The sequence below is a fragment of the Erwinia pyrifoliae DSM 12163 genome, from assembly GCF_000026985.1.
Classification (GTDB): Bacteria; Pseudomonadota; Gammaproteobacteria; order Enterobacterales; family Enterobacteriaceae; genus Erwinia; species Erwinia pyrifoliae.
Genome location: NC_017390.1, coordinates 1210002 through 1267672, shown reverse-complemented (window position 1 = coordinate 1267672; position 57671 = coordinate 1210002). Strand labels below are relative to the sequence as shown.

The 57671-nt window shown below is 53.3% G+C and carries 50 protein-coding genes and 6 pseudogenes (2 of these 56 cut by a window edge); 22 read left to right on the top strand and 34 right to left on the bottom strand.

Annotation, left to right across the window (positions count from 1 at the left end; genetic code table 11):
- The 4 genes from xerC to EPYR_RS18975 all read left to right on the top strand — a co-directional run.
- Nucleotides 1-48, top strand: the 3' end of a protein-coding gene (gene xerC, locus EPYR_RS05665; protein ID WP_012667450.1) for a site-specific tyrosine recombinase XerC. 1023 nt of this gene lie to the left of the window's left edge; only the last 48 of its 1071 coding nucleotides appear in the window; its start codon lies beyond the left edge, outside the window; its stop codon occupies nt 46-48.
- 246 nt (nt 49-294) lie between these two features.
- Nucleotides 295-696, top strand: a complete 402-nt coding sequence (locus EPYR_RS20875; protein ID WP_197525171.1) for a hypothetical protein — start codon at nt 295-297, stop codon at nt 694-696.
- The gene (locus EPYR_RS18980; protein WP_462486256.1) at nt 693-1331 is read left to right on the top strand and encodes an HNH/endonuclease VII fold putative polymorphic toxin; all 639 of its coding nucleotides are present in this window, start codon (nt 693-695) and stop codon (nt 1329-1331) included. Before EPYR_RS20875 ends, EPYR_RS18980 begins: the two co-directional genes overlap by 4 nt.
- The gene (locus EPYR_RS18975) at nt 1297-1725 is read left to right on the top strand and encodes an immunity 50 family protein (RefSeq protein ID WP_226060711.1); all 429 of its coding nucleotides are present in this window, start codon (nt 1297-1299) and stop codon (nt 1723-1725) included. Before EPYR_RS18980 ends, EPYR_RS18975 begins: the two co-directional genes overlap by 35 nt.
- A gap of 123 nt (nt 1726-1848) precedes the next feature.
- Here the strand turns inward: EPYR_RS18975 and EPYR_RS05655 are convergent.
- A protein-coding gene (locus EPYR_RS05655) for an IS3 family transposase (protein WP_148217828.1) occupies nt 1849-2960 on the bottom strand; the annotation gives its coding sequence in 2 pieces (ribosomal slippage) (nt 1849-2699 and nt 2699-2960; 1113 coding nt in all).
- Nucleotides 2961-3021: 61 nt separating this feature from the next.
- On the bottom strand, nt 3022-3240 hold the full coding sequence (locus tag EPYR_RS05645) for a SymE family type I addiction module toxin (protein WP_041474167.1): 219 nt from the start codon (nt 3238-3240) through the stop codon (nt 3022-3024).
- A gap of 53 nt (nt 3241-3293) precedes the next feature.
- Here EPYR_RS05645 and EPYR_RS05640 point away from each other — a divergent pair, with 53 nt between their 5' ends.
- A complete protein-coding gene (locus EPYR_RS05640; protein ID WP_014538693.1) occupies nt 3294-3710 on the top strand; it encodes a hypothetical protein in 417 nt (138 codons plus the stop codon).
- 52 nt (nt 3711-3762) lie between these two features.
- Here EPYR_RS05640 and EPYR_RS05635 read toward each other — a convergent pair whose 3' ends face one another.
- The 5 genes from EPYR_RS05635 to dapA all read right to left on the bottom strand — a co-directional run bounded on the left by EPYR_RS05635 (nt 3763) and on the right by dapA (nt 9620).
- The gene (locus EPYR_RS05635) at nt 3763-5769 is read right to left on the bottom strand and encodes a tRNA(Met) cytidine acetyltransferase TmcA (RefSeq protein WP_012667444.1); all 2007 of its coding nucleotides are present in this window, start codon (nt 5767-5769) and stop codon (nt 3763-3765) included.
- Between the two features lie 6 nt (nt 5770-5775).
- Complete coding sequence (gene ypfJ, locus EPYR_RS05630) at nt 5776-6639, bottom strand: KPN_02809 family neutral zinc metallopeptidase (protein WP_012667443.1); 864 nt, start codon at nt 6637-6639, stop codon at nt 5776-5778.
- Nucleotides 6640-6787: 148 nt separating this feature from the next.
- Nucleotides 6788-7501: a phosphoribosylaminoimidazolesuccinocarboxamide synthase gene (gene purC / locus EPYR_RS05625; protein WP_012667442.1), complete on the bottom strand. Its 714-nt coding sequence runs from the start codon at nt 7499-7501 to the stop codon at nt 6788-6790.
- A gap of 193 nt (nt 7502-7694) precedes the next feature.
- Nucleotides 7695-8726: an outer membrane protein assembly factor BamC gene (gene bamC, locus EPYR_RS05620; RefSeq protein ID WP_012667441.1), complete on the bottom strand. Its 1032-nt coding sequence runs from the start codon at nt 8724-8726 to the stop codon at nt 7695-7697.
- A gap of 15 nt (nt 8727-8741) precedes the next feature.
- Nucleotides 8742-9620 (bottom strand): 4-hydroxy-tetrahydrodipicolinate synthase, encoded by an 879-nt coding sequence (gene dapA, locus EPYR_RS05615; RefSeq protein WP_012667440.1) that lies wholly within the window; start codon nt 9618-9620, stop codon nt 8742-8744.
- Between the two features lie 143 nt (nt 9621-9763).
- On the opposite strand from dapA, the gene EPYR_RS05610 reads away from it, so the two are divergent.
- Together EPYR_RS05610 and bcp are read left to right on the top strand one after the other, a co-directional pair.
- Nucleotides 9764-10315, top strand: a complete 552-nt coding sequence (locus EPYR_RS05610; RefSeq protein ID WP_012667439.1) for a glycine cleavage system transcriptional repressor — start codon at nt 9764-9766, stop codon at nt 10313-10315.
- Between the two features lie 73 nt (nt 10316-10388).
- A complete protein-coding gene (gene bcp, locus EPYR_RS05605; RefSeq protein ID WP_012667438.1) occupies nt 10389-10856 on the top strand; it encodes a thioredoxin-dependent thiol peroxidase in 468 nt (155 codons plus the stop codon).
- A 107-nt stretch (nt 10857-10963) separates the two neighbouring features.
- Here the strand turns inward: bcp and EPYR_RS05600 are convergent.
- A pseudogene (locus tag EPYR_RS05600) lies at nt 10964-12532 on the bottom strand (sensor domain-containing diguanylate cyclase).
- Between the two features lie 299 nt (nt 12533-12831).
- Here EPYR_RS05600 and bepA point away from each other — a divergent pair.
- Both bepA and arsC read left to right on the top strand, forming a co-directional pair.
- On the top strand, nt 12832-14298 hold the full coding sequence (bepA, locus tag EPYR_RS05595; RefSeq protein ID WP_012667436.1) for a beta-barrel assembly-enhancing protease: 1467 nt from the start codon (nt 12832-12834) through the stop codon (nt 14296-14298).
- A gap of 11 nt (nt 14299-14309) precedes the next feature.
- Nucleotides 14310-14663: an arsenate reductase (glutaredoxin) gene (gene arsC, locus EPYR_RS05590; RefSeq protein ID WP_012667435.1), complete on the top strand. Its 354-nt coding sequence runs from the start codon at nt 14310-14312 to the stop codon at nt 14661-14663.
- Here the strand turns inward: arsC and hda are convergent.
- The 3 genes from hda to upp all read right to left on the bottom strand — a co-directional run bounded on the left by hda (nt 14660) and on the right by upp (nt 17569).
- Nucleotides 14660-15367, bottom strand: a complete 708-nt coding sequence (gene hda / locus EPYR_RS05585; RefSeq protein ID WP_012667434.1) for a DnaA inactivator Hda — start codon at nt 15365-15367, stop codon at nt 14660-14662. The two genes, arsC and hda, sit on opposite strands and share 4 nt — an antisense overlap.
- A 146-nt stretch (nt 15368-15513) precedes the next feature.
- On the bottom strand, nt 15514-16803 hold the full coding sequence (gene uraA / locus EPYR_RS05580; RefSeq protein ID WP_012667433.1) for a uracil permease: 1290 nt from the start codon (nt 16801-16803) through the stop codon (nt 15514-15516).
- 139 nt (nt 16804-16942) lie between these two features.
- Complete coding sequence (upp, locus tag EPYR_RS05575; protein ID WP_012667432.1) at nt 16943-17569, bottom strand: uracil phosphoribosyltransferase; 627 nt, start codon at nt 17567-17569, stop codon at nt 16943-16945.
- 243 nt (nt 17570-17812) lie between these two features.
- On the opposite strand from upp, the gene purM reads away from it, so the two are divergent.
- A complete protein-coding gene (gene purM / locus EPYR_RS05570; protein ID WP_012667431.1) occupies nt 17813-18853 on the top strand; it encodes a phosphoribosylformylglycinamidine cyclo-ligase in 1041 nt (346 codons plus the stop codon).
- The gene (purN, locus tag EPYR_RS05565; protein ID WP_012667430.1) at nt 18850-19488 is read left to right on the top strand and encodes a phosphoribosylglycinamide formyltransferase; all 639 of its coding nucleotides are present in this window, start codon (nt 18850-18852) and stop codon (nt 19486-19488) included. The genes purM and purN overlap by 4 nt, the downstream gene beginning before the upstream one ends.
- 61 nt (nt 19489-19549) lie before the next feature.
- On the opposite strand, the gene pstB is transcribed toward purN, so the two are convergent.
- From pstB to EPYR_RS05550, 3 genes are read right to left on the bottom strand one after another with little or no spacing between them, the layout of a single operon-like run.
- On the bottom strand, nt 19550-20326 hold the full coding sequence (gene pstB, locus EPYR_RS05560; RefSeq protein WP_012667429.1) for a phosphate ABC transporter ATP-binding protein PstB: 777 nt from the start codon (nt 20324-20326) through the stop codon (nt 19550-19552).
- A 13-nt stretch (nt 20327-20339) separates the two neighbouring features.
- Nucleotides 20340-21989: a phosphate ABC transporter permease PstA gene (gene pstA / locus EPYR_RS05555; RefSeq protein ID WP_012667428.1), complete on the bottom strand. Its 1650-nt coding sequence runs from the start codon at nt 21987-21989 to the stop codon at nt 20340-20342.
- Nucleotides 21986-24142, bottom strand: coding sequence for an ABC transporter permease subunit (locus EPYR_RS05550; protein ID WP_012667427.1), 2157 nt, complete (start codon nt 24140-24142; stop codon nt 21986-21988). Before EPYR_RS05550 ends, pstA begins: the two co-directional genes overlap by 4 nt.
- 144 nt (nt 24143-24286) lie before the next feature.
- Here EPYR_RS05550 and ppk1 point away from each other — a divergent pair, with 144 nt between their 5' ends.
- The 3 genes from ppk1 to tehB all read left to right on the top strand — a co-directional run bounded on the left by ppk1 (nt 24287) and on the right by tehB (nt 28603).
- Nucleotides 24287-26347, top strand: a complete 2061-nt coding sequence (gene ppk1, locus EPYR_RS05545; protein WP_012667426.1) for a polyphosphate kinase 1 — start codon at nt 24287-24289, stop codon at nt 26345-26347.
- Between the two features lie 5 nt (nt 26348-26352).
- Nucleotides 26353-27879, top strand: coding sequence for an exopolyphosphatase (ppx, locus tag EPYR_RS05540; RefSeq protein ID WP_012667425.1), 1527 nt, complete (start codon nt 26353-26355; stop codon nt 27877-27879).
- Between the two features lie 91 nt (nt 27880-27970).
- On the top strand, nt 27971-28603 hold the full coding sequence (gene tehB / locus EPYR_RS05535; protein WP_014538687.1) for a tellurite resistance methyltransferase TehB: 633 nt from the start codon (nt 27971-27973) through the stop codon (nt 28601-28603).
- Here the strand turns inward: tehB and EPYR_RS05530 are convergent.
- Complete coding sequence (locus EPYR_RS05530; RefSeq protein WP_012667423.1) at nt 28593-30842, bottom strand: sensor domain-containing phosphodiesterase; 2250 nt, start codon at nt 30840-30842, stop codon at nt 28593-28595. The two genes, tehB and EPYR_RS05530, sit on opposite strands and share 11 nt — an antisense overlap.
- Nucleotides 30843-31388: 546 nt before the next feature.
- Between EPYR_RS05530 and mgtE the strand changes: the two genes are divergently transcribed.
- From mgtE to denD, 3 genes are all read left to right on the top strand, one after another.
- Complete coding sequence (gene mgtE, locus EPYR_RS05525) at nt 31389-32825, top strand: magnesium transporter (protein ID WP_012667422.1); 1437 nt, start codon at nt 31389-31391, stop codon at nt 32823-32825.
- A 234-nt stretch (nt 32826-33059) separates the two neighbouring features.
- On the top strand, nt 33060-34379 hold the full coding sequence (locus tag EPYR_RS05520) for an MFS transporter (RefSeq protein WP_012667421.1): 1320 nt from the start codon (nt 33060-33062) through the stop codon (nt 34377-34379).
- Nucleotides 34380-34396: 17 nt separating this feature from the next.
- The gene (gene denD / locus EPYR_RS05515; protein WP_012667420.1) at nt 34397-35365 is read left to right on the top strand and encodes a D-erythronate dehydrogenase; all 969 of its coding nucleotides are present in this window, start codon (nt 34397-34399) and stop codon (nt 35363-35365) included.
- A 73-nt stretch (nt 35366-35438) separates the two neighbouring features.
- Here denD and EPYR_RS19950 read toward each other — a convergent pair.
- Nucleotides 35439-35873 (bottom strand): annotated as a pseudogene (locus tag EPYR_RS19950) (DUF3750 domain-containing protein); the annotation flags it as partial.
- Nucleotides 35874-35902: 29 nt separating this feature from the next.
- Entirely contained in the window at nt 35903-36385 is a 483-nt protein-coding gene (locus tag EPYR_RS05510; RefSeq protein WP_012667419.1) for a cold-shock protein, read from the bottom strand.
- Nucleotides 36386-36561: 176 nt separating this feature from the next.
- Between EPYR_RS05510 and EPYR_RS05505 the strand changes: the two genes are divergently transcribed.
- Nucleotides 36562-37260 (top strand): RluA family pseudouridine synthase, encoded by a 699-nt coding sequence (locus tag EPYR_RS05505; RefSeq protein ID WP_012667418.1) that lies wholly within the window; start codon nt 36562-36564, stop codon nt 37258-37260.
- Nucleotides 37261-37360: 100 nt separating this feature from the next.
- Here the strand turns inward: EPYR_RS05505 and EPYR_RS05500 are convergent, their stop codons facing one another.
- From EPYR_RS05500 to EPYR_RS05465, 7 genes and pseudogenes are all read right to left on the bottom strand, one after another.
- Nucleotides 37361-37900 carry a DUF2058 domain-containing protein gene (locus EPYR_RS05500; RefSeq protein ID WP_012667417.1) on the bottom strand — a complete coding sequence of 180 codons (540 nt, stop codon included), beginning with the start codon at nt 37898-37900 and terminating at the stop codon, nt 37361-37363.
- 185 nt (nt 37901-38085) lie between these two features.
- Nucleotides 38086-38433, bottom strand: a complete 348-nt coding sequence (locus EPYR_RS05495) for an AAA family ATPase (protein WP_014538681.1) — start codon at nt 38431-38433, stop codon at nt 38086-38088.
- A 4-nt stretch (nt 38434-38437) separates the two neighbouring features.
- Nucleotides 38438-39647 (bottom strand): annotated as a pseudogene (locus EPYR_RS05490) (IS256 family transposase).
- A gap of 56 nt (nt 39648-39703) precedes the next feature.
- Nucleotides 39704-41206 (bottom strand): AAA family ATPase, encoded by a 1503-nt coding sequence (locus tag EPYR_RS05485; RefSeq protein WP_071846815.1) that lies wholly within the window; start codon nt 41204-41206, stop codon nt 39704-39706.
- Between the two features lie 30 nt (nt 41207-41236).
- Nucleotides 41237-42348, bottom strand: a protein-coding gene (locus tag EPYR_RS05480; RefSeq protein WP_148217826.1) for an IS3 family transposase whose coding sequence is annotated in 2 segments (ribosomal slippage) — nt 41237-42087 and nt 42087-42348 — 1113 coding nt in all. Because the reading frame shifts where the segments join, the coding sequence is not laid out codon by codon here.
- A 79-nt stretch (nt 42349-42427) separates the two neighbouring features.
- A pseudogene (locus tag EPYR_RS05470) lies at nt 42428-42813 on the bottom strand (transposase); the annotation flags it as partial.
- A gap of 145 nt (nt 42814-42958) precedes the next feature.
- The gene (locus tag EPYR_RS05465; protein WP_012667413.1) at nt 42959-43942 is read right to left on the bottom strand and encodes a hypothetical protein; all 984 of its coding nucleotides are present in this window, start codon (nt 43940-43942) and stop codon (nt 42959-42961) included.
- Nucleotides 43943-44233: 291 nt separating this feature from the next.
- Between EPYR_RS05465 and EPYR_RS05455 the strand changes: the two genes are divergently transcribed.
- A protein-coding gene (locus tag EPYR_RS05455) for an IS3 family transposase (RefSeq protein ID WP_104945030.1) occupies nt 44234-45402 on the top strand; the annotation gives its coding sequence in 2 pieces (ribosomal slippage) (nt 44234-44483 and nt 44483-45402; 1170 coding nt in all).
- Between the two features lie 5 nt (nt 45403-45407).
- Here EPYR_RS05455 and EPYR_RS05450 read toward each other — a convergent pair.
- From EPYR_RS05450 to guaB, 9 genes and pseudogenes are all read right to left on the bottom strand, one after another.
- Complete coding sequence (locus EPYR_RS05450; protein WP_231839705.1) at nt 45408-47018, bottom strand: DUF2326 domain-containing protein; 1611 nt, start codon at nt 47016-47018, stop codon at nt 45408-45410.
- A 64-nt stretch (nt 47019-47082) separates the two neighbouring features.
- Nucleotides 47083-47331 (bottom strand): ABC-three component system middle component 8, encoded by a 249-nt coding sequence (locus EPYR_RS18955; RefSeq protein ID WP_014538677.1) that lies wholly within the window; start codon nt 47329-47331, stop codon nt 47083-47085.
- Nucleotides 47300-48280 (bottom strand): ABC-three component system protein, encoded by a 981-nt coding sequence (locus EPYR_RS05445; protein WP_012667411.1) that lies wholly within the window; start codon nt 48278-48280, stop codon nt 47300-47302. Before EPYR_RS05445 ends, EPYR_RS18955 begins: the two co-directional genes overlap by 32 nt.
- 301 nt (nt 48281-48581) lie before the next feature.
- On the bottom strand, nt 48582-48767 hold the full coding sequence (locus EPYR_RS19945) for a helix-turn-helix domain-containing protein (RefSeq protein ID WP_012667410.1): 186 nt from the start codon (nt 48765-48767) through the stop codon (nt 48582-48584).
- 11 nt (nt 48768-48778) lie between these two features.
- Complete coding sequence (locus EPYR_RS19940; RefSeq protein ID WP_012667409.1) at nt 48779-49015, bottom strand: antitoxin VbhA family protein; 237 nt, start codon at nt 49013-49015, stop codon at nt 48779-48781.
- Nucleotides 49016-49097: 82 nt separating this feature from the next.
- Nucleotides 49098-49709: pseudogene (locus tag EPYR_RS18945) on the bottom strand (TrbL/VirB6 family protein); the annotation flags it as partial.
- Nucleotides 49710-49732: 23 nt separating this feature from the next.
- Nucleotides 49733-50050: pseudogene (locus EPYR_RS05430) on the bottom strand (Arm DNA-binding domain-containing protein); the annotation flags it as partial.
- A 304-nt stretch (nt 50051-50354) separates the two neighbouring features.
- Nucleotides 50355-51935 carry a glutamine-hydrolyzing GMP synthase gene (gene guaA, locus EPYR_RS05425; RefSeq protein WP_012667406.1) on the bottom strand — a complete coding sequence of 527 codons (1581 nt, stop codon included), beginning with the start codon at nt 51933-51935 and terminating at the stop codon, nt 50355-50357.
- 82 nt (nt 51936-52017) lie between these two features.
- Nucleotides 52018-53484, bottom strand: coding sequence for an IMP dehydrogenase (guaB, locus tag EPYR_RS05420; protein ID WP_012667405.1), 1467 nt, complete (start codon nt 53482-53484; stop codon nt 52018-52020).
- Between the two features lie 170 nt (nt 53485-53654).
- Between guaB and xseA the strand changes: the two genes are divergently transcribed.
- The 3 genes from xseA (at nt 53655) to EPYR_RS05405 (ending at nt 56454) form a co-directional block, all read left to right on the top strand.
- Nucleotides 53655-55025 (top strand): exodeoxyribonuclease VII large subunit, encoded by a 1371-nt coding sequence (xseA, locus tag EPYR_RS05415; protein WP_012667404.1) that lies wholly within the window; start codon nt 53655-53657, stop codon nt 55023-55025.
- 89 nt (nt 55026-55114) lie between these two features.
- Nucleotides 55115-56131: a M4 family metallopeptidase gene (locus tag EPYR_RS05410; protein ID WP_012667403.1), complete on the top strand. Its 1017-nt coding sequence runs from the start codon at nt 55115-55117 to the stop codon at nt 56129-56131.
- The gene (locus EPYR_RS05405) at nt 56128-56454 is read left to right on the top strand and encodes a protealysin inhibitor emfourin (protein WP_012667402.1); all 327 of its coding nucleotides are present in this window, start codon (nt 56128-56130) and stop codon (nt 56452-56454) included. The genes EPYR_RS05410 and EPYR_RS05405 overlap by 4 nt, the downstream gene beginning before the upstream one ends.
- A gap of 59 nt (nt 56455-56513) precedes the next feature.
- On the opposite strand, the gene EPYR_RS05400 is transcribed toward EPYR_RS05405, so the two are convergent.
- Nucleotides 56514-57671, bottom strand: the end of a protein-coding gene (locus EPYR_RS05400) for a glucose/quinate/shikimate family membrane-bound PQQ-dependent dehydrogenase (protein ID WP_012667401.1). Its footprint extends 1272 nt past the window's final position; only the last 1158 of its 2430 coding nucleotides appear in the window; the start codon falls outside the window, past its right edge; the stop codon is at nt 56514-56516.

The window sequence follows — 57671 nt, the reverse complement described above, 5'->3', positions numbered from 1 at the left end:
ACCGCGCCGGAGGTTACAGCGGAGTCGCCGGACGGTCAGCAGAGGTAGCTCAAATCCTGTCAGGCCGCAGGTTGTGGAGTCCGGCAGAGCGCACCCTCCCTGGTGCGATCTGCCTTCATCACGTTCAGCGTGCGCGGGGGTAAACGGCCGTGCGCCGGGCTTCAGCGGCGCATCTCTCCGTGAGCCGGTTCCCGGCTTCCGTCCGTTCAACATAACGTGGGGGATTATGCGCACCCTCGCGGCGGGCGGCGGGGCAGCACGGGCGCGGCGGCTCGGGTTCGCACAATCCACGTTATGTCTTGCGCCCCCGCGTTGTACATCAGGTGGGGCCGCCATCCCTGGCGGCGCTGGCTGTGGCGTTGCCATCAGTCAACCCCCTGGCAGTTGTCGGCCTGTCGGCCTCCGCTTGCAGGGCTTTATGCCCGCCCGGCTGCGTCTGTCCGTAACGGCTCGCAGTCGTTCCTCCTTGCTCGTTCCCGTTCCGGCCAGCTTCCGCTACCCGCCCCTGTCCGTGTTGCCATGCAAAACCACCGCCCCCTCAACCTTCCGCGCCCCGGAGCGCCGCAGCGCCTGCGGGCTTCGCCAGCCCGCGCCCGGCAGACGGCCGTCCACGGCGCAGCGAGCTGCACCGCGTCCACCCGCCCTGATAATGACCGTCCTTACCTGGCGTTGCAGCAGCGTAAAGCGCTGGTATGATGCAGCGGTGCAGGCGCAGACGCCACGGCCTGGCGGTAGCGTGCGCGGGCAAAAAGGCGCGTCGGGGTCTCGGGGTTACGCGGCGGCTGAAAAAGTGCATTGCCCGTCTGCCGGAGCCAGTCATCACGCGGGTTGAGGACGCCTTAAAAGTACGATGCCGTCGGGATAGCGCCCAAGACCCGGTGGGGCTGGCGGGAGGGATGAACCTGTATGCNTATGCGCCAAATCCGTATGGGTGGGTGGATCCGCTGGGGCTGGCGAAGTGTAATTCTCAATTCAATTCCAGGAAAGAAGCCCTTAGAGCTGCGAAAAGAGATGCAGGAATACCCGCATCGAATCAACCTGGTAATATTTTCAATATCAGAAACCAAAGAGTACAACAATATAATAGCGTGAAAATGACGGATAGAAATGGTAATCCAGTATTACATCCATCAACGAAACAACCGTTATGGACAAGGGAATATCAATATACCCGTTCTGATGGAACTAAAATAGTTATTCAGGATCATTCGGCAGGACATGAATTTGGTCAAGGGGGTATAGGAGATCAAGGCCCTCACTTTAATGTAAGGCCATTTGATAACACCAGGACAGGAAGTGTTGCTGGTACAATTGATCACTATAGTTATTAGAGAGATGAAAATGAATTGGACAGATCTTCCCTGTAATGAACTACTGAAACGCGTTTTTGTGAATCCACCAAAAATAGGAAGTATTGATATATTTGATATCGAGATAAAAAGAGATGGCCCAACAGTGATTGTTAGTTTTGATCTTATTGATGTCTTGCCAGATAATCCACCCGTAAAATGGGGGCGAGATTTTAATCGTTGTAGGATGGGGATTTACTGCATAGGTGTTTCGGAATTATCTATGACTGGTTTAGCGACAAATATACTGGCTAAAATAGATTTTAGAATAATAGGTGATGCCACAACTATAATTATAAGTAGCGATAGCCTTAATATGGAGTTAACTTGCTCAAATGTAACTGTTACTGGACCTTCGGTATACAAAAGTAATTAAGTTAAAGCCGGAAGCGATCCCCCCAACGATCCTTCCGGCTTTTACCTTCAGCCGCCCTTTANGCCAGCATGGCGATCATNCGCTGCTTAGTCTGTTCCAGCTCCTGCTGTAAAGACACCCATTTTAGTTCCACACACTTTTTGAGATTTCCGGTTTCTCAGCCATCAGCCGATACTCTTCCGGCGTCAGGTTATTCAGGGATTCATGAGGCCGCTCACTGTTGTATTCATTCAGCCAGCGTTCCGTTATTTCCCGTGCTTCATTCAGTGTTCTGAACAGATAAAAATCCAGTATTTCGGTCCGGTACGTTCGGTTAAACCTTTCTATAAACGCGTTCTGTGTTGGCTTACCCGGCTTGATAAATTCCAGCATCACGCCATGCTCTTCGGCCCATTGCGCCAGAGCCAGAGATATCAGTTCCGGTCCGTTATCCATCCGCATCTTCAGCGGATATCCACGGTTTGCCACTATCCTGTCCAGCACCCGGACGACACGCTGCGCCGGGATATTCAGGTCAATTTCGATAGCCAGTGCTTCACGGTTAAAATCATCCACGACGTTGAAAGTCCGGAAACGTCGGCCACATGTCAGCGCGTCGTGCATAAAATCAATCGACCAGCTTTGGTTCAGTGCTTCCGGCGTTGCCAGCGGAGCCGGATTACGCACCGGCAGGCGTTGCTTACCCTTACGACGAAAATTCAGTTTTAGCAGACAGTAAATCCGGTGTACACGCTTGTGGTTCCAGACGTGGNCCTGCCTGCGAAGCACCTGGAAAAGCTTCTTAAATCCGTAGCGGGGGTAGCGTTCAGCCGCCTCAGTCAGCCTCTGGATCACCGCTTCATCACGTCGCGTATCCGGTTGATAACGAAACACCGTCCTGCTCAGCGATAACGTCCTACATGCCTGGCGTATGCTCATCGCAAACTGCGTGGTCAGATAGCTGACGAGCTCACGCTTTATCGCTGGNTTTAAAGCTTTTTTTCGATGACGTCTTTCAGCGCCCGGCATTCCAGACTCAGATCGGCAAACATCTGCTTCAGACGACGATTCTCGTCCTCAAGAGCTTTGATCTTTTTGATATCAGCGGCTTCCATCCCGCCATATTTCGCCTTCCAGTTGTAGTAGCTGGCTTCGGAAATAGCGGCCTCGCGACATACCTCTTTGACGGTCCTGCCAGCTTCGACTGATTTCAGTACGGCGATGATCTGGTGCTCGGTGAATCGGATTTTACGCATAGCGATCTCCTCAGGAGGCATCATCAGTATGCCGGAAGATCTCTAAAAGTGAATNGCACCATTATGCGGGATGCTTACACTGCTGCTGCGCTTTTAGCTGCTGTTCCATTGCTCGCAGCCGCCTCTCCTCGCGGCTGTCGGGGATCNGCAGCAGACAGCCGTCCAGCACCGTCAGGCTGACGCCGGTTCCCACCGCAAATCCCGCCTCCGCCAGCCACTTGCCCGCAATACTGACCTGTGGCGTATCGCGTTCTCCCCCCTTCGGGCGGTAGCCGACGATAACGCGCCGCTGCGCTTTGGAAAGGCTCCCGGCTNCCGTCCGTTCAACATAACGTGGGGGATTATGCGCACCTTCGCGCCCGGCGGCGGGGCAGCGCTTTCAGTGATGGCTACGACGCCGAAGGCCAGCTGTTGTATGACGCCGCCGATAACCTGCTGGGCGAGCAAAGCCTGCACGACGACCCGGAACAGCTGCTGCTGCCGCCACTGAGCAGCGACCGCCTTACCTCTCATCCTCTCATCCGCCCGTCCGGTTATGCCATCACAGAGTTAAAGAAGCATTTCACCACGCAGCAGGTTAGCTGTCCGCGCAACAGCGGGGTTTTGTGCTTTCTGGCATTCATCCACGGTGGCGCCTTCTTACCGACTACCGGATTCTGTAGAACGCCGCTGCCCGGAAACGAAAAAAGGCAGGGTGGAAATTCCCCGCCTTTGTTCTCGTTCCTTCTGCTCTTACGGGCGGCGGGTTAGTTGCCTGCCTCAAATATGCTCTTTCAGACATATTTAACAGATTAAAGCTCTTTCAGTTTGCGTTTAGCCCGTTAACCCACTGCTGCCAGCGCAACGCACGCGGCTGATCCAGCATAATTAACGCCTGCCGTGCCTCTTGCCGCCAGGCGCTTAATAGCGCTTTGCGACCAGGCAGAGCGAAACGGCTGCACAGCACGGCCGCAGACTGTCCTTCCAGCAGTGCGGCGTGCAACAGCGGAAGTTGGCAAGCCTCCTGGCTGACCAGCCGCCCCAATGCCGCGAAGCTGGCCCCGAACGGTCGCTGCGCCCAGGCAAATCCTGCCAGCTCCTGCCAGTCATCTTCAGTCAGCTGACCATCGCACTGCGCGACCAACGGCAAATCGTCCTGGTCCAACAGCTGGCGCAGCCAGTAACCGTCACGCGCCAGCCGCCGTGTCGCCCGTTCCGCCAGCTGCTGCCCGGCAGTTGAAAGCGGGTAAATGGCCATTGCCGTGTAACAGCCGCTGCTGGCTTCACGCTGGCTGCCAAAGCGCACCAGCTGAAAACCGCAGCGCTGCCAGAATCGCCACAGCTGGGGGGTGAAACCAAAGCTGACAGAAAGAAAATCCAGCCCGTGCGCCGCCTGACAGCTGCGGGAAATCAGCTGCTGGCCGATCCCCCGACCGCGCAGCGCGGGTGCCAGCGCAATGCGGCTGATACGCCGCGAACGCAGCTGCGCGGCTTCAGTCAGGCCGCCATGAGCCGCCAGCGACTGCGCAACCAGGTTGCCACGCGGACGGCGGTCACCTGCCCAGACGGCGGCGGCAAGTTCGGCGCTTAGTCCACCCTCGTCCACCAGCCACAACGCGCCCTGTACGTTGTCCCCCTGCAGGGCGGCGCTGAAGTGCATGCCGGGGACGTCCATCATCCGGCGCAGATCGAGGGGTGAAGTGCGGTAGTGGGCGCTGGTTAACAGCTGGTAGATGGCGGTCATAAAGGCAGGATGTCGCGCCCAGTCACGTTGCTTAAATGACCGTATCACGACTGCATCTGAATGGGGTACGGCGACCGCATCCTCTAACAACAGTGCCTGGCTGATAAACTGCTCCAGCGGATCGTTCGCAGCGTAGCGTAAAGGCAAATCCAGCTGATAGCGCGTGACATCCGGCAACGTGGCACAAAACTTCAGCATAAATCCACGCCCGGTTCCTTCGTAGCCCTGCACCGTAGTGGTCAGCAATACATAAGGAAACAAGGCGACCAGCTGCTGTAATTGCGGGGCCGGTATCGCGGCTGCCTCATCAATCAACAACCAGTCAATACCTGCCTGGTGCTGGCGTGCTTCGGCCAGCAGGCGATCGGGGGCAATAAAGCGGAAACGCTCTCCGGCATAATTCGCCAGCACGTCCGTGGCTACTTTTGCTGGCGCGGTCACCAGGCAGCGCCCCGGCCAGCGGGCGGCCAGCATCCCGGCCAGCGCCGACTTGCCACGGCCACGCGCGGCGGTAACAACACAGATGCCCGGCCTGGCGCGCAGCAACTGAGTCAGTATCTGCTGCTGCTGACCACTGTTGTCGCCCTGCCAGGATGGGAGACTGGCAATTTCAGAAACGGTGCAGGCGTGGTGCTGACGCCACACCACCACGCGCTCGTCGGCCAGCAACAGCTGCTGCAAACGTTGAATAAACAGGGTGGCCGGGAGGGGGCTGGCGCATTCGCTCCAGCGTAATGAGTCGGCATCAGGCCGCAGCGGCCACTCTGCCCATTCAGGAGCAAGGAGTATCAGCCAGCTTCCGGCGCGCAGCGTGCCGGCCATCGCCGCCAGCGCTTCAGCATGAAAACCGCCCCGTGCATCAAACAGCGCATGCTTAAACTCGCGTCCCAGCAGCGTGCGTATTGCCTGTGGAGCACAGTGCAGCACGCTGAGCGGCCGGTCGCCCACCGTCAGCCAGTCGCCGGGCAGCTGCGCCATACAGGCTGCGGCCTGCTGTTCGCACCAGCACGCATCACCACTTATTATCAACAGACGACGCCAGCCCTGTCTTTCGATTTGGGCTGTCGCCCTAAGCAAATCGCTCACCGCTGTTTAATCAGCAAAGGTATTACATTGAGCAGGATTACCGCTGTCGAAACCTTTTTTGAACCAGCTGTAGCGCTGCTGTGAGGTGCCGTGAGTAAAGCTGTCCGGCACCACGCGCCCCTGGCTGCGCTGCTGCAGGCGGTCGTCACCAATCGCCTCGGCCGCGTTAAGTGCTGATTCAAGATCGCCGGTTTCCAGCACCTTTTCCTGCTGCATATAGTAGCCCCAGACGCCGGCAAAGCAGTCCGCCTGTAGCTCCATCTTTACCGACAGCTGATTCACATTGGCCTGGCTTGCCCCCTGCTGCATCTGTCGCACTTTCTGATCTATTCCCAGCAGGTGCTGCACATGGTGGGCCACCTCGTGCGCGATAACGTAGCCCTGAGCGAATTCCCCCCCGGCGCCAAGTTTGGTTTTCATTTCATCGTAAAACGACAGATCGATATAAACCTTGCTGTCTGCCGGGCAGTAGAATGGCCCCATTGCCGACTGGCCGCTGCCGCAGGCGGTTGACGTCTGGTTGCGGTACATCACCAGAACAGGTGCCTGCCAGATTTTACCCATTTTCTGGAACAGCTTCTGCCAGGTATCTTCGGTCATGGCGAAAATGGTGCGGGTAAACTGCGCGGCTTCGCCCTCTTTCGCTGACGTTTGCTGCCATTGCTGCTGAGTGGGCGGTGAGACCGATGAACTGCCGCCGCTGAGAAGCGGGCTGAGATCGTAGCCGTAGTAACCAGCCACTATCACGATAATCAGAAGAGCGATGCCGCCTTTACCACGGGGAATGCGCATGCGCCCACCACCAACGGTGCCTGATTGATCACGACGGTCTTCCACATTGTCGCTTTCGCGACGTCCTTGCCAACGCATAAATGTCCCCTTTGAGAAAATAATTTTTTGATAGCTTAGTCGATTTTAGTCAGTGGAAGTGGGGAAAACCAGAAAACGCTGCGCGGCGCGCTATAACGCAAAAGGCCAGGTTTCCCTGGCCTCATGACGACGGTCAATAAAAATGACGTTAGTCCAGCTTCACGCCCAGGCGATTTGCCACCTCTTCATAGGCTTCAATCAGCCCACCCAGGCTCTGGCGATAACGATCTTTGTCCATCTTATTCAGGGTGTCTTTATCCCACAGGCGCGCACCATCCGGTGAGAACTCATCGCCCAACACCACTTCGCCTTTAAACAGGCCGAACTCGAGTTTGAAGTCCACCAGGAGCAGGCCCGCATCGGCAAACAGCTTGCTCAGTACGTCATTCGCCTGGTAAGTCAGCTCCTGCATACGCGCCAGATGCGGTTTGCTTACCCAACCGAAGGTCTCGCAATAGGATTCGTTGACCATCGGATCGTGTTTAGCATCATCTTTCAGGAACAGATCAAACAGTGGAGGGTTGAGGATCATGCCCTCTTCCACGCCCAGGCGTTTCACCAGAGAGCCCGCAGCGCGATTACGTACCACACATTCTACCGGCACCATATCCAGGTTTTTCACCAGAGCTTCGTTATCAGAGAGCAGGGCTTCCATCTGCGTTGGGATCCCGGCTTCCTGCAGTTTGGTCATAATGAAATGATTGAACTTGTTGTTAATCATTCCCTTACGATCAAACTGCTCGATACGCTCACCGTCCAGCGCTGACGTATCATTACGGAATTCGAGTACCAACAGATCCGGGTTTTCGGTGCTGTAAACGGTTTTCGCTTTGCCGCGATACAACTCAGCTTTCTTTTGCATCTTGTTAACTCCACTCCAACGATAATGAACTGTACCCGGCATCATTCAGGCCGCAGGTAAATAACCATCGGGCAGGCAGAGCCAGCCCGTTAAAATTTGTCTGGTGGAATTATATGTTCCGCAGATGAAAAACCGAAGCAATCGTTTACGCAGCGCCAAATAAAAAAGGCCGGAGCTATTCCGGCCTTGTGGCTTACTGGCTAAATGCGGCCTGGAACACCGCGACCAGCGCATCATTTTGCGACTGGGTTAGCGGATGACCTTTCGGATCGAGGAACTGCAGGCTGCTACGGTTATTCAGATCGCCGACCTGAAGTTTGTAATCGCCATTTTTCAGCTGCGGATCCTTAGCACCCAGCTCATCGAAGGTGCTGCTATCTGGTGCGCTATATGTCACGCTCAGGCTACCCTGCGAACGGTTGTTATCTTTGACTTCCATCCCAATACGCTTCAGCGTGGCCGGCAGACGTTGCCACACAACGTTGAACGGCGCACGCAGGATCAGATCAGGCAGGCCGGTGTCATCGGCTCCGCTTTGCACATCGATCTGCGTGGGGCTACGGCTGGCTGCGGCATCTTCACGCCGGGTTTCAATTTTGTCCAGACCGGCGCTAATTTCGTTTAGCATCTGCGCGGTGTAACGCTGGATCTGCACCGGCGAGTTGACCACTTTATCCTGCTGTTGCAGTTCAAGCAGCTTCACCATCAGCGCCTGCTGCCCGCCCTCCTGCTGAACGCTCAGCTGGTAGCGGCCGCGATACTGATTGTCTTCGTCTGCACGGTTCCACTGCACCCAGTCGGTGGTCAGTGTTTGGCGCGCATCCTGACGATCGGCGACAGGGAACCTGGCCGTCTCAACTACGTCAACCACCCGTGACCAGATGGAGCCGCTTTGGCTGTCAATCAGCAGAATACCGCTGTTACCGGCAAACTGGCTGCGGGTACCGTTCATCAACGCCAGCGTCTGAGCCGGTGGACGAATATCAAGCCGCTTGCCCACCTGTCCTTTAGCGTTAACGGACGGAATATCAAAGTCGCCATTTTGTATCGGCAGGATCATGCCCGCTGGAGCGCGCAGATCGCTGAGATCGGCTGCCTGCAGGTAAGATTCGTCCCCGTTCACCTGACGCTTGTAGCGCTGGTCATTAGAACAGGCTGCTAGCAGCATCACCAAAGACAGTCCCACCACTTTCGCTACCGTGGACTTTTGTACTGAGTAAACCATTAATTCTCCCTAAATTTAAAGCAGGTCGGCGTTTTTCAGTGCCTGCTCAACAACCGAACAACCGTCATCGGTCAGCGGCGTCATCGGTAGACGCAGCGTATCGGTTGCTATTAATCCTAATCGTTTCGCGGCCCATTTCACCGGGATAGGATTCGGTTCCACAAACAGTTTTTGATGCAGATGCATCAGGCGCTGATTCAGGAGGCGTGCTTGCGCAAATTTGCCCTGCTGAGCCAGCGCACAGAGTTCGGCCATTTCGCGTGCGGCGATGTTTGCGGTCACCGATATCACGCCTTGCCCGCCCAACTGCATAAAGTCCAGTGAGGTTGCGTCATCGCCACTCATCAGCACAAAGTCATCATTCACCCGCTGTTGGATCTGACTAACCCGCGATAAGTTCCCGCTCGCCTCTTTGATTCCGATAATATTTTTTATTTTCGCCAGGCGGCCAACGGTTTCCGGCAGTAAATCGGTACCGGTACGCGAAGGAACGTTGTATAACATTTGCGGCAGTTCGGTGCTTTCCGCGATGATTTTGAAGTGCTGATACAATCCTTCCTGCGTCGGACGGTTGTAATAAGGGGTAACGGTCAGACAACCGACAACGCCTGAATTTTCAAAGCGTTTGGTCAAGCAGACGCCTTCAGCGGTGGCATTAGCACCGGTGCCGGCAATCACCGGAATGCGGCCATCTGCCAGTTCCAGCGTTAACAGAACCACATCACCGTGTTCATCGTGGTTCAGGGTAGCTGACTCGCCGGTCGTTCCTACAGAAACAATTGCCGCAGTTCCGCTGGCAACATGATAATCGATCAGTTTTTTCAGGCTCGCACGGCAGACATTTCCTTTGTCATCCATCGGTGTAACGAGCGCAACAATACTTCCCGTGAACATTAGTCATCCCCTCGACAAACAAGTGCTTCATGGTACGTTTGACCGTGCAATAAAAGCAAGTGCACAGGTCGACCTATATGCTTGTCAGCAGTTTTTTTTATGTTTACCTTACAGTTATTAGTATTTAGACAGGAAGCTTGATTTTGCCGCAGTCATCGCAACACCATCTGGTTATCACCGCGCTTGGGGTTGACCGTCCCGGGATTGTTAATACCATTACTCGCCATGTCAGCAGCTGCGGGTGCAATATTGAAGATAGCCGTCTCGCTATGCTTGGCGAAGAGTTCAGTTTTATTATGCTGCTGTCCGGCAGCTGGAACGCGATAACGCTGATTGAGTCGACGCTACCGCTGAAGGGGGCTGAGCTGGAGCTGCTGATCGTGATGAAGCGTACCCGCGCCAGCCTGCCTCAACCGATGCCCGCCACGGTATGGGTGCAGGTTGAGGTTACTGATTCGCCGCATATCGTTGAGCGTTTTACCGATCTGTTTGATTCGCATCAGATGAATATTGCGGAGCTGGTTTCACGCACGCAGCCGGCACAAGGAAATCAGCCGCCGTTGCTCTATATTCAGATTACCGCACACAGCCCCGCCTGCCAGGATGCCTCATTTATTGAACAAGCGTTCAAACGCCTGTGTACAGAACTTCAGGCTCAAGGCACTATTAAAGCTGTTTCTCACCACGGCGCGTAACGCGCTTCGTGCCTGAGATGAGCAAAGCGTCTGAGTTTACCCCTCGCATAATCATGTCTAACGGAGAGTCGTAATGAATCCACTGAAAGCCGGTGATACAGCACCGAAATTTAGTTTGCCCGATCAGGATGGTGAACAAATAAATTTAACCGACTTCCAGGGGCAGCGCGTTCTGGTCTATTTTTACCCGAAAGCCATGACGCCGGGCTGCACCGTGCAGGCCTGCGGTCTGCGCGATAGTATGGAAGAGCTGAAACAAGCCGGCGTAGAAGTACTGGGTATCAGCACTGATAAACCGGAAAAGCTGTCGCGCTTCGTCGAAAAAGAGTTGTTGAACTTCACTTTACTGTCAGATGAAGATCACCAGGTCAGCGAACAGTTTGGCATCTGGGGCGAAAAAACCTTTATGGGCAAGACCTATGACGGCATCCACCGCACCAGCTTCTTGATTGATGCCGATGGCAACGTTGAGAAAGTCTTCGATAACTTCAAAACCAGCAATCACCACGATATGGTTATCGACTACCTGAAAACGGCGTAAATCCTGTGGTCGGACAGCGCGATCCGGGCCGCCAGCGCAGCAGCTGGGGGCTAACAGGCAACGGCCTGCGGGTCGCTGTATTGACCAGAAGAGCATGAATACACAGCCTATTCGTGCGAGGATTTATTGACCACTGCGGACGGCTGCAGAGCGTTTTTCGCGACGACGACGCAGTTACGTCCGGCATTTTTTGCCCGATAAAGCGCTTCGACCGCCTGCCCGAAAGCGCAATGCATGTCCTCCCCGCTGTCAGACGACCAGAAAGAGATGCCGATGGAGATAGTCACATTTCCTGCCGCTTCCATGCGGAGCTGCTCAATACGCTTACGCACTCTTTCAGCCACCATCAGCGCCCGGTCACGGTCCGCTCCGGGCAAGAGCATCAGAAACTCTTCCCCGCCGTTACGACAGAGAACGTCGGCTTGTCTGGCTCCCAATTCCAGCTGATGCGCCACCGTTTTGATCACCGTGTCGCCTGCAGCATGGCCGAAAGCGTCGTTGACACTTTTGAAGCGATCGATATCCAACGCCAGTACCGCGAAGGGCTGTTTGGTAGAGAAAAAATAGTCCAGTACCGCATCTAACCCACGGCGGTTAAGCAGCCCGGTCATCGGGTCAGTCTGAGCTTCACTTCTCAGACGGCCGATTTTGTCATGCAACAGCGCAATTCCTGCCAGCATCGCCCGCTTAATCTGTGAAGACTCGTAGTACCAGGAGCGGATGCCATCGATCTCTTTTGAGACATTTTGCGTATCCATCCGGCTGGCTTTACGCGCCAGCTGCCACAGGGGCAGAGCGATACGTCGTGCGAGGATCAGCGCGAGGAGAACCGTTAGCAGGGCAAACGGCACCGAATGTTCCAGCACCTGCAACAGCAGGCTGTTCAACGGCACCAGCGTTGCGGCGGTCGGTTTAATCGAAATAATCGTCCAGCCCGTTGAGGGAACCACGGCATAACCCGCCAGCATCGCTTCCCCCTCTGACGTCACAACCTGATACTGGCCGTTACTGGCCTGTTCTCGCTGTTGCTGTGTGATTAGCGGGTTAACGGTTTGCCCCAGCAGATGACTATTCTGGTGATACAGCAGCTGATTTTCACTGTCGACGACATACAGAGATGAGCCGTCCCGAAAGAACTGTGCTCCCAGGAGGTCGTTAAGAATACTTCTCTTTTTCAGATAGACTGATCCCCCACGTAGCCAAGATAGCTGCCGTCTTTCGACCAGACAGGCCACGAGATAAATACCAGCAGATTCCTGGCGGTAGACAGGCCGGGTCGACCGATCAGCGGCCTGCGTTCTGCCAGCGCCTGCTTTGCCGCAGATGAGTTGAGCCGCATCCCCTTCAGCATCAGCGTTTCCGGGGAGATGGCGCGCACCCAGCCGTTGGCATCGGCGATCGCTACCGAGTTAAAACTGTTGGTTTGCTCGCGCAAGCGATCTACTTCGTCCTGCAGCATGCGCTCATCATTGAATCCGTTACTTAGCCAGCTGGAAAAAAAGCTCCGTCGTTGAAGCCAGCTTGGTGGCGTAAACCCGGTTCGCTTCCAGCGTGTTGTTGATCAATACTTCACGCTGCACCCGCCGAGAATTGGCAAGCGTGATCGCAATACTGGCCACCGCCAGCAGGGTGATTAACGTACGCAAGTCCGTTTTAGGCGGTGTGAACCTCAACATAGCCTCACCATTGTGAAAATCATCCCCATCGACGCCTTAATAGTATCCGTATTGGTGAATAGTGGGCAGTTTCGTGCTGGCAAACGCCCATTGTACGCAGCTTAAACGTTGCAGAAACAGTATAACCAGCGATATAACAGGCTGCTGCGGGCAGCATTTGGCTTAGAGCATAGTCTTTTAACCATTTCTTTCATAGCGGGTGCTGGGTAATATATAAAATGGGTGCCGTGGAAACAGACACACAGGACACTTTTCGCCGCTTTGCCGGTCAAAACAGCATTTCCTTACCAGGGCTTCGTATGTCTATCCGACTGAAAAAAAACCTGCTGATTTCGCTGCTCGCTTTGGTCGTGGCTGGAAGCATCATTCCGGCTCGCGCCGATAACAGCGACAATCTGCCGGATATTGGCACCACTGCGGCAGGTACGCTATCGATTAATCAGGAACGGGCAATGGGCGATTTTTATGTTCGCCAGCTGCGCGCCAGCGCGCCCGTCATCAATGACCCTTTGCTCTGTCAGTATGTCAACCAGCTGGGGCAACGCCTGGTGGCACATGCCTGGTCGGTGAAAACGCCATTCCATTTCTATCTGATACGCAATGATGAGATAAACGCGTTTGCCTTTTTTGGCGGCAACGTGGTTCTGCACTCGGCACTGTTTCGCTACAGCGATACGGAAAGCCAACTGGCGTCGGTAATGGCACATGAGATCTCGCACGTTACCCAACGCCATCTGGCACGAGCGATGGAAGATCAACAACGTAACGCCCCGCTCACCTGGGTAGGCGCCCTGGGTTCGATTTTGCTGGCAATGGCCAGCCCGCAGGCCGGAATGGCGGCGCTAAGCGGCACGCTCGCTGGCGCTCAACAGGGGGTGATCAGCTTCACCCAGCAGAATGAACAGGAAGCAGACCGCATCGGCATCCAGGTGCTGCAACGTGCCGGTTTTGATCCGGAAGCCATGCCTGATTTTCTGCAAAAGCTGGTCGATGCATCGCGCTTTGCGTCTAAACCCCCTGAGATTTTGCTGACCCACCCTTTGCCGGACAGCCGCCTGGCCGATACGCGAAACCGGGCAAATCAGATGAAGCCGGTGGTGGTACAGTCATCACAGGACTTCTACATGGCGAAAGTCAGGGCGCTGGGCATGTTCTCCAGCGGGCAAAATCAGTTGAATGACGATCTGCTCACCACGCTGGCACACGGCAACAGCCGCGAGCAGGCCGCCGCGCAGTATGGCAAGGCGGTACTGCTGCTGGGCGACAATAAGTTTGCTGATGCCCGCAGTATCATCATGCCGCTGATAGCGAAACAGCCCGATAACGTCTGGTATCTGGATCTCATGACCGACATCGATATAGGGCTGAAACAGCCGCAGCAGGCGATTAACCGCCTGCTGGCAGTAAAGGGCAACAGCAGCAACAGCCCGGTAATACAGCTCAACCTTGCTAACGCGTATGTTGAAGCGAAACAGCCAGCCAATGCCGGCAAAGTTTTGTATCGTTATACCTGGGCGAATAAAGACGACGCCAACGGCTGGGATCTACTGGCTCAGGCATCTTCCCAGCAGGGCCAGAGTGATGAAGAGCAGGCCGCGCGAGCCGAAAGCCTGGCGTTAGCCGGACAGCTCGATCAGGCGATCCGCAGTCTCAGTAGCGCCAGCGCGGCGGTGCCGCTGGGCAGCCTGAAGCAGGCGCGTTACGATGCGCGAATAGACCAGCTGCGCCAGCTGCAGCAGCGTTTTCGTCAGTACCAGAAATCATAAGGAACGAAGCGATGTGCGAAGTACTGATCTACCATAATCCGCGCTGCTCCAGGAGCCGCGAAACGCTGGCGCTGTTGAAAGCCCGTGGCATGGAGCCGCAGATTATCCTTTATCTGGAAACTCCGCCGGATCTGGCAACGCTCACAGCGCTGTTGCAGCAGCTGGGGTTGCACAGTGCGCGCCAGCTGATGCGGCAAAAAGAGGATGAGTATATCGCCCTGGGGCTGGATGACGCGCAGCTCGACGAGCAGCAGTTGCTGAGTGCACTGGCGGCACAGCCCAGCCTGATCGAACGCCCCATCGTGGTGGCTAACGGACACGCGCGTATCGGCAGGCCGCCACAGCAGGTGCTGGAGATCCTTTAGAGCGCCAGCGCCTCTTTGACAAAGGGGATGGTCAGCTTGCGCTGGGCGCTGATTGAAGCGCGATCCAGCTGATCCAGCGTCACGAACAGCGTGCGCATTTCACGGTCGAGGCGTTTTAACAGGAAGCGGCCAACGTCTTCTGGCAGCTCGAAACCGCGCAGCCGGGCGCGCAGCTGTAGCGCCTGCAGCTTGTCTTCATCGCACAGCGGTTGCAGCTTGTAGATTTGCCCCCAGTCGAGGCGCGAAGCCAGGTCGGCCAGCTTCAGATTGAGCTGGCGCGGTGGACGATCCCCGGTAATCAGCAGCCGCGTTTTCCCGGTTTCCAGAATGCGGTTATACAGGTCGAAGATCGCCATTTCCCAGGGACCGTCGCCGGCAATACATTCAATATTGTCGATGCAGACCAGAGCCAGCTGCTCCATCCCGTCGAGCACTTCAGGCACAAACCAGGTGCGTTTATCCAGCGGGACGTAACCGACCGCTTCGCCTTTCGCCGACAGTTCAGCGCAGGCGGCGTGCAGCAGATGACTGCGTCCTCCTCCCTCGCGCGACCAGAAGTAGAAATAGCTACCATGTTGCTGGTGCAATGCGCTTTGCAGCGCGGCCAATAGCGACGGATTCTCCCCTGGCCAGAAGCTGGCAAAGGTTTCGTCATCGGGCAGGTAAAGTGGCAGTGAGAGCTGTGCCGGCGTGTTCAGAATCACCTCAGGGTTTGAGCAGGCAGAAAACGCGAAAATTCTAACACAACTCAGACGGGATCATGAAATGCTAAGCGGGATCCCGGCGAGTGGGATCGGCAAGATTAAGAAAATGTGGTATGACAGGGGCAACAGACGCTGCCCCTTCAGGTTCAGCGCGCGTCGTGACGTTCATCCGGCACGTCGATCACTTCCTCTTCTTTGCGCAGCAGGCCGAATGCCTTGAAGATGAGGCTAAGTGCCACGCCGACAATTGTCGCCAGCGCCATCCCTTTCAGCTCGGCGGCACCGATATGCACTTTCGCCCCGCTGACGCCGATAATCAGCACAACTGAGGTCAGGATCAAATTCTGCGCCTTGTTGTAATCCACTTTCGATTCAATCAATACGCGAATTCCGGAAGCAGCAATCACCCCGTACAGCAGCAGCGATACCCCTCCCATTACCGGCACCGGCACCGCCTGGATCGCCGCAGCCAGTTTGCCAATGCAGGAGAGCAGAATAGCCAGAATCGCCGCGCCGCCGATCACCCAGGTACTGTAAACGCGGGTAATCGCCATAACGCCAATGTTTTCCCCGTAGGTGGTGTTCGGTGTGGAACCAAAGAAGCCGGAGAACACGGTGGAAATCCCGTTGGCAAACATTGAACGGTGCAGTCCCGGATCTTTCAACAGATCCTTTTTGACAATATTCGCCGTGACCACCAGATGGCCCACATGTTCGGCAATCACCACCAGCGCGGCGGGCAAAATGGTGAAGATGGCATACCATTCGAAGCGCGGCGTATAGAAGGTTGGCAAAGCAAACCAGGGCGCTTCCCGTACCGGCGTCCAGTCAACAATCCCCATTCCCCAGGAAAGCGCATACCCAGCCAGCACGCCGACCAGAATGGGGATAATGGCGAGGAAACCCCGGAACAACACCGAGCCAAATACCGTCACGCCCAGCGTGACCATTGAGATAATCAGGGTTTTGCCATCGGGTGCGCTACCGGCTGCAGGCAGCAGGCCCGCCATATTCGCCGCCACGCCCGCCAGCTCCAGGCCAATGACCGCCACAATGGCGCCCATTGCCGCCGGAGGGAACATCACGTCCAGCCAGCCGGTACCGGCTTTTTTGACCATCAGCGCCACCAGACAAAACAGCACGCCGCAGATAATAAACCCGCCTAACGCCACTTCGTAACCCAACGGTAACAGCAGCAAAACGGGTGAGATAAAGGCAAAGCTCGATCCCAGATACGCCGGGATTTTACCTTTGCAGATAAACAAATAAACCAGCGTGCCGATGCCGTTAAACAGCAGCACGGTGGCCGGATTGATATGGAACAGGATCGGTACCAGCACGGTGGCACCGAACATGGCAAACAGGTGCTGGAAGCTGAGCGGAATGGTTTGCAGCAGCGGTGGCCGCTCGTGTACGCCAATTGCGCGACGTGTCATACAGTCATTACCCCTTAAGTGTTAACCATAAAAAAGCCGACTCTGCGGCCGGCTTATCAAATCGGAGGCGATGCTACGGCCCCTCGCCAGAGCGAACAGCCTCAGGAAGCCCTGCCGTAAACCTGGCCTGCAGCATGATTTACTTGGTACCGAAGATTTTATCACCGGCGTCGCCAAGGCCAGGAATGATATAGCCCTTTTCATTCAGCCCCTGATCGATTGAAGCGGTGTAAAGCTCCACGTCCGGGTGCGCTTTTTCCAGCGCGGCAATGCCTTCCGGCGCCGCGACCAGCACCAGCACTTTGATACTGCTGCAGCCGGCTTTTTTCAGCAGGTCAATGGTGGCGATCATTGACCCCCCGGTAGCCAGCATCGGGTCGACCACCAGCGCCATACGCTCTTCGATATTTGATACCAGTTTCTGGAAATAGGGCACCGGCTCCAGGGTTTCTTCGTCACGGTAGACGCCGACCACGCTGATGCGCGCGCTCGGTACATGCTCCAGCACGCCTTCCATCATGCCTAAACCGGCACGCAGGATAGGCACCACGGTAATTTTCTTGCCTTTAATCTGGTCAATGGTGACAGGACCATTCCAGCCTTCGATGGTCACCTTCTCGGTTTCCAGATCGGCGGTGGCTTCATAAGTCAGCAGGCTTCCCACTTCTGACGCAAGTTCACGGAAACGTTTGGTGCTCACGTCATGTTCACGCATCAGACCCAGTTTATGTTTGACCAGCGGGTGTTTCACTTCCACGATCTTCATTGTTTTACTCCCGGAGTGTTAAGCTGCAAAAAAAATCGCGAAAGTATAGCGCTATTTCCCCTGCCGCCCTATGACTTAGTGCAACTGATCCTCTCTTCTGCCCGGCATTGATAAGGATCGCCTGGAAACGGGCTATCCGCAACTTGTGGACAGATGGTACTCGCAAACGTTTGCCTGCGCTGATAGAATTGCCGCGCTCTTTTTTAACACCACACCAACCGCAAACCGCGTGGGGATTTCGCAGTGACCGACAAAACCTCTCTCAGCTATAAAGACGCCGGCGTAGATATCGATGCGGGTAATGCTTTAGTCGACCGTATCAAAGGCGTAGTGAAAAAGACTCGTCGCCCGGAAGTGATGGGTGGCCTGGGCGGTTTCGGTGCCCTTTGCGCCCTGCCGCAAAAATATCGTGAACCGATTCTGGTTTCCGGTACTGATGGCGTCGGCACCAAGCTGCGTCTGGCGATGGATCTGAAACGCCACGATGCCATTGGTATCGATCTGGTTGCCATGTGCGTAAACGATCTGGTGGTATCAGGCGCTGAACCGCTGTTTTTCCTCGATTATTATGCGACCGGCAAGCTCGACGTTGACACGGCTGCCAGCGTGATCGCCGGCATCGCTGAAGGCTGCTCGCAGTCCGGCTGTGCGCTGGTCGGCGGCGAAACGGCTGAAATGCCGGGCATGTACCACGGCGAAGATTACGATGTGGCCGGCTTTTGCGTTGGCGTGGTGGAGAAATCAGAGATTATCGACGGCAGCAAAGTGGCTGAAGGCGATGTCCTGATCGCCCTCGGCTCCAGTGGCCCACACTCTAACGGCTACTCGCTGGTACGCAAAATTCTGGCATTCAGCAACACTGACCCGCAAACCACCCAGCTGGAAGGTAAGCCGCTGGCGGACCATCTGCTGGCACCTACGCGCATCTATGTGAAGAACATCCTCAGCCTGATTGAGCAAGTGGACGTGCACGCCATTGCCCACCTGACCGGCGGCGGTTTCTGGGAGAATATCCCGCGCGTGCTGCCAGACAACACCCAGGCGGTACTGGAAGAGTCAAGCTGGGAGTGGCCAGCCGTCTTTAGCTGGATGCAGCAGGCCGGTAACGTCAGTCGCTTTGAGATGTACCGCACCTTTAACTGCGGCGTGGGTATGGTGATTGCCCTTAGCCCGGCGGAAGCGGACAAAGCGCTACAGCTGATGAACGATGCCGGTGAAAAGGCGTGGAAAATTGGCGTAATCAAAGCCTCCGACGCGGAAGAGCGCGTGGTGATTAACGCATGAAACGCATCGTCGTGCTGGTTTCCGGCAATGGAAGCAACTTACAGGCAATACTGGACGCCTGCCAGCAGGGGCGGATCGGCGGCAGGATAGCTGCCGTTTTCAGCAATAAAGCCGGGGCTTTTGCGCTGGAGCGTGCGCGCGCGGCCAACATTGCGGCTCACGCGCTGGCGGCGGCGCAATTCGCCGACCGCTGCGCTTTCGATCGTCAGCTAATGCTGGAAATAGACGCTTATTCGCCCGATCTGGTCGTACTGGCAGGCTATATGCGCATTCTCAGTGCGGAATTCGTTCAACGCTACGCCGGGCGCATGCTGAATATTCACCCTTCCCTGCTACCGAAATACCCGGGGCTGCATACCCATCGCCAGGCGATTGAAAATGGCGATGAAGAGCACGGCACCTCGGTGCATTTTGTCACTGAACAGCTGGACGGTGGCCCGGTGATCCTCCAGGCGAAAGTTCCGGTGTTCAGCGATGACACAGAAGACGATATCGCTGCGCGCGTGCAGCATCAGGAGCATGCCATCTACCCGCTGGTGGTGAGCTGGTTCGTGGACGGACGCCTGGCCATGCGCGATGGCGCAGCCTGGCTGGATGGCCAGCGGCTGCCCACCAACGGGCACGCTGTCGGCTAAGCGCGGCAACCGAAACCGGGGCCGAACCTGCATGCAGGGTTGCCATCGGTTTCTTAGCGCATCAGCCATACCTTCCGGTAATATAATCCTCCGTACGGCGCTGGCGTGGTGCGGTAAACAGCGTATCGGTCAGACCAAATTCCACTACCCGGCCCTGGTGCATAAACGCGGTATAGTCAGATACGCGCGCCGCCTGCTGCATATTGTGCGTGACCAGGATCAGGGTGAAATGCTGTTTCAGCGTGGTCATCAATTCTTCAATTACCAGCGTGGCAATCGGGTCAAGCGCCGACGTTGGCTCATCCAGCAGCAGGATTTCCGACTCTATGGCGATAGCGCGGGCTATAACCAGCCGCTGCTGCTGCCCGCTGGAGAGCGTCAGGGCGTTCTGCCACAAATTGTCTTTCACCTCTGCCCATAGCGCCGCAGCCCGCAGCGCCCGCTCGGCTGCTTCATCCAGCACGCGCTTGTCACGCACGCCCTGTAAACGGAGGCCGTACACCACGTTGTCATAGATGGACTTGGCAAAGGGATTTGGCCGCTGAAACACCATGCCAACCCGGCGGCGCAGCGCGCAGAGATCCTGCCCGGACGCCAGAATGGAGTGCTGCTGCAGACGGATATCCCCGCTAATGCGGCAGCCGTCGATGGCATCGTTCATGCGGTTGAAGCAGCGTAACAGCGTCGACTTACCGCAGCCGGAAGGGCCGATCAGTGCGGTGATGCGGTTTGCAGGCAACTGCAGGCTGATGTTGTTTAATGCCTGTTTTTCGCCATACCATAAGTTCAGGTTGTCCAGTTCCAGCGCGGTATTCACATCATTTAAGGTGATTGCCATAAAAAGTCCCGTGTTAAAGCATCAGCGCACGGCAGCGCTCGCGCAGACGATGGCGCAATATCATCGCCATCAGGTTTAACCCCAATATCAGTAATACCAGCAGCAGCGCGGTGGCAAACACCAGCGGACGATCGGCTTCAGCATTGGGGCTTTGGAAAGCCAGATCGTAGATCTGAAACCCGAGATGCATAAACTTACGATCGAGATGTAAATACGGGAACAGCGCATCCACCGGCAGTTCCGGCACCTTTTTGACGACGCCAACCAGCATCAGCGGTGCGGTTTCCCCGGCAGCGCGCGCTACCGCCAGAATCAGCCCGGTTAGCATGGCAGGCGCAGCCAGCGGCAGCGTAATATGCCACAGGGTTTCCGCCTGTGTTGCCCCCAATGCCAGCGAACCCTGGCGTAGCGAGGGAGGAATGCGCGACAGCCCCTCTTCGGTGGCCACAATCACCACCGGCAAGGTTAACAGGGCCAGCGTCAGCGAAGCCCAGAGCAGCCCGGGCGTACCAAAGGTGGGGTTCGGCAGCCTGGCGGTGAAAAACAGACGGTCAATGCTGCCGCCCATCAACCAGACAAAGAAACCGAGACCGAATACGCCATAAACAATTGAGGGGACGCCAGCAAGGTTAACCACCGCGATGCGTACCAGCCGGGTTAACAGATTGCTGCCGGCATATTCGTGCAGCCAGATTGCCGCCACCACGCCAAGCGGCATCACCACTACGGACATCAGCAGTACCATCAGTATGGTGCCAAAAATGGCCGGGAATACCCCGCCATCACCGAAACTCTCGTATGCTGAATCACTGACAAAATGCCACAGCTGGTGAGCAAAATGTCGCCACTTCCCCCCGGCACTCATGGCATTCGGCTGCCATGCAGCGACGATCTGCGCCAGCGGTATCTGGTGCCTTTCTCCGCCGGCATCGCGCAGCACCAGTACGGTATTGTGACTTTCCTGATTTAATGCTGCCAGACTGGACGACTGGTGTGCAAACTGGCGCTGCAGCTCGGCGCGATCCGCTTCATAAGCTGACTGCTGTTCCGGCGTGTAGCGCTGGTCGTTGCGCTGCTGCTGTCTTTTCTGTTCCAGCTCTTCCATCTGCGCATTAAGTCGTGCCATCTCGACCTGGCGCAGCGTTTCTGCTTCTTTGAGGTGCTCATGAGTCTGCGTCAAACGCTGCTGCAAGGTTTGAAAAAGGTTATGCGCGGTCAACGGATGCCGGTCTTCCAGCAAACCTTCGAACCAGCCGTACGCGTTGCCGCCAGCACGTCGCTGCAACACAATGACCTGCTTCGGCAACTGCTGGTGTAGGATCTCGCTGGAAAGCAGCGGGCGAAAATCCGTGCCATTGAAATCGCGGTTACCGGTTTTAATCAGATAGCGTGTGACGCTTTCCGGCATGCCGGCCGGTAAAAGCGGGCCGCTGGACTGCAATTGCTGGCGAGAAACCTGCTGCTCTGCGGCGATCTCCCCTAACATCTGCACCTGTCCGTTCGGGGTTTGCAGGGTGAACAGCACCAGCGGCTGTGGCCAGAAATAGCGTAACCCCTGCCAGGCCAGCAGCACAATCAGCAGCAGGAAAGCCAGCAGACTAACGGCCACCGCTCCGGCGGTAAGCCAGCGCCAGCGGTGATTACGCGCAGCCGCACCTTTCATCCTTGCTGCTCCTGCTGACTATAGCGCCGTCGCAGACGCTGGCGCACCAGCTCGGCAAGGGTATTGATCACCAGGGTGAAGACCAACAGCACCAGCGCAGACAAGAACAACAAGCGATAGTGAGCGCTTCCTGCTGCCGCTTCCGGCATTTCCACCGCGACATTGGCAGCCAGCGAGCGTAAGCCTGCAAACAGCCCGCCATCGGTTACCGGGGTGTTCCCGCTGGCCATCAGCACGATCATGGTTTCTCCTATTGCCCGGCCAAAGCCAATCATCAGGGCGGCAAAAATACCCGAGGATGCTGCGGGTAGCACCACCCGGGTCAGCGTTTGCCAGGGGGTTGCACCCAGCGCCAGCGAGCCTTGCCCCAGCGAGGCGGGCACGCTGAAGATGGCATCTTCGGCAAGGGTGAATACCAGCGGCACCAGGGCAAAGCCCATCGCCACCCCGGCCACCAACAGATTACGCTGCGGGTAATCGGTGCTGAAACGCTCCGCCAGTCCCTGTCCCCATAAAGCATGCTCCAGCAGCGGGATCGCCCACAGTGAAATAAAGGCGCTTAGCAACAACAACGGCATCAGCAGCAGCACTTCGCCACCTTCTGCACGCCAGCGCTTTTGCCAAACCGGCGGTAACTTTTGCCGCGTCCAGCTACACAACAGAAGCACTGATGCCAGTATCAGCGGTAATAACAGTACGCCGGACAGGCGGTCGGCTATTTTCGGAGCCAGCCACAAACCCGCAATAAGCCCAATGACCACGCCCGGCAGCGCCCCCATCATTTCAATGGCGGGTTTCACCCAGCGCCTCAGGCCCGGCGTCATAAACCAGGCCGTATACATGGCGGCTGCCAGCGCCAGCGGCGTGGCAAATAACATGGCCAGACCCGCCGCTTTTAATGTCCCCACCACCATCGGTAGCAGGCTAAATTTTCCCTGGTAATCGTCATTGGCGGAGGTCGCCTGCCAGACATATTCGGGTTCAGGATAGTTTTCATACCAGACTTTTTGCCACAGGCTGCGCCAGCTGACGTCCGGCCACGGATTGTCCAGCCGGTAGTGCTGCCAGGCTCCTGCCCGTTCCACCAGCAGCCCGTCACCTTCCGGGGCGAACTGCACCATCAGCACGCCTGGCTCCAGTTGACGGCGGAGGATCGCTCCCTGCTGCTTGCTGGCAAACAGTTTGAGTTCCCCCTGTGGGCTGAGGGTGGCGAAGACGCGACGGTGAGGTTCAGTCACCATCAAAGGTTGCCATTGCGCACCGGCGAAGTCGCGGATAAAGCGCAACCGTGGTTGCGCGGTGCTGGCAATATCGAACCACTGCCCAATGCCGCGATCGTCGGCTATCAGTAGTGAAGCGCCACCGCTCAGTAACCTCAGGCCTGCAGGCTTTTCTGCCAAATTCAGCGCCTCACGCAGCTTGGGTTGGCCGCTGCCAAGCAGCCATACGCTTAGCTGCGTGCCGGACAGCGTGTACAGCTTGCCGCCGTCGGGCGAGAATAGCAGTTGATCCACCCCGCTGATATTCAGCCGGTATTGCAAAGCAGGCTGCCGTGCCTGCAACTGCCACAAAGCGATATGATCGGGGGTTGCCAGTGCGACCTGCCAGCGGTTTTCGGCGCTCTGCGTGATGGCAAAATGGTGGATGTGCTCTTCCCCACTGCTCAGTGGCACATCGCCAAGCGGGTATTGCCAGCGCGGTTCCGCGCCTGACGTGAAGTCCGGTTGCACCACCACCATCGCCCCGCGTTCTGAAAGCAGCAACACGCTTTGATTATCCATGCTGACGCTGGCCCTGATGCTGCCACGCAGTAACGTTAAGGCCGCAGAAGGCGGTTCAGCATTGAGCGGCACAAAACGCCCGCTGCCTTGATTATCGATACGCCAGCCCCATTTTTGCTGGCGATCCATGCCCATGGCTATCGCCGCATCGCTTTGCCACAGTTTGATCGGGTTATCCGCCCGCAGACCGGGAGCGATAAATAGCGGCACCACCACCCAGACCAGCCAGAATAGCAACAGCATCATGACCAGTAAGATGGCCATCCCGCACGCGGTCACTACGCGCCGCGTCAACCTTTCGATGATGCGGCGACGCCCGGCGTTGTCGTCAACGGGGATTGGGCGGTCAGTCATCTCTGCGCGGATTTCCATGGTGATTCAAAACCGTTATGTTGCCCGTATGTGATTAATAAGACAATCAACATTCACCGAGCGTTGGACAATGCTGCCATACTGTCGCCATAATGTTTCAGGATAATGGCTACCCAATATCCTGAATCAGCGAACGGAGTAAAAATGGGTCAGGAAAAGCTGTATATAGAAAAAGAGTTGAGTTGGTTATCCTTTAATGAGCGCGTATTGCAGGAAGCGGCTGATAAAACCAACCCGCTGATTGAACGTATGCGCTTTCTCGGTATCTATTCCAATAACCTGGAAGAGTTCTACAAAGTCCGTTTTGCTGACCTGAAGCGTCGCATTCTTATCGGCGAAGAACAGGGAATTCCGGGTACTCCACGTCATTTGCTGAAGAAAATTCAGGCGCGGGTTCTGAAAGCCGATCGGGAGTTTGACGGCCTTTACAACGATCTGCTGTTAGAAATGGCGCGTAACCAGATTTTCCTGATCAACGAACGTCAGCTTTCTCCTAATCAGCAGAGCTGGCTGCGTCATTACTTCAAACATCATCTGCGCCAGCACATCACCCCGATCCTGATTAACCATGACACCGATTTAATCGAGTTTCTCAAGGACGATTACACCTATCTGGCGGTAGAGATTATTCGCGGAGCAGAGATAAACTACGCGCTGCTGGAGATCCCGTCGGATAAAGTGCCGCGTTTCGTCAACCTGCCGCCGGAGACGCCGCGCCGCAGAAAGCCGATGATCCTGCTGGATAATATTCTGCGTTACTGCCTGGGCGATATTTTCCGTGGCTTTTTCGATTACGACGCGCTGAACGCCTATTCGATGAAAATGACGCGTGATGCCGAATACGACCTGGTCACTGAAATGGAATCCAGCCTGCTGGAGTTAATGTCGTCCAGCCTGAAGCAGCGCCTGACCGCCGAACCGGTGCGCTTTGTCTATCAGCGCGATATGCCGGATGCGATGGTGGAGCTGCTGCGTAACAAGCTGAACATCTCCAATTATGACTCTATCGTGCCCGGTGGGCGTTATCATAACTTCAAAGACTTTATTACTTTCCCCAACGTTGGCAAAGCCAACCTGGTGAACAAGCCGCTGCCGCAGCTGCGCCATATCTGGTTCGACCGTTTTCGCAACGGATTTGACGCCATCCGCAACCGCGACGTGCTGCTCTATTACCCTTATCACACCTTCGAGCACGTACTGGAGCTGCTGCGCCAGGCCTCTTTCGACCCGGCAGTGCTGGCGATAAAAATCAATATTTACCGCGTTGCCAAGGATTCACGCATTATCGATGCGATGATCCACGCCGCCTACAACGGTAAGAAAGTGACGGTCGTCGTGGAGTTACAGGCGCGTTTCGATGAAGAGGCCAACATCCACTGGGCGAAACGCCTGACCGAAGCCGGAGTTCACGTCATCTTCTCGGCTCCGGGGCTGAAAATCCACGCCAAGCTGTTCCTGATTTCACGACGTGAAAACGGCGAAATCAACCGCTATGCGCACATCGGTACCGGTAACTTCAATGAAAAGACCGCACGGCTTTATACCGACTATTCGCTGCTGACCGCCGATGCACGTATCACCAATGAATTGCGGCGAGTATTTAACTTTATTGAAAACCCGTACCGCCCGGTGAGTTTCGAACATCTGATGGTGTCGCCACAGAATTCGCGCCAAATGCTATACCAGCTGATAGATAATGAAATTGCCAATGCGCAGCAGGGGTTATCCTCCGGGATCACGCTGAAAATCAACAACCTGGTTGATAAAGGCCTGGTGGATCGCCTGTACACCGCTTCCAGCGCTGGCGTTAAGGTCGAACTGGTGGTGCGCGGCATGTGCTCACTGATCCCCAATCTGGAAGGGATCAGTGATAATATCCGGGTGATCAGCATCGTTGACCGTTATCTGGAGCACGACCGCGTCTATATCTTTGATAACGGCGGCGACAAAAAAGTGTTTCTCTCTTCGGCAGACTGGATGACGCGCAACATTGACTATCGTATTGAAGTGGCCGTTGCCGTACTTGATCCCATTCTGAAACAGCGCATCATGGACATTATCGCCATCCTGATGAGTGATACGCTGAAAGCCCGTTTCGTCGATAAAGAGCTGAGCAACCGCTATGTACCGCGCGGTAATCGCCGTAAGGTGCGTTCGCAGCTGTCAATCTACGAGTACATTAAATCTCTTGAACAACCTGATTAATCACTATGCCAATTACCCCTAAAAGCACTGCCAAACCGCAGGAATTCGCAGCCATTGACCTGGGTTCGAACAGTTTCCACATGGTGATTGCCCGCGTGGTGGATGGCGCCATGCAGGTACTGGGACGCCTCAAGCAGCGCGTACATCTGGCGGACGGGCTGGACAGCAATAATGTGCTGAGCGAAGACGCGATTCAACGTGGTCTCGGCTGCCTGGCGTTATTTGCCGAACGCTTGCAAAGTTTCAGCCCGACAAACGTGACTATTGTCGGGACTCATACCCTGCGCGAAGCGGCAAATGCGCAAGAGTTTCTCCAGCGCGCAGCAGAGGTTATCCCCTATCCCATTGAAGTGATTTCGGGCAATGAAGAGGCGCGTCTGATCTTTATGGGCGTGGAGCATACCCAGCCGGAAAAAGGGCGCAAGCTGGTTATTGACATTGGCGGTGGTTCCACCGAATTGGTGATTGGTGAAGATTTCGAGCCGAAACTGGTCGAGAGCCGCCGTATGGGCTGCGTCAGTTTTGCCAATCTTTATTTCCCCAACGGCACGATCAGCAAAGAAAATTTTCGCCGTGCACGCCTTGCTGCGGTACAAAAACTGGAAACGCTGGCATGGCAGTATCGTCTGAAAGGTTGGCAGTTTGCGTTGGGCGCTTCCGGCACGATCAAAGCCGCCTGTGAAGTGCTGCAGGCGATGGGCGAGAAAGATAAGCTGATCACCCCTGAGCGCCTGCAGCTGCTCTATGACGAAGTGGTTAAATATAAATCCTTCGATGCCCTTAGTCTGCCGGGGCTGTCGGAAGAGCGCAAAAGGGTGTTCGTGCCGGGTCTGGCGATCCTGTGCGGCGTGTTTGATGCCCTTGCTATCCGCGAGCTGCGCCTTTCCGACGGCGCGCTGCGTGAAGGCGTGCTGTATGAAATGGAAGGCCGTTTCCGACATCAGGATATTCGCAGCCGTACGGCGCAAAGCCTGGCAAATCATTATGCCATCGACAGCGACCAGGCTCGTCGGGTGCTGGAAACCACCGAACAGCTCTACAGTCAGTGGCGCGACCAGAACGCCAGGCAGGCGAATCCGCAGCTGGGGGCGCTGTTAAAATGGGCAGCAATGCTGCATGAAGTGGGACTGACCATCAACCACAGCGGCATGCAGCGTCATTCGGCCTATATCCTGCAGAACACCAACATGCCCGGATTTAATCAGGATCAGCAGACGCTGCTGGCTACGCTGGTACGCTATCATCGTAAGGCCGTGAAAGTAGAAGATATGCCGCGCCTGACGCTGTTCAAGCGCAAGCAGTTCCTGCCAATGGTGTTTCTGTTACGCCTGGCTACGCTGCTCAACAACCAGCGCCAGGCCACCAGCAGGCCAGGTTACCTGCATCTGCACACCGATGAAGGTGACTGGACCCTGACCTTCCCGCGTGATTACTTTAGCCAGAACAATTTAGTTCAGCTGGATTTGGAACGCGAACAGAGTTACTGGAATGATGTAACCGGTTGGCAGCTTACCATCCGGGAAGAGGCTTAACCCGGCTCGATCAATTCACTGATGCCGACCACCTGTGGCGGCCACCGGGATCGTTCTGATACGTCGTTCATCCCGCAGCCGCAGCGCCACAATGACTGGAAATCACACACTGACGCTCATGAACCCACTCACCGATGGCGATTTTTACAAAAAATACTTACCTGATGCACCGCATCCGGAATTAACGGAGGCGTTGCCACGCATTGAAGGAGGCAGAGCACTTGACGTTGGCTGCGGTAGCGGGCGTAATTCGCTGTGGCTTAATAGCAAAGGCTTCGACGTCACGGCCTGGGATAATAACCCGGCCTGCCTTGCCCGGCTTGAGCAAATTATCACTGTCGGGGATCTGCGCGGGCTGCATACCGCCCGGCACGACCTCAATACGCTGCGCTTCAACGGTGCATATCACCTGGTGTTGGCGACGGCGGTGATGAAGTTCCTGCAGCCGGCAACCATTCCGCAGCTGATTGCGGATATGCAGGCCAGCACGGTGCGTGATGGTTATAACCTGATCGTGTCAGTGATGGACAGTCGGGACTATCCTTGCCGTGAGGACTTCTCTTTTACCTTTAAGTCCGGCGAACTCAGCCATTACTATCGCAAATGGCATATTGTGAAATACAATGAGCATGTCGGACAACTGCAGCGCAGCGGTGAAAACGGCCAGCGAATCCCTCTGCGCTTTGCGACCCTGTTGGCACAGAAAGCTAACGTCAAGGCCTGACTTCAGCATCTGCCTCTGTTTGAACGGGGGCCAGCTCCTGCAATGGTATTGGCATTCCGACCGCATCCCCCTGCAGGTAATCAACGCCCAGCCTACGCAGTTCGCCGGCGATCTCTTCCGTTTCAACGAACTCGGCGACGATCTGCATGCGCTTTAGTCGCGCCACCGCGCAGATAGAGACGATAATCTGATAGTCGAGGCTGTTATTCAGCATATTGCACACGAAGCTGCCGTCAATTTTCAACATATCAACCTGCACCCGTTTAAGGCGTGAATAGCTGGCATACCCCGTACCGAAGTCATCAATCGCCACCCGACAGCCCAGTTTCCGTAACTGAGCCAGTGAGCGGTTACCCCAGCTGTTATCGCTTAACATTGGCGACTCTTTCACCTCAATAATCAACTGCCAGGGTTCCACGCCATGAGCTTTAAGCCGGGAGGTAATTTCCTCCGTGAGCTGCGGTCGGCACAGCGAGGCAGCAAACAAATTGACAGCGAGACGAATGCCCGGTAACTGTTGACGATGACCATGAATAAATGTCAGTGCCTGCTCCAGCACCATGCGATCCACTTCCCAGGTCAGACCAAACTCTTGTACAACCGGTAAGAAACTGGCGGGTTTGATATATTCGCCCTGCGTGTTCACCATACGCAGCAAAATTTCATAGTAGTCATCACCCCGTACGCCGCAGATCTTTTGCGCCATCAGATGAAAACAACCGTTCTGCAACGCCAGTTTAATATCATGTAACATCATCAGCTTTTCAGTGACATGGCGCTGCACAGGAACATTCGCCGTTTGTTGCAGATTTACCGCATGACCATTGCGCAGTGACGTTTCGGCCAGGGCGCTCATTTCACCCAGCAGCTCATACAGATGCAGCACAGGCGTATTGACCGTACAGTAGCTGAGGCCGATATCGGGATGGATCGGCAGGCCGTCCCAGCTCAGGTGATAACTTTTTATTCGTGCTTCCAGCTCTTCAATTCGTGATTGCAGAACAGCATGATTCAGACGTATCACCAGGTCAAACCCGGGCAGCTGATAGATTGTCTCCCCGGCAAACAGATTAGGCCGCAGATAAATAGCAAGGCTGCGTTTGTACTGAATACGCAGCCGCAGCCCGTAAGTACGGCTTAAACGGTCAAGATCGGGAATACGTAGAAAACAGAGTGATGAGCAGGAAACGACCGCGAGATCCTTATTCAAGGCGCGCAAATTAGGCAGCCCGATAATCGGGTCGGTCATTGCCAGTTCTCTGGCGCGCACCAGCAGCTTACGCTGGCGGGTGCTGATGGCCGACATCAGCAAAATGGTTAGCGTAAAAACCAGCAGGTAAGCCGACATAACCAGCAGATTATAAGGCTCCATCGCCCCCAGATTCATAAAGCGGTCGCGTAGCTGGTAAAGAACAACCAGCAGTACGCCCCAGCTGATTGAGGTGAAATGATAACCAAAACGCAGCGCGGACCATAACATCAGCGGCAGCAGAAGTGGAAGACCGTACTCGGTCGTCAGCAAATTATCCTTACTGGCTTTGAACAAGGTCAGCATTATCAGTAATGTTGCCAGTAATACCAGCCACGTCAGCCATTCACGCCACGTCACTCCCCCGGCAATCTGGCGCTGACAGCGCGCCTTTAAAATCAGTAAAAAACGCGGGTTGCGTGACAGCCGTAGTAAGAAATAGAACAGTGGCACGGTCGCCAGCGAGGCCATCAGCAACGACTGATAATTAAGTAGCGTATGCAACGAGTAAGATTCATCAACCAGGATCGTATGGTGAAGAGGCAATATTCCCGTCGGTAGCGCCAGCTGGGCGAAAATAATAAACAAGGTGGGTATCACCAATACCAGCCAGATTAGTCGTACGCTGATCTGATTCAACTCACCCGGACTGACGTTCCAGCGGGTTTTGAGCTGTGTACGATAGCCCCACCAGCCCAGTGCCAGCGCAGTCATAAACATCGCAATAAGCACCAATCCCTGTAACACGCTGTAACGTCCGTAGAAGTGGAAGCATAAAGCCACGGCTATGCCGGGAAAAGAGCGCCAGTCAAACACCAGCATCATGGCAATCATCATAGCCATGGGTAAATAGATCAGGTAGACATAACCGTCGGAGATCCAAAGCCGCACCGACAAGGCAGAGGCTAATGGCATCAACAGTAGCGCGAGTAGCATCGGTAACCCCCACCAGCAGGTGGTAAATTTTTCCAGCATTCTCGTTTTTTTCATTGTTTTATCATTATTTAAGATTTTTATCTGCAGACTTTCACTATTGTAACCGACTATTGTATGGCATATTTATGAAAAGTGTTTATTAAATCTTGTCAGGATAAAAAGATGATCATCATTCAATCCCGTTCAGGTTAATTCCCAGTGATTCATACTTCACTCCCTTTTAGCAGTGCATGTCACCGGTCAGGGTGAGAAAATAACGCCTGTGCCGCAATGCATTATTGCCGTACGGATATACTACAGGAAATACTGCCGCAACAACGCTGTGTCATCCGGAATACGTCACAACCCCCTCGCCTTATCCGCGTTATCATGCTGGTCAGGGTTATTATTTTGCTGGGGCAGTTAATATCAGTTGTCCCGCAAGCTGTCCGGCATCACCAACAGAAATACTCTCATCGGTAATACCCACAAGCATCGTTATCGAAAAGCCATCATCAATGAAGGGCTTGCGAAACCGATGTTTTCATGACATTTGCTCACCCACTGCTGCCTGAATCAGTTAAGCTGTCACCTTCTTTTCTTCAGACAAAAGGATATTGCATGCCTTTAGCCCCTTCCCATGTCCAGCATTTGGCTGAAGTTCGCAGCCGCATTCTCAATCTGCTGCTATCTGATAAAGATCTTGTCGATACCCTGCTGGAGCGCCCGCGACGTGAATCCTCTGCAGAAGCAGACGTCCATCGTCAGCAGGTTGAGGAGATTAAGCAGACCTTACCCCTGCTACATGCCGCAGATATCGCCGACCTGCTGGAAGCCCTGCCCGAAGACGAACGCCTGGCACTTTGGCGGCTGGTAGGAAACGATCGCCGGGGCCATGTCCTGCTCGAAGCCTCAGAAAATGTCTGGGAGAGTCTGATTGAGGAGATGAGTGACCGCGATCTGCTGCGCGCCATCGAACCGCTCGACATCGACGAACAAGCCTGGCTGGCTAAATACCTGTCGCGCGATTTGACGGGGCGCTTGCTGACATCACTGGATCCGGCGCTACGCTCAAACGTGCTGGAGGTAATGGATTTCGATCGTGATCGCGTCGGCCGCATTATGGATTTCAAACTGGTGACGGTGCGCGCAGACGTGACGCTGGCAACCGTACAACGCTTTCTGCGGCGAAAAAAATCCATTCCCGATGGTACCGATAAGCTGTTTGTCACCAATAAAAACAATATGCTGCTGGGCGAGCTGCCGCTGACTGATATCCTGCTGAACACGCCGGATAAACGGGTAATGGAAGTGATGAACGATCGACCAACCAACTTCCTTATCGATGACAGAGCCGAAGATGCCGCCGGGGCGTTCGAGCGATACAACCTGATTTCAGCCGCCGTTATTGATGCCACAGGGAAACTGATGGGCCGCGTGACCATTGATGATGTCGTTGATTTAGTACACGAAGAGAACGACAGCAATATCCGTAAAATGGGCGGGGTGAATCCTGAAGAAGATGTTTTTGCCCCGGTCAGAAAATCGGTGCGCAACCGCTGGGCCTGGCTGGCAATTAACCTGTGCACCGCCTTTGTCGCTTCGCGGGTGATTGGCCTGTTTGAAAATACCATTTCGCAGCTGGTCGCACTGGCAACGCTGATGCCGATTGTTGCAGGGATTGGTGGCAACACCGGTAACCAGACGATTACGATGATCGTGCGGGCAATGGCGCTGCATCAGGTGGAGCCAGCTAACTTCTCATTTTTAGTCGGTCGTGAACTGGGCGTGGCGCTGATTAACGGCCTGTTCTGGGGAGGCGTGATGGGGGGCATCACCTGGGCGATGTATGGTAACCCGGCGCTCGGCGGCGTAATGATGCTGGCCATGTTGCTTAATCTGCTGCTGGCAGCGCTGATGGGCGTTCTGATCCCGCTGCTGATGATAAAAATGAAACGCGATCCGGCTGTTGGCTCCAGCGTACTGATTACCGCGCTTACCGATACTGGCGGCTTCTTTATCTTCCTCGGGCTGGCTACCCTCTTTCTTCTGCACTGAAGTTAACAACGTAACGCATCCGATTTAATTGATAACGGGCGTTATTGTTGTGATAGCGCTCCCGGAACATTCTCAACTGCCCGTATAGACTGCCTAAAACAACACAGACAGAGATAACTGCCCGCTTCTGTTGCCGCGAGATAGCGCTGCATGGTCACAGAAGCGGGTTGGCTACTGCCTGAAGAAGCCTGAAGAAAGGATGTCGCCCTACTCTCACTCAACCAAGGATGTCATATGCGTTCACCAACCGAGGCTCTCCCCCTGACTTGCCCGACGAGTGACATGGAAGAAAATGCATGGAGGCGCGCCACCTGGCGCATTTTACCCATCCTGACCGTCAGCTATATTTTCGCCTATCTCGACCGCATCAACGTCGGCATTGCCAAATTACAAATGTCCAGCGATCTCGCCTTTTCTGAAACCGTGTACGGGCTGGGTGCCGGGATCTTTTTTATCGGGTTTTTCTTTTTCCAGATCCCCAGCAATATGGTGCTACAGCGCGTTGGTGCGCGCCGTCTGCTGGCCGCGCTGCTGGTCTCTTGGGCAGCTATCGCCCCGCTCACAGCCCTGGTCGCCACGCCCTGGCAGTTTTATACGGTACGCTTTTTGCTCGGCCTGACCGAATCCGGTTTCTATCCTGGCGTGATCCTCTATCTTTCGCTCTGGTTCCCTTCATACCGGCGCGGCAAAATATTTGCCCTGTTTGCCGCCGCCGTGCCGCTATCAGGACTACTCGGTGGCCCGCTTTCGGGCGGGATTATGTCGTATTTCCACCATAGCCTGGGGCTGGCGGGCTGGCAGTGGCTGTTTATCATTCAGGGTACGCCGTCGTTGTTTATTGGGGCGCTGGTGTTCTGGCTACTGCCTGACCGCATAGAGCACGCCCACTGGCTGGATCAGAAAGAAAAGTCGTTACTGAACGCGCGTCTGAAGGAAGATACCGTACAGGATAGTGCCACCGAACAGGCAACATTGAACAGCGTATTGCGTAACGGCAAGCTGTGGCTGCTGGCGTTGATTTATTTTTGCCTGATTGCCGGTTTTTACACTGTCAGTTTCTGGCTACCCACCCTGGTGCATAACGCCGGGGTAGAGGATGTATTTAACGTCGGCTTGTTGACCGCAATCCCTTATGCTGCGGCAATTGTCACGATGATCGTGGCGGCGCGTAGTGCGGATAAACACCGCGAACGCCGCTGGCATCTGGCGATTATTGCCATCATCGGCGCTGCAGGTATGGTGATTTCGGCCCTTTACAGCGACAACCTGTGGCTGGCGATGTGTGGTCTGACGCTCGGTGCTGCGGGCAGCCTGAGCACTCTGCCGCTGTTCTGGAGCCTGCCAACCGCTTTCCTTGGTGGCTCCATGGCGGTGGTCGGCATCGCTCTGATTAACTCCATTGGTAATCTGGCTGGTTTTGTCGCCCCTTATCTGATGGGGTTACTCACTGACCTGACCCACTCGACGCTGAGCGGTATGGTAATTATCTCCTGCACGATGCTGGTCGGAACGGCGGCAATCTTTCTGATCCCCGGCCGTGTTGTCAACCGCTAGCAGCCACGAGGCATATTATGCATATCGTCATCACCGGCGCTGCCGGGTTACTGGGTAAAAAACTGGTGCAGGCACTGCTGGCAAAGGGTTCATTAACTCATCAGCAGGGGCAATTACAGGCGATTAAGCGCATCACCGCCGTTGATATCGTCGCGCTCAAGGGGGTCAGCGATCCGCGACTGAAGGTTGTCTGTAGTGATATCAGCCAAACGTCTGAACTGGAGAGGCTGATTGGCGATCGCACAGACAGCGTATTTCACCTGGCGGCGGTGGTCTCCGGCCAGGCGGAGCAGGACTTCGACCTGGGCATGAAAATCAACGTGGATGCCGCCCGCCATATTATGGATCGCCTGCGCCAGCTGCCGCAGCGCATCAGGCTGGTTACTACCAGTTCGGTGGCGGTATTTGGTGGCAGGCTACCGCACAAAGTGGCGGACGACCAGGTGTGGATGCCGCAGAGTTCCTACGGCACGCAGAAAGCGATAAATGACCTGCTGCTGGCGGATTACAGCCGCAGAGGCTTTATTGACGGACGCAGCCTGCGTATGCCAACGATTGTGGTGCGGCCGGGCAAACCCAATGCTGCCGCATCCAGTTTCGCCAGTAGCATTATCCGCGAACCGCTCAACGGTGAAGCGGCCAACTGTCCGGTAAGCCTGCAGACGCGCCTGTGGCTGATGTCACCGGCCAGAGCGGTACAGGCATTAATCCACGGCCACGAACTGGGCGGCAAACAGCTTGACCAGGGGCGAGTGATTAACCTGTGCGGTCTGTCGGTGACGGTAGCAGAGATGCTGGCATCGCTACAGCGCCTGTGCGGTGATAAAGTCGCATCACGCGTCAGCTTTCAACAAGAGCAGGCAATCGGGGATATCGTCAACTCCTGGCCCGGCGATTTTCATGCTGATTATGCTCGCAAACTGGGTTTCCAGGCTAACGCCTCATTTGATGAAATGATAAGCGAATATCTGACGGAATCTGCCTGAACGGCTGGACGATGCAAGGGGCGGCCTGGCGACAGAGCGCTCACTTTATCAAGCTTCAGCCCCTGTCTCCGGCTTACTCCGATGCCGCAAATGAGTTTTGCGGGTTCTCTTTTTGCAGATTATCGCCCCCTGCCCGTCAATAAAAGGCAGCTGCAAAGGGGCAAATTCCACACCGAGATTCAGCCCCAGTACGTTGATTTCAAAACCTTCTTAAGCCCCAGTGGGTGAAGCAGAGAACGATAATCCTTACCTGCCGCATTTGCCGACAGATTGAGTTTTAGCGCCGGCACTTCCCGCCCGATATGGGCGAGAAAAATATTACCGTGGGGGCCGGGCCAGACGTGATAAGACTGCGGCCAGGGATAAGAAGCAATGGCGGGCTTAATTTGCGGATCATCGACTCGGCTTCAGCCCCGTGATGTTCCACCAACAGACGGGGTCTGGAGCCATATCAGTAACCATCAGGCAGATCCGCGTTATGCCGCACCTTATCTGCGCTGCCCCAGCTGTACCAGCTCAGGGCTTGGCTGAATGATCTCAGACCTTAAGCAGTTTCACCGTGCTATCCACGTCTATCTCTTCTTCCGAAAAGATTAAGGTCGTCCCCTGGAAGGTGGTGATCGCCAGTTTTTTCAGCGAGCGTGTTTCGCCAGGCTCTGCCGCTGATTTGGGCCTGATACTGCTCATCAGTACCCCCACAGACAGCACCGTATTTTCTTTATCAATGCGGGTATCGGCAGGCACTTCTTCGCTGTAAACCAGGTAAGACTTGATCGACGTAAGTTTAAGGCGCTCGCCCGCGATATAGATGTATTTGCTTTCCGGTGCGACTTTCACAGCATAAGCTGACAAACCCTTGGTGTTAGTGGTGGGTTCGAAAGTCACCGCCGCATCTTTTTTAATCAGCTCAGGGTTGGCGACTTTAATCACATGAAAATAACGGTTATCACCGTTTTCATCTTTGATAAATCCAAAACCTTTATCTTTAAACCAAGTTGTGATCGTTCCGTTCATCGCCATTACCACCTACTTAATCGTTTATCTACTCAGTTTTTGCAGCGCGCAGTGTAAAACACAATGCCTGCGCAGACTATGTCTTTGGTTTAAGTCTGGACGATAAATTTCCGGACAGCCAGATTCGCCAGTCGGCTGGAAATCCGTTATTATCCGCTCCCACTCTCCATCCGGGCAGCCTGATGTCTTCTATTGCCGATACCTTCATTGCGCCGCCTTGCCACAACAAGATAGAGATTCTCTATCAGGACGATCGCCTGGTTCTGATCAATAAACCCGCCGGACTGCTCAGCCTCTCGGGGAAGAATCCGCAAAATATCGATTCGGTGCATTATCGGCTGGTACAGATATTCCCCGGCTGCACCCTCGTCCACCGCCTGGATTTCGGCACTTCCGGGCTGATGGTGATTGCCCGCAACAAGGCGATTAATGCCGCCCTTTGCCAGCAGTTCAGTCAGCGCACAGTGACCAAGGTCTACAGCGCACTGCTTTGCGGACATCTGGACGATAACGAAGGAGTGATCGATGCAGCAATTGCCAAAGACCCGGCGCTGTTCCCGCTGATGTCGATTTGCTCAATCCACGGCAAGCCCTCTCGCTCCCGCTATCGGGTCGTTGAACGCTTTTATCACCCGTTGGAAAACAGGACGTTACTGCCGTTGACGCGGGTACAGCTAACCCCGGAGACCGGGCGCACACATCAGCTACGCATTCACTGCCAGCAGCTGGGCCACCCCATATTGGGCTGCGACCTGTATGGCGGACGCCTGCTGCCCGGCACCGAACGCACGCCGCGTCTGATGCTGCACGCCAGTGAGTTGCATTTTGTTCATCCCATCAACGGAGAGTGGATCAAAGCCCGTCATGCCTGCCCGTTCTGACAGCGGAAATATCTACCACGAAGACGTGCGTGATGAGACAAAAGTGCATAAGAAAGTGCTTAATCAGAGGGCTTAGATCGTAAAAGCCGACAGGCGAGATTTACCACATCAAATCATCAGGAATTTTAAAATCAGCATACGGATCTTCTTCATCCTGCTCTTCCTGACTCAGCGCGCTGTTTAATACAATACTTTTCGCATCTCGCTGCGCAATTTTATCGGCTACGATCGCAGGGATAATAGCGTATTCGCTCTCTCCACCCGCCCCCGCAGCCAGGCGAGCAATGGCAAGACGACCACTTACCAGCTGAGTTTGCGTCGTCTTATCAACCGCTATTTTTTTAATCAGGTTATTATCTGTGAAATTAAAATCAATATTTCCTTTTGCAATAACGACTCTGTTCATTTCAATCAGCTGCTTCACCTGAGCTTTATATTCTTTAGATAAGGCAGCCTGTTTTTGTTGTTCGTTAAGCTGTTGATCGCGCTCAAGCTGTGCTTTCTTATTTTCTTCCACGGCCTCTCTTGCCTGACGAGCCTGGACGCGTGATTTTTTAGCCGTCCGCTGGACTTTAGCCATTTTTTTGCTGGTCACTAATCCAGCTTTGAGCATCTGCTCTTGTAAGGTCAGTTTCGTCATCTTCGCTTCTAAACCGGTTGAGTAATTTATGGGATTATACCTATAATTTTGGGGGCTGTACCAGCAGTTCTGTATGTAGCTCTGTGGGGGAAGGTCACTCTCTAATCTACTCAATTTAAGAAGAAAATTACCAGAAAAATGATAGTCAGGATGTCTTCCCCCCGAAATCCTCGGGGGTGGGGTTATCATTTTTTTTGACAAATACTTACCATTTCATCGTAATGAATTTTGTCAATTTCCTCTATCCAGGAAAATATATCACCGATGACATTCCTTCCTTCACCCATTAAGTTTTCAGCAATGTCATCATTCATTTCGATAACTGCACTATGAGAGTATTTATTAATGAATCGGTAAACTTTTTCTTTTTTGTTGCTATCAAAAATAACGCATTTTTTTGCAGCGGCATCCATAAGCTGTAATAAATTAGATCTGTGCTTTGGATATTTGAAGTTTAAGAATGACTCTAACAATTTGCGAGACAGGTTCGCAGTAAAAAATGGAACCTGTAAATAATTCTGTGTAACTGCCACCGTATTAAAGGTGATCGCTCAGGCGNTCACCGAACTCGATAATAAAACGNCTCATTGCCAGCCGCCAGTTCTGGATCGGCATATTCCATTTTTTTGACGCCGACTGGATCGCCAGATAAATGACCTTTCTCACCGAGTCATCTGTCGGGAACACCTTTCGCTTTTTGATGGCTGCGCGGATCACGCTGTTCAGTGATTCGATGGCGTTCGTGGTGTAGATAGCCTTACGGATATCGGGCGGATAGCCGAAGAACGTATTAAGATTTTCCCAGTGTGTGCGCCAGCTCTTACTGATTTGCGGGTATTTCTCGTCCCAGATGCCTGCAAACTTATCCAGCGCCATCAGCGCCGCCTCTTCTGTCGGAGCCTGATACACCTTTTTCAGCCCGCCGGTGACGGCTTTGTAGTCCTTCCACGACACGTATTTCAGGCTGTTGCGCACCATATGAATAATACACAGCTGGATATGCGTCTGAGGATAAACGCTGTTTATCGCATCCGGGAAGCCCTTCAGTCCGTCCACACAGGCAATCAGGATGTCCTGAAGGCCCCGNTTTTTAAGCTCTGTCAGCACGCTGAGCCAGAACTTCGCGCCTTCGTTTTCTGCCAGCCACATGCCCAACAGCTCTTTCTGGCCTTCGGTATTAATGCCCAGAGCGAGGAAGACGGCCTTGTTAATCACGCTGCCATCGTGACGAACTTTCACCACGATACAGTCAAGATAAACAAATGGGATAAAGTGCATCCAACGGGCGGTTCTGCCATTCAGCAACCTGCTCTTTAACGGCATCCGTGACTTTTGAAATCAGCGTGGGCGACACGTCCGCATCGTACATTTCCCTGAACGTGGCGACGATGTCTCGGGTCGTCATGCCTTTGGCGTACAGGGACAAAATCTGGCTGTCCATCTGCGTGATACGCGTCTGGTTTTTCTTTATCAGCAGAGGTTCAAAGGTGTTTTCACGGTCACGCGGTGTGCTGAGTTCAATCTCGCCGTCATCGCACAGCAGAGTTTTTGACGAATAGCCGTTGCGGGTATTGGAGCCTGCTTTTGGGGCGTTTTTCTCGTGCCCGAGGTGGTCAGTCAGCTCAGCATTGAGTGCTGTTTCAACGGTAAGCTTCGTCAGCATGCGGGAAAACGCATTGAGNTCGGCTTCGGTTTTAAGGCCTTTAGCCAGTTCAGCCGCAAGGGCCTTGAGTTTCTTTTCGTCCATAATGTGCCTGTCTCCGTTGTTGGAATGAACATATCAAAAACAGGCAGATACACAATTTAAATTACAGGCTCNAAAAATGCTTGCTCCCAAGTTAAGCGTGGATATTCTTTATGCCTGTACAAAGTTTCGAAAACATAATGATACTCTGAATTGTAATCAATCAAGCCAGGGTCAGCATTACATATCGTAGATGAACGAGGTGTCACTGTTCCAGGTTCAATTGTATAGAAAAATGCGCTTTTAGTTTTATCACCTCTGTTCCTATTATTGGTATTAAACCAATCCCGGGCCAATTTGAAAAAAGTGAAGTTATGAGTTAACAGGAAAAGTTGCTTCGCATCTTTACAGTTCGTTTTAATAAATGAGTACGAATGAAACAGATGATTGGAATCAAAGCTAGAAACGGGATCATCAAAAACAATAATGCTATCAACTATTTTATTGCCGCCCTCCGTTAATTTTGTTATGAAATAAATTAGCGCTATAGCCGTTTTTTCACCCTCACTAAGATTTGGAACATGCCCAACTTGGTTATCCCTAAGTATTTCGTACCCATTTTTCACTTTATTAAATTCGAGCGAAAGCTCCGAACGGGCAAGAAAACCGTGTAGATATTTATTAAATATATCTGCTGCTATGGTTTCATTCGATAAGGATCCTTCAAGACCTTTTATTTCTGCTTCTAATTCCTTTAACTCAATTTTGCATTGCTGGATATTTTTTATTTCTATATCCCGGGTTAATATCTCTCCAAAATAATCAAATACCTTCACCTCCGAAGATGCATAATGTAATTCAAGCGTAGATTTTACCTTAGTTGTTTCTTTTTGAAAGTTGCTACATTTTCTATTGTGTAATTCAATTATATTGTTGATTTCTGTCGCATACCGATCGTAATTAATGAATAAAAGCTCTGGCATATCTACTGCGAGCAGTTCAACATTGAAAGGGTTCTTTATTTTTTCGTCTAGTAAGTGACCCCATCCTCTGATGTAATCATTGATTTTTTCGGCTTCTTCATTTAAAAGGGACGATCTATATTTTAATACATCCTTATGCTCATCATAAATATCAATCTCACCAATGTTAACAGTTAAGATGAATTGACTTACTAACCATACTTTAGCTTTATCAAGTATTCCTGAGAATTTTTTGTATTCATCATTAAAGTGCGCATTAAGTTCGTCAATCCTGTCCTGAGGTATTTTATTTCCGCAAAAATGACAACTATCATTAGCTTGATTCAGGCTTAATCCATTATAAACCCAAGATTGAACTACTTGATTGTTTTTTAAATTTTCAATGACTTTATTAGTGACTGACTGTTTGAGCAATTTATTCAACCTTTCATGTGCTTTTTTTAATAATGAATATTCTATGCACGGTGCTCTAAAGGTGATTAAATTCTTTTGCGTTGGGTTTGCTGCTTTAGTTAATCTCGCCACTTCATTTATATCTAGAACTGATTCGATTTTTTTTATTTTTTCAGCATTTGAGGTGATGAAATTTTCGAGTTTTTTTCTGTCGTAATTTAAAAATCTTGAGTCACTAGTATCTATAACTTGTAGGCTGGTGTAAAGACACCCATTTTAGTTCCACACACTTTTTGAGATTTCCGNTTTCTCAGCCATCAGCCGATACTCTTCCGGCGTCAGGTTATTCAGGGATTCNTGAGGCCGCTCACTGTTGTATTCATTCAGCCAGCGTTCCGTTATTTCCCGTGCTTCATTCAGTGTTCTGAACAGATAAAAATCCAGTATTTCGGTCCGGTACGTTCGGTTAAACCTTTCTATAAACGCGTTCTGTGTTGGCTTACCCGGCTTGATAAATTCCAGCATCACGCCATGCTCTTCGGCCCATTGCGCCAGAGCCAGAGATATCAGTTCCGGTCCGTTATCCATCCGCATCTTCAGCGGATATCCACGGTTTGCCACTATCCTGTCCAGCACCCGGACGACACGCTGCGCCGGGATATTCAGGTCAATTTCGATAGCCAGTGCTTCACGGTTAAAATCATCCACGACGTTGAAAGTCCGGAAACGTCGGCCACATGTCAGCGCGTCGTGCATAAAATCAATCGACCAGCTTTGGTTCAGTGCTTCCGGCGTTGCCAGCGGAGCCGGATTACGCACCGGCAGGCGTTGCTTACCCTTACGACGAAAATTCAGTTTTAGCAGACAGTAAATCCGGTGTACACGCTTGTGGTTCCAGACGTGGNCCTGCCTGCGAAGCACCTGGAAAAGCTTCTTAAATCCGTAGCGGGGGTAGCGTTCAGCCGCCTCAGTCAGCCTCTGGATCACCGCTTCATCACGTCGCGTATCCGGTTGATAACGAAACACCGTCCTGCTCAGCGATAACGTCCTACATGCCTGGCGTATGCTCATCGCAAACTGCGTGGTCAGATAGCTGACGAGCTCACGCTTTATCGCTGGNTTTAAAGCTTTTTTTCGATGACGTCTTTCAGCGCCCGGCATTCCAGACTCAGATCGGCAAACATCTGCTTCAGACGACGATTCTCGTCCTCAAGAGCTTTGATCTTTTTGATATCAGCGGCTTCCATCCCGCCATATTTCGCCTTCCAGTTGTAGTAGCTGGCTTCGGAAATAGCGGCCTCGCGACATACCTCTTTGACGGTCCTGCCAGCTTCGACTGATTTCAGTACGGCGATGATCTGGTGCTCGGTGAATCGGATTTTACGCATAGCGATCTCCTCAGGAGGCATCATCAGTATGCCGGAAGATCTCTAAAAGTGAATNGCACCATTATGCGGGATGCTTACAATACCNGCCGCTTCGGGCAATTCTAAGCACACGACACATGGCCTTGATACTGAACTCAGCCCGATTTTTTTCGATAAAGACATACTTCATTTCAGGCGCTTCGCGAAGTATGTCGCGGCCTTTTGGAGAATGGCCAGCTCCTCAGCCTGCTCCGCCAGTTGCCGCTTAAGGCGGGCAATTTCAACAGACATTTCCTGCTCACGTTCAGAAGAGGAATGTGCATTTTTGAGCTTGCTGCGCCAGGCATAAAGCTGCGATTCATACAGACGGAGTTCACGGGCAGCTGGAGCCACACCGATACGCTCAGCAAGTTTCAGGGCTTCGTTGCGAAATTCAGGCGTATGTTGTTTGCGTGGCTTTTTGCTGGTTGATGCTGGTTTTGTCATGAGTCACCTCTTGCTTGAGAGTTTACTCACTTAGTCGCGTGTCCACTATTGGCGGGTAGGATCAATAAGGCAGGTTCCAAACTCTCCTTATGCCAACGTCGTAGACATCATAATAGGATGACGTCCGGTCAAATTTGTCTTCTAGCTAAAGGTCCTCATTCCGCTTAAGCGCTCTATATAGATCCTTCTTGATAGGGCGCAAATGTTGGGACGATTTATACCAAGACTTCTTTTCTTTCTCTATTATTTCAAAGGCCTGCATGAGCTTGCCAACCATTTCACGCTGTTCTAATTGAGTTTTGATGGCCCCAAACTGCTTTCGAATTTCCAGTGAATCAAAAGATGCTTCTGGACATGACGGCATAGACTCAAATGCTTGTTCCACCAAATCACCCTGACTTTCTCCTGCTCTTTTATCAGCATGAAACGCAGCACCGCCACAGAAGATTACCAACCTTAGGCAACGTGGAAGATAGAGGCTTGTGTTGTTATCTGTATCATCAAAGGCCGAAATAAGGTGCAAGACTCCATATGCATACATAAATGTTTGTTTGCCATCAGCTATGTTACAGTGCATGGCAATATTTTTATCGTGCAACCAGGCCCAGAGTAAACCACCACCGATGTAGTCAGCGTGCGTTTCCTGTCCTAAAGATGACTGAGTCCCAAGATGGCCTGCAAAGATATGAGTCATCTCATGCCCATACGCTGCGAGCACAGCGACGATAGTCGAAGAGATAAGATAGTCTGATTCATCTTTTGGCGTATTTCCACGCTTCGGCGCGATCGCGACTAACTTGGCAACAAATGAGATGGGAATAGAAATTCGATATGCTTCACCGCTTCCAACTTGAGTAGCAGTGGGTGAGAGGCTATCACCAGCAGTTAGTGTAGGGAAAAAATTGCACTTCAAATGCTCCGGAACGTCTGTGAGAGCTATTCGTGCAGCCAAGCGCATGGCTTTATCAGCCCTCTGGCAAATAATACGGATGAGCGAAAATTCGAGCTCGCTCAGATAGGCACCGCACCCCGTACGATATTGGTCAAGATTCGCCTCAAGCTTGTTTTTAGAAGGCTTTAAGTTTGAACTAGTTATAGGGACTCCTCTCAGCCATCCTAAGTGACACACACTTCCTCGCGAAGGCCATGAATCTCACCTCTTATTCTCGAGAAACAATGCACTTATGGCAAATATTTTGTAAATTAATTTGCAGGAAGCACTTAATTTTTTTAAGAATTACCAAGCCCTCATTTTGAAGATTCGACCTTTCTCTCCCTCATCGTGTAACGTAATCACGACTTCATCAGACGAGAATACTGGTTCATCTGCGGGACGCACAGGCAAGTCTGAAGTGGTTTACTGAATTTGGCCATCTGAACAGAGGTGATATGCTCACCTCAGAACAACACAGGTGCTCCAATGAAAAGAAGAAATTTTAGTCCTGAATTCAAACGTGAATCCGCTCAGTTGGTTGTTGATCAAAACTACACCGTCTCTGATGCCGCTAAGGCTATGGATGTCGGTCTTTCCACGATGACAAAATGGGTCAAGCAACTGCGTGATGAGCGGCAGGGCAAAACACCAAAAGCCTCTCCGATAACACCGGAACAAATCGAAATACGTGAGCTGAAGAAAAAGCTACAACGTATTGAAATGGAAAACGAAATATTAAAAAAGGCTACCGCGCTCTTGATGTCAGACTCCCTGAACGGTTCTCGATAATCGGGAAACTCAGGGCGCGTTATCCTGTGGCCACTCTCTGCCATGTGTTTGGGGTTCATCGCAGCAGCTATAAATACTGGAAAAATCGTCCTGAAAAACCAGACGGCAGACGGGCTGTGTTACGAAGTCAGGTACTTGAGCTACATGGCATCAGCCACGGTTCGGCCGGAGCAAGAAGCATCGCCACAATGGCAACCCAGAGAGGCTATCAGATGGGGCGCTGGCTTGCTGGCCGGCTCATGAAAGAACTGGGGCTGGTCAGTCGCCAGCAGCCGACTCACCGGTATAAGCGTGGCGGTCATGAACACGTTGCTATCCCGAATCACCTTGAGCGACAGTTCGCCGTAACAGAGCCAAACCAGGTGTGGTGCGGTGATGTGACCTATATCTGGACAGGCAAACGCTGGGTATACCTCGCTGTTGTTCTCGACCTGTTTGCAAGAAAGCCAGTGGGCTGGGCAATGTCGTTCTCGCCGGACAGTAGACTCACCATGAAAGCACTGGAAATGGCATGGGAAACTCGCGGTAAGCCCGCAGGAGTGATGTTCCACAGCGATCAGGGCAGTCATTATACGAGCAGGCAGTTCCGGCAGTTACTGTGGCGCTACCGGATCAGGCAGAGTATGAGCCGGCGTGGAAACTGTTGGGATAATAGCCCAATGGAACGCTTCTTTCGGAGTCTGAAAAACGAATGGGTGCCAGTGACAGGTTACGTAAGCTTCAGCGATGCGACTCACGCCATAACGGACTACATCGTTGGATATTACAGCGCACTCAGGCCGCACGAATATAATGGTGGGTTGCCACCAAACGAATCAGAAAATCGATACTGGAAAAACTCTAACGCGGTGGCCAGTTTTTGTTGACCACTTCAGTCCGAATCTATAAGAGTAATGATTGGCTGTAGCCCCAACTCCGCATAACGACGAATGATAGCCAAAAGGTTTTCCTTCTTACGATCATCCAAAGACTCAAACACACCATCATGATAAACAAAACGAGGATATTTTTCGTCCAAGTGAGCACGCAGTACAGCCAAATCGAAGGCAATACAAAGCAGTTTGCGGTATGTATGCCCAAGATCGGCACTAGTCGCATTACCTGACTCATCAAGTATTTCTGCCTTGAACTCTAGATGTCCTAGTTGATTGGGAGATACGCTCAGCAGAGCTTTGCGATCAATGACCTCTTCAACTATTTCGCTAAAGAACAATCTTATTGCAGAAAATAAGCTGTCCTGATCAGAGTTTTGCTTCTCGACATTAGCCTCAATCTGGGCCTGTAGATTTCCACGCTCTTCTGTCAAAGCCCTAATTTCTTTTCGAAGTTCCTGCAAACGATGCAAGAAGCCTCGCTGACGCTCTAATGAAGTAATATCAGCACGCAATATCACCATCTCGTTCGAGACTTGTTTGTATTTACCAAAGATGTCAGTTTCACTTAGAAATGAAAGCATCTCCGAGCGTTTTTTTCCTAGGGAATTCAATTCTTCATTTATGCGTTTTAGTTCAGCTTCGACTTCTTCCCGCTCTTCCTGCAGATAGCCACGACGCTCAACTGTAATAGCCCGACTGAAGTCAATTAGTTGTTGGAAATCCTTTTTGATCTGTCCTTCAAATAGAACTCCAGCCTCCTCAAATATACGCTGCGCCTCATCAGGATTAAAGAGAATCTGATCTTCTTCCAACGAGGATATTATTTTCTTTTTGTTCTGATTATGTGAGTAACGTTCAGCATTTAAAGACGCAATTTTTACGTCGATGTCATCGACCAACTGCTTAGTACTATCCTTATCCTGAGTACGGAAATCAAAAGCATCGAGCAATGTCTGTTTTTTATCAGCCTCTTTCTGCTTAAGTAACAGAATGCCCTCGATCTTGCTGATATCCTCAATAGAGCCACCCAATTCATTCTTGATAGTCTGCGCAATGGCTTGTTTCTTATAGAGTTGCTCTTCTTTTTCATAGTGCTCAACGATGAGTTGAGCGTCAAAACCAAGGACGTGAGCCAAGAAAGGCTTCCAATCTGAATGTGCGGCCGCGAATTTGCGTAGATGAAATACATCTCGGAAATCGTCCTGCGAGCGTAGTAAATATCCTAAACCTTTGCGGTACGCCCAAGGTTTGATTGCTCGCCAATCCAATACTCCATCCAACAGCTCACGTGCACGCTCGAAGGGCATGTTCACATGATCCCATTCTGTCAGTGCTAATCCAGACAAGTCCTGATGGCTTGCTTGATGGCGCTTAAAGCTAATTTTAGTGGCTTCTTTAACACTACGCCGAATCGTTACGAACGAAGCATCTTCCAACTTAATCTCAAGGAAGAATATAAATTCGTGGAACAAATCGGAGTGCTTGAAAAGAAAGAACTTAGGGTCACGTTTGGCTAAGAAACCAAAGTCGAGCAAGCGCCCGAGGGTAGTCTTGCCGAGATTATGGGTGTCCTTACTTCTGTTCTCCGGCAAGCGGATTTCAGCCATAACGACATTTAAGCCTTGGACAAACTCCACGGTATCGAACAAGTCAGGCTTGTTAGAATAGAGTCTAGATAACTTCATTTGGCCCCACATATTCTAGAGCATCGGTTTTGGGGCGATATTCAATCAATCCCATGAGATAAAGAAAATTAAGAGCAGGTAAGAACAACACCTCTCCACCGATAATGCTTTTTTTCGCAAATTTACGTAGAACGTCATAATCGTCAATACGCCGAGTTTTCAAGCGAGCCAACAGTAACAGCGAGACATTGATGACTGTTCGATCAGGATGAGAGTGCTTCGTTGGTCGTAACATCGCCTACCTCCCCGATATCACAATTCCAGTACATGTAAAACAGGACAGCACGCGTCAAGCGCTTGTGAGCGTGCTGCCGCAAGATAGGATCACGGCTGAACAATATGTCAACCAGATATTCCATTACCTCATCAAAAGTTTGATAGTCCTTACGCTTGGCAATGATCTTGAGTTGGAACTCATCGACTACCGACTCATACATACGTAATAATTCGAGGTTTTCTGGAGCAGCCAAGAAAGCCTGAATTTGAGCCGTTTCCTTCAAGAATCTCTTCCGCTGTGCCTTGGCATAATCAACACTCATATTATTGAGTGTGTTTTTTTTCTCGTATGTCACTCGCGCAGTCGGCGGATCGTCAAGCATTTCGACCACGCTATCTTTATTTCGAGCTAATGCCTGTACAACATCAGACAAGTCATCGGGACTAACAATCAGCGGCGAATCAACTGGATCAAGGTCAGCTTCCCTCGCGACATCCGGGAAACGCTTAAGCCAGATCTCCAGTTGTTCTAGCCCACAAAGATAAAGTGATGAACTGGAAATATCACACCGAGACGAGATGTAATCACGTATCTCCGTTTCAGCATTGCCAGATAGGCGACGATTAGCGAATAGCATGTAATGATCTAGCTGCTTGGCATCACGAAGTTTTTTGATACGGGGAATTTCTTTACCCAGCACGGTGTTCGCAGACGTAACACTGAAGAAGTCGGATTCGGAGAAATTACGGTTATATCCGTTGGTGTGCTTTGCCTGAACTATGGTTGTACCTACCCATGGCGCGTTCTTACTCGGGTGCAGTTCAGCTGTTCCCATAAACTTGGCATCGCGCCCACCATCAGGGCCTTTTGCAAATCCCTGTACGGCGGCTCCAAGCAACCGCTGGCACAGAAGAACGATCAAGGTCTCGAACTGACCATCACTTAGATCTTCGTATGCAAATTTCATTTAATCTCCACTCCTAACAACAATTTATGCCACAGCATTGCTAAATTGTCGTTTGCGAAACCCCATAGTTGTGTATCCAGTTTGTTGATTCATTGATCCAACTAAAACAATGAAAACTTGAGGCGAATATTAACATCTGCTACTAGCATAGACGAGCAAAAAGCGCATTACTTAAGAGTATCTGGTAACTCACCGTTTTGTGGATAGATTTTGGTTTCTAACGAGAACTTTACTCTGAGGAAAGGCTTCGTAAAATGGTCGAATTTCATGGCACTTGAGGGGCTGACTTGCTCCCCGTTGATTACTTACGCCGTTGCTCTGGGCGATCTTGCAGCACCTGCAGATTGCACCAGAAGTCCTCATCAGTACCAAATATCTCAGCAAGAACGCGGGCCTCATCATCCCTAAGACGACGCATACCGTAGATGATATCTTCAATATCCTGTCGGCAAATACCCATAGCTTTCGCCAGTTCGTCATGAGACATGTTCAGCGGTTTTAAAATTCCTCTGTCAGCATTTCTCCCACTGTCACAGGCCCGGCGGTATTTGCTTTTGTGTAGTAAGCAAGAATCTCTGAACGCCCCTGCTCATAAGTCAGCTCACCTGAAATAATACGCGGCTTAACGGACTCGTAGAGCGGCGTGCCACTGGGATCCATTCCTTCAAGTCTCAGAGAAGCCTCTGCTTTGCGAAAGCCCTCAATGAGTAACCGTGAATCAGGAGTCCTGGACATGATTTTTCCTTTGAGTTGCAGGAGTAAAGTTCGCTCAATGAAAGCGTCAGTCCACGATCCTGCGTAAACTGACGCGCGTGATTCAAGATTTATTATTGCCGGATGAGCTATCTCCGGCAAAATCATCATGTTCGCGGTTATCCCGACGAGTAGCTGTTTGTCTACGTATCTGAGTCGCCAACTCCCCTCCAATAGTCTGTTGAGCCCGAGAGGAATTGCTACTTTGCTTCATTGTCTGGTACTCAGCAGCTCCGTTAACCATGCTGCTTCCCATATGTCTTGCCATGCGTCCAGCACGCGAGAACGATGCAGCAAAACCTTCGCTTCCCCCACTGGAACTACCTTTAACAGATGGTTGCTCTCCAGAGGAGTTTACAGAACCAGTATCTTCACAACCGCCAAATCCGCCACCTGAAGCACCACCGGTAGATCCGGATTCTTCGGCCATTGCTGTTTGTGCAGATTCGAACGCGGCTTTTAATGCAGAAACCCCACCACTGACTTGAGCTGTAGTGCTCATTGCCATCGTTCCAGCACCACTAATTGCAGTAGCAGCACCACTAATTGCAGTAGCAGCAGCGCCCGTAATCACACCGGCCCCAAACCCACCAATCCCTTGTAAGGATGCCCCTCCTACAACGCCAGATAACAATAACGGTAATTTATTTGTCAATACTAAAAGAATGATTGACGCTGTAGTCCCTCCGTTTTTTAGTACCATTTCTCAGCCCATGCACCAAAAGTCTCCGCATCTTTGATACGCGCTTTATCTCTGGCTTTTTCCCTCGCAGGCGATCTTCCACCGGCAACCATTTTTTTGGCTTCATTGAGCCGTTCACGCGCTTCTGCAAGCGTGATCCCTCCAACACCATAGCGGCCAAAAGTAACGGTCTCCTGTCTTCCGCTTATTGAATAGTTATAACGAAATGAGATCGTTCCTGCCGGAGTGACCGCAACATACAGACCATCACGGTCATTAACTTTATTGAGTTTCTCCTTCGGCTTAAGGTGTCGCAGCCGGGTGTCAGTCAACACGGTTTATTGTTTTCCTTTATCAATTAATACCATGTTGTAAAAAAACCAGAAAAGTTATTTAACCATCTGTTTTTTAATTGAGTTATAAAAAAACACCATAACTCAACCGACATTTATCACATGGTACTTTTTCAAACCTTAATTCGGAGCCAGAGAGCACCATCAAAAATTCCATTGAAAAAAACGTGCTTCCCGTTGCTAGCAGCTGCCAGAAAATACCAGATACAAAAACAAAAAAGCCCGCAGTTACGCGGGCTTAGAGGTATTTAATGCTTAAACGTGCAGGCTATTACCAGACGTCACATCATTCCCACTCAATCGTCGCCGGTGGTTTGCCGGAGATATCGTAAACCACGCGGGAAATACCGTCGATTTCATTGATGATGCGGTTTGAAACGCGGCCGAGGAACTCATACGGCAGATGCGCCCAGTGCGCGGTCATAAAGTCGATGGTTTCTACCGCACGCAGGGATACAACCCAGTCGTACTTGCGGCCATCGCCCATTACGCCAACGGAACGTACCGGCAGGAACACGGTAAATGCCTGGCTGACCTTGTTGTACAGGTCGGCTTTATGTAGCTCTTCAATAAAGATAGCATCGGCACGGCGCAGCAGGTCGCAGTACTCTTTCTTCACTTCGCCCAGCACGCGCACGCCCAGACCTGGCCCCGGGAACGGGTGGCGGAACAGCATGGCGTGTGGCAAGCCCAGCTCAAGGCCTATTTTGCGCACTTCATCTTTGAACAGCTCTTTCAGCGGCTCAACCAGCCCCAGCTTCATCTCTTTCGGCAGGCCACCCACGTTGTGGTGCGATTTGATCACATGCGCCTTACCGGTCGCCGAAGCGGCTGATTCAATCACATCAGGATAGATAGTACCCTGTGCCAGCCACTTCACATCAGAAAGCTTAGTGGCTTTTTCATCGAATACTTCCACAAATACGCGACCAATAATCTTGCGCTTGGCTTCCGGTTCGTCGGTACCGGCCAGCGCGTCAAGGAAGCGGTTTTCCGCCGCCACATGGATGATATTCAGGCCGAAGTGGTCGCCGAACATCTCCATCACCTGCTCCGCTTCGTTCAGGCGCAGCAGGCCGTTATCCACAAATACACAGGTCAGACGGTCGCCGATGGCGCGGTGCAGCAGCATTGCGGTAACCGATGAGTCAACGCCTCCTGACAGCCCGAGGATCACTTTGTCGTCACCCACCTGCTCGCGCAAACGCGCAACGGCATCTTCGATGATCTTAGCAGGAGTCCACAACGCTTCGCACTGGCAGATATCACTTACGAAGCGTTCCAGCAGGCGCAGCCCCTGGCGGGTATGCGTTACTTCAGGATGGAACTGCACGCCGTAGAAGCGTTTCTCCTCGTTAGCCATAATGGCAAACGGGCAGGTATCGGTGCTGGCAACGGTGACAAAATCAGACGGGATGGCGGTCACTTTATCGCCGTGGCTCATCCACACGTCCAGCAGCGGCTTACCGTCGGCTCTGATGGCATCTTCGATATCGCGGATCAGCGCGCTCTGGTTTTTCACTTCTACCTGCGCATAGCCGAACTCGCGCTCGCTGGAGCCTTCCACCTTACCGCCCAGCTGCAGCGCCATGGTCTGCATGCCATAGCACACGCCCAGCACCGGTACGCCGGCGTTAAATACGTAATCCGGGGCGCGCGGGCTGTCGTGCTCGGTGGTGCTTTCCGGGCCGCCGGAGAGGATGATGCCGTTCGGGTTGAACCCACGGATCTGCTCTTCGGTAACATCCCACGCCCACAGTTCACAGTAGACGCCCAGCTCACGCACGCGACGTGCAACCAGCTGAGTGTACTGTGAACCGAAATCGAGGATCAGGATGCGATGCTTATGAATATTTTCCGTCGTCATTGGGCTATTCCAGGGCGATGTCATACAAAATTCGGGATAGGATGAAAATGCCCGGCCAGGCCGGGCGGGCAGTAACGGGTTATCAGGAACCCATACGGTAGTTCGGCGACTCTTTGGTAATGGTCACGTCGTGAACGTGACTTTCCGAAATACCGGCACCGCTGATGCGCACGAATTCCGCTGTGGTGCGCAGTTCGTCGATAGTAGCACAGCCGGTAAGCCCCATACAGGAGCGCAAGCCGCCCATCTGCTGATGCACGATCTCTTTCAGGCGGCCTTTATAGGCCACGCGCCCTTCGATACCTTCCGGCACCAGTTTGTCCGCCGCATTGTCGGTCTGGAAGTAGCGGTCGGAAGAACCTTTCGACATCGCGCCCAACGAACCCATACCACGGTAAGACTTGAATGAACGCCCCTGGTACAGTTCAATTTCGCCCGGCGACTCTTCGGTACCTGCCAGCATGGAGCCGACCATCACCGCAGCAGCACCGGCGGCGATAGCTTTAGCGATATCGCCAGAGAAGCGGATGCCGCCGTCAGCAATAACCGGAATACCGGAGCCTTCCAGCGCGGCAACGGCGTCAGAAACGGCGGTGATCTGCGGTACGCCCACCCCGGTAACGATGCGGGTAGTACAGATTGAACCCGGGCCGATACCGACTTTCACCGCGCTGACGCCCGCTTCGGCCAGCGCCAGCGCGCCAGCACCGGTAGCTACGTTGCCACCGACGATCTGCAGATCGGGGTATTTAGCACGGGTTTCACGTATGCGTTGCAGCACGCCTTCAGAATGACCGTGGGAAGAGTCGATCAGCAGCACGTCAACACCAGCAGCGACCAGCGCGTCAACACGCTCTTCGTTACCGGCACCTGCACCGACGGCAGCGCCAACGCGCAGGCGACCATGCTCATCTTTACAGGCGTGAGGTTTACGTTCCGCTTTCTGGAAGTCTTTTACGGTGATCATGCCCAGCAGATGGAAGCTGTCATCCACCACCAGCGCTTTTTCCACGCGTTTTTCGTGCATTTTGTGCAGTACCACTTCACGCGCTTCGCCCTCTTTCACCGTTACCAGGCGCTCTTTTGGCGTCATCACCGCAGAAACCGGCAGGCTCAGGTCGGTGACAAAGCGGACATCACGCCCGGTGATAATGCCGACCAGTTCGTTTTCGCCGTTGACCACCGGGTAACCGGCAAAGCCGTTACGCTCGGTCAGTGCTTTCACTTCGCTTAGTGCGGTAGTTGGCAACACGGTCTGCGGATCGGTGACCACGCCGCTTTCATGCTTCTTCACCCGGCGAACTTCTTCCGCCTGGCGTTCAATAGACATGTTTTTATGGATAAAGCCCAGTCCGCCTTCCTGTGCCAATGCAATGGCCAGACCGGCTTCGGTCACGGTGTCCATAGCAGCGGACAGCATAGGAATGTTCAGACGGATGTTTTTAGTAAGCTGGGTACTGAGGTCGGCGGTATTTGGCAGCACCGTGGAGTGAGCAGGAACGAGCAGAACGTCGTCGAATGTCAGGGCTTTTTTAGTGATTCTTAGCATGGCAATATCTCAACCTCAGGGTGAATGAGAACCTGTAAAATATTGCCGTGGCATTATACAGGCCGTAATCGATTGCCTCCAGCTTTATTTACTTAAAACTCTTGATCCCCTGAGTCAGCCCTGTACTATCGGCTAATTAACCCGCTGATTTAAAGTTTGATCTTCATCACATGTCGCAACCGCCAGGCAGCAATATTTTTACCGTCAGCCGTCTCAATAGCACAGTGCGTAAGCTGCTGGAGATGGAAATGGGCCAGGTCTGGTTGAGCGCGGAGATCTCTAATTTCTCCCAGCCCTCGTCCGGCCACTGGTACTTCACGCTGAAAGACGATACGGCTCAGGTACGCTGCGCGATGTTTCGCAACGGCAACCGCCGCGTCACCTTCCGCCCGCAAAACGGCCAGCAGGTGCTGGTGCGCGCCACCATCACCCTGTATGAGCCGCGCGGTGACTACCAGCTGATTGCCGAAAGCATGCAGCCTGCCGGAGACGGCCTGTTACAGCAGCAGTTCGAGCAGCTGAAGCAGCGCCTGATGACCGAAGGGCTATTTGAACAGGCGCATAAACAGCCGTTACCGGACCCGGCGCGCCAGGTCGGAGTGATCACTTCTTCCAGCGGCGCTGCGTTACACGATGTGTTACGCGTGTTACAACGCCGAGACCCTTCCCTGCCGGTGGTCATCTACCCGACCCCGGTACAGGGCGCGGAAGCGCCACCCGGCATCGTACGCGCTATCGAGCTGGCCAATGCGCGTAACGAGTGCGATGTGCTGATCGTCGGTCGCGGCGGCGGCTCGCTGGAAGATCTGTGGAGCTTTAACGACGAGCGCGTGGCGCGGGCGATTTTTGCCAGCCGCATCCCGATTGTCAGCGCGGTCGGCCATGAAACCGATGTCACCATTGCCGATTTTGTCGCCGACCTGCGCGCCCCTACCCCTTCCGCCGCCGCAGAGCAGGTCAGCCGCAATCAGATTGAACGACTGCGTCAGCTACAGTCGCAGCAGCAGCGCATGGAAATGGCGATGGACTATTATCTCGCCCAACAGCAGCGCACTTTTACCCGCCTGCAACATCGCTTACAGCAGCAGCATCCGCAGCTGAGGCTGGCGCGTCAGCAGACGGCGCTGATGATATTGCAGCGCCGTCTGGACGATGCGCTGCAACAGCAGCTGCGCCGGGCAGCGCGGCGGCAGGAGATCCTCGGCCAGCGCCTCAACGCTTTCCGTCCGGAGATACGCATTGAGCGGGCAAGCCAGCAGTTACAACAGTGGCAATATCGGCTACAGCAGGCGATGCAGCAGCAGCTTGGCACCGGGAAACAGCACTTCGGCCAGCTTGCCGCCCGGCTGGAAGGCGTCAGCCCGTTGGCTACGCTGGCACGCGGCTTCAGCGTCACCAGCAACGCCGACGGTCAGGTCATCAAAAAAACCAGACAGCTGCATCGGGGCGATACGCTGAAAACCCGCCTTGACGACGGCTGGGTAGAAAGTGAAGTCACCGTCATCACCCCGCTGAAAAAAACTCGCGGGCGCAGCGTCTGATTGCAGGAGGGGAACCCCCTCTCCTTTCCCCCATCCGGCGCATGCCAACTATACTTGTCTGACATTCATTGTTGAGCAAGGAGTCTGATATGCCTTATGGCGTCATCCCCCCCTATATCCTGAGCAAGATTATCAACAACGGATCTTCCCACCAGCAACGCTGCGCGCGCCAGACCCTGACCCATGTCCAGACGCTGATGAATGAGAGCTGGCAAGCACCGCACAGCGCCACCACGGCCGCACCGGGCAGCGTTCAGCGTGAAATCTATGATGCGCAGCAGACCCAAAACCTGCCGGGCCAGAGGGTGCGCAGCGACAATCAGCCTGCCAGTAGCGATGTCGCCGTCGACGAAGCCTGGGATTATCTTGGCATCACCTATGACTTTTTCTGGCACGCGTACCAGCGCAATTCACTGGACAACACAGGACTGACGCTGCTGGGTACGGTCCATTATGGTAAGGATTATCAAAATGCCTTCTGGAACGGCCAGCAGATGGTATTTGGCGACGGCGACGGCGAGATATTCAACCGCTTTACCATTGCGCTGGACGTGGTTGGCCACGAACTGGCGCACGGCGTGACAGAAACCGAGGCCGGGCTTATCTACTTCGAACAGGCGGGCGCACTGAACGAGTCTCTGTCCGACGTCTTTGGCGTGCTGGTGAAGCAGTATCATCTGCAACAGAACGCGGAACAGGCCAACTGGCTGATTGGCGAAGGGCTGCTGGCTGAAGGCATTAACGGGCGCGGGCTGCGCTCAATGTCCGAACCCGGCAGCGCCTACAACGACCCGCTGCTGGGTAAAGATCCCCAGCCTGCCCACATGCGTGATTACATCCGCACGCGCGAGGATAATGGCGGCGTACATCTCAATTCCGGTATTGCCAACCGCGCTTTCTATCTCGCTGCCATCGCGCTGGGGGGTTACGCCTGGGAGACGGCGGGCTACGCCTGGTACGATACGGTCTGTGACAAGGAACTGCCGCAAAATGCCGATTTTAAAACCTTTGCGGAGTTCACGGTGCGCCACGCTGAAAAACGCTTTAATCAAGCCACCGGAGCAACAATTAAAGACGCCTGGAAACAGGTCGGCGTTTTATCATGATTTTGCCCGAACTCAGTGATGATGCGGTTATCGATGTTGCACGCGAGGGAGGTTTAGCGTATTTCCCTAAGCTGGCACAACCGCGCCGCTTTACGCTGGCCCAGCTTAGCGCGCCGCAAAAAGCGCGGGTCTGTGAAGTGCTGCGTCAGGCATTACGTCTGGGCGAACCGGAAGACCCACAGTCAACGCCGGGGCGCGGCGACCAGCGCTATTTTCGCATCCAGATAAGCTATGCCACTCGTCAGTCCTCTGGCGCTATCGTGCTGTTGATCCCTGAACAGCTGGCCCCGACTGAACTGGAATCGCTGTGGCGAGACGGATAACAGGCAAAAAAATACCCCTTCATTGCTGAAGGGGTATGGCTGCCAGACGAATATGTTGCTTATTTATCCAGCGCGTAGGCAATCACATAATCACCACGATCCGGCGACTGACGCGCCCCGCCCGCAGAGATCAGGATGTACTGCTTGCCGGTTTTTGGCGATTTATAGCTCATCGGCCCTCCCTGGCTTCCGACCGGAAGACGGGCTTTCCACACTTCTTTACCGGTTGAGGTATCGAAAGCGCGCAGAGAGTAATCCTGAGTCCCGGCGATAAACACCAAGCCGCCCTGAGTGGCCAGCGTGCCGCCCAGCGTTGGCATTCCGACCGGAATCTGAGCATGCATCTTAATGCCAAACGGGCCGGTATCCTGCACCGTTCCTACCGGAACCTGCCACACCACCTTCTGTGTTTTCAGATCGATTGCAGAAAGCGTGCCAAAAGGGGGTTTCTGACATGGGATGCCCAGCGGGGACATAAAGCGGTTTTTGTTAACCGCATAAGGCGTGCCTTTTAACGGCACGGCCCCCATCCCGGTATTGACCGACTCGCCGCCATTACTGGCTTTTGCATCGGCTTTTGCCGGCAGCATCTGCACCCACAGGCCAAGACGCATATCGTTAGCGAAGATGTAATGATGGTTTGGATCGGTCGACAGGCTGCCCCAGTTCATGCCGCCCAGCGATCCCGGGAAGCTTAAGGAGACATCGGTACCCGGGACGGTATACAGGCCATCGTAACGCATCGATTTAAAGCCAATGCGGCAGGCCAGCTGGTCAAACGGCGTGGCTCCCCACATATCCGACTCTTTCAGCGTTTCCGCGCCGATCTGCGGCATGCCAACGGATTTCGGCTGGGTTGGCGTGTACTGCTCGTTGGGGATATTACCGCGCTTAACCGGAACCTCTTTCACTTCGGTCAGCGGCTGGCCGGTCAGGCGATCCAGCACGTAAATTTGTCCGGCCTTGGTGCCAAACACCACCGCTGGTTTGCTGCTGCCGTTTTTTTGCGGGAAGTCGATCAGGCCTGGCTGCATCGGAATGTCGAAATCCCACAGATCGTTATGCACGGTCTGATACACCCATTTCTCTTTACCGCTGGTGGCGTCCAGCGCGAGAATGGAAGCGCCGTATTTATGGTCAAGCGCGTTGCGGTTGGCCCCCCACAGATCGACTGAAGAGCTGCCCATTGGCAGAAACACGGTGTTCATCGCCGCATC

Bases quoted from the DNA above. Each gene is read 5' to 3' on its own strand.
- bamC (WP_012667441.1), bottom strand. From the start codon at position 8,726: ATGGTTTACTCAGTACAAAAGTCCACGGTAGCGAAAGTGGTGGGACTG.
- purN (WP_012667430.1), top strand. From the start codon at position 18,850: ATGAAACGCATCGTCGTGCTGGTTTCCGGCAATGGAAGCAACTTACAG.
- purC (WP_012667442.1), bottom strand. From the start codon at position 7,501: ATGCAAAAGAAAGCTGAGTTGTATCGCGGCAAAGCGAAAACCGTTTAC.
- upp (WP_012667432.1), bottom strand. From the start codon at position 17,569: ATGAAGATCGTGGAAGTGAAACACCCGCTGGTCAAACATAAACTGGGT.
- EPYR_RS18955 (WP_014538677.1), bottom strand. From the start codon at position 47,331: ATGTTACGACCAACGAAGCACTCTCATCCTGATCGAACAGTCATCAAT.
- EPYR_RS05510 (WP_012667419.1), bottom strand. From the start codon at position 36,385: ATGGCGATGAACGGAACGATCACAACTTGGTTTAAAGATAAAGGTTTT.
- EPYR_RS05405 (WP_012667402.1), top strand. From the start codon at position 56,128: ATGATTTTGCCCGAACTCAGTGATGATGCGGTTATCGATGTTGCACGC.
- xseA (WP_012667404.1), top strand. From the start codon at position 53,655: ATGTCGCAACCGCCAGGCAGCAATATTTTTACCGTCAGCCGTCTCAAT.
- EPYR_RS05445 (WP_012667411.1), bottom strand. From the start codon at position 48,280: ATGAAATTTGCATACGAAGATCTAAGTGATGGTCAGTTCGAGACCTTG.
- pstA (WP_012667428.1), bottom strand. From the start codon at position 21,989: ATGAAAGGTGCGGCTGCGCGTAATCACCGCTGGCGCTGGCTTACCGCC.
- tehB (WP_014538687.1), top strand. From the start codon at position 27,971: ATGACTGGAAATCACACACTGACGCTCATGAACCCACTCACCGATGGC.
- dapA (WP_012667440.1), bottom strand. From the start codon at position 9,620: ATGTTCACGGGAAGTATTGTTGCGCTCGTTACACCGATGGATGACAAA.
- EPYR_RS05450 (WP_231839705.1), bottom strand. From the start codon at position 47,018: ATGGCTGAAATCCGCTTGCCGGAGAACAGAAGTAAGGACACCCATAAT.
- EPYR_RS05505 (WP_012667418.1), top strand. From the start codon at position 36,562: ATGTCTTCTATTGCCGATACCTTCATTGCGCCGCCTTGCCACAACAAG.
- bepA (WP_012667436.1), top strand. From the start codon at position 12,832: ATGTCTATCCGACTGAAAAAAAACCTGCTGATTTCGCTGCTCGCTTTG.
- guaB (WP_012667405.1), bottom strand. From the start codon at position 53,484: ATGCTAAGAATCACTAAAAAAGCCCTGACATTCGACGACGTTCTGCTC.
- pstB (WP_012667429.1), bottom strand. From the start codon at position 20,326: ATGGCAATCACCTTAAATGATGTGAATACCGCGCTGGAACTGGACAAC.
- EPYR_RS05500 (WP_012667417.1), bottom strand. From the start codon at position 37,900: ATGACGAAACTGACCTTACAAGAGCAGATGCTCAAAGCTGGATTAGTG.
- EPYR_RS05410 (WP_012667403.1), top strand. From the start codon at position 55,115: ATGCCTTATGGCGTCATCCCCCCCTATATCCTGAGCAAGATTATCAAC.
- ypfJ (WP_012667443.1), bottom strand. From the start codon at position 6,639: ATGCGTTGGCAAGGACGTCGCGAAAGCGACAATGTGGAAGACCGTCGT.
- arsC (WP_012667435.1), top strand. From the start codon at position 14,310: ATGTGCGAAGTACTGATCTACCATAATCCGCGCTGCTCCAGGAGCCGC.
- EPYR_RS05550 (WP_012667427.1), bottom strand. From the start codon at position 24,142: ATGGAAATCCGCGCAGAGATGACTGACCGCCCAATCCCCGTTGACGAC.
- mgtE (WP_012667422.1), top strand. From the start codon at position 31,389: ATGCCTTTAGCCCCTTCCCATGTCCAGCATTTGGCTGAAGTTCGCAGC.
- bcp (WP_012667438.1), top strand. From the start codon at position 10,389: ATGAATCCACTGAAAGCCGGTGATACAGCACCGAAATTTAGTTTGCCC.
- EPYR_RS19945 (WP_012667410.1), bottom strand. From the start codon at position 48,767: ATGTCTCATGACGAACTGGCGAAAGCTATGGGTATTTGCCGACAGGAT.
- ppx (WP_012667425.1), top strand. From the start codon at position 26,353: ATGCCAATTACCCCTAAAAGCACTGCCAAACCGCAGGAATTCGCAGCC.
- EPYR_RS19940 (WP_012667409.1), bottom strand. From the start codon at position 49,015: ATGTCCAGGACTCCTGATTCACGGTTACTCATTGAGGGCTTTCGCAAA.
- EPYR_RS20875 (WP_197525171.1), top strand. From the start codon at position 295: ATGTCTTGCGCCCCCGCGTTGTACATCAGGTGGGGCCGCCATCCCTGG.
- ppk1 (WP_012667426.1), top strand. From the start codon at position 24,287: ATGGGTCAGGAAAAGCTGTATATAGAAAAAGAGTTGAGTTGGTTATCC.
- EPYR_RS05520 (WP_012667421.1), top strand. From the start codon at position 33,060: ATGCGTTCACCAACCGAGGCTCTCCCCCTGACTTGCCCGACGAGTGAC.
- denD (WP_012667420.1), top strand. From the start codon at position 34,397: ATGCATATCGTCATCACCGGCGCTGCCGGGTTACTGGGTAAAAAACTG.
- EPYR_RS05530 (WP_012667423.1), bottom strand. From the start codon at position 30,842: ATGAAAAAAACGAGAATGCTGGAAAAATTTACCACCTGCTGGTGGGGG.
- guaA (WP_012667406.1), bottom strand. From the start codon at position 51,935: ATGACGACGGAAAATATTCATAAGCATCGCATCCTGATCCTCGATTTC.
- uraA (WP_012667433.1), bottom strand. From the start codon at position 16,803: ATGACACGTCGCGCAATTGGCGTACACGAGCGGCCACCGCTGCTGCAA.